The sequence below is a fragment of the Fibrobacter sp. UWB11 genome, from assembly GCF_900143015.1.
Classification (GTDB): Bacteria; Fibrobacterota; Fibrobacteria; order Fibrobacterales; family Fibrobacteraceae; genus Fibrobacter.
Genome location: NZ_FSRT01000003.1, coordinates 173,015 through 230,685 on the forward strand (window position 1 = coordinate 173,015; position 57,671 = coordinate 230,685).

At 46.7% G+C, this 57,671-nt stretch carries 52 protein-coding genes and 1 riboswitch (2 of these 53 running past the window's edge); of the genes, 23 read left to right on the forward strand and 29 right to left on the reverse strand.

Annotated features, from left to right (window positions below; translation table 11 throughout):
- On the reverse strand, positions 1–134 hold the 5' portion of the coding sequence (locus BUQ91_RS12905) for an MBL fold metallo-hydrolase (RefSeq protein WP_074209567.1). The gene continues 556 nt to the left of window position 1, outside the view; the window shows 134 of its 690 coding nt (coding positions 1–134); the start codon lies at positions 132–134; its stop codon lies beyond the left edge, outside the window.
- 24 nt (positions 135–158) lie between these two features.
- A complete protein-coding gene (locus BUQ91_RS12910; RefSeq protein WP_074209568.1) occupies positions 159–647 on the reverse strand; it encodes a hypothetical protein in 489 nt (162 codons plus the stop codon).
- 173 nt (positions 648–820) lie between these two features.
- Between BUQ91_RS12910 and pflA the strand changes: the two genes are divergently transcribed.
- Together pflA and BUQ91_RS12920 are read left to right on the forward strand one after the other, a co-directional pair.
- Complete coding sequence (gene pflA, locus BUQ91_RS12915) at positions 821–1,600, forward strand: pyruvate formate-lyase-activating protein (RefSeq protein WP_074209569.1); 780 nt, start codon at positions 821–823, stop codon at positions 1,598–1,600.
- A gap of 124 nt (positions 1,601–1,724) precedes the next feature.
- Positions 1,725–2,198, forward strand: coding sequence for a hypothetical protein (locus BUQ91_RS12920; protein WP_072829398.1), 474 nt, complete (start codon positions 1,725–1,727; stop codon positions 2,196–2,198).
- A 433-nt stretch (positions 2,199–2,631) separates the two neighbouring features.
- Here BUQ91_RS12920 and BUQ91_RS12925 read toward each other — a convergent pair whose 3' ends face one another.
- Together BUQ91_RS12925 and BUQ91_RS12930 are read right to left on the reverse strand one after the other, a co-directional pair.
- The gene (locus BUQ91_RS12925; protein WP_072829400.1) at positions 2,632–3,834 is read right to left on the reverse strand and encodes a type II secretion system F family protein; all 1,203 of its coding nucleotides are present in this window, start codon (positions 3,832–3,834) and stop codon (positions 2,632–2,634) included.
- 3 nt (positions 3,835–3,837) lie between these two features.
- Positions 3,838–4,905, reverse strand: a complete 1,068-nt coding sequence (locus BUQ91_RS12930) for a type IV pilus twitching motility protein PilT (protein WP_072829402.1) — start codon at positions 4,903–4,905, stop codon at positions 3,838–3,840.
- Between the two features lie 168 nt (positions 4,906–5,073).
- Here BUQ91_RS12930 and BUQ91_RS12935 point away from each other — a divergent pair, with 168 nt between their 5' ends.
- Entirely contained in the window at positions 5,074–5,475 is a 402-nt protein-coding gene (locus BUQ91_RS12935; protein WP_254794434.1) for a TlpA family protein disulfide reductase, read from the forward strand.
- 57 nt (positions 5,476–5,532) lie between these two features.
- Here BUQ91_RS12935 and epmA read toward each other — a convergent pair whose 3' ends face one another.
- Both epmA and BUQ91_RS12945 read right to left on the reverse strand, forming a co-directional pair.
- Positions 5,533–6,504, reverse strand: coding sequence for an EF-P lysine aminoacylase EpmA (epmA, locus tag BUQ91_RS12940; RefSeq protein WP_072829406.1), 972 nt, complete (start codon positions 6,502–6,504; stop codon positions 5,533–5,535).
- Positions 6,505–7,884 (reverse strand): FISUMP domain-containing protein, encoded by a 1,380-nt coding sequence (locus BUQ91_RS12945; protein ID WP_074209570.1) that lies wholly within the window; start codon positions 7,882–7,884, stop codon positions 6,505–6,507.
- Positions 7,885–8,113: 229 nt separating this feature from the next.
- Here BUQ91_RS12945 and BUQ91_RS12950 point away from each other — a divergent pair, with 229 nt between their 5' ends.
- Positions 8,114–9,340, forward strand: a complete 1,227-nt coding sequence (locus BUQ91_RS12950; RefSeq protein WP_074209571.1) for an aminotransferase class V-fold PLP-dependent enzyme — start codon at positions 8,114–8,116, stop codon at positions 9,338–9,340.
- Positions 9,341–9,447: 107 nt separating this feature from the next.
- Here the strand turns inward: BUQ91_RS12950 and BUQ91_RS12955 are convergent, their stop codons facing one another.
- The 5 genes from BUQ91_RS12955 to BUQ91_RS12975 all read right to left on the reverse strand — a co-directional run bounded on the left by BUQ91_RS12955 (position 9,448) and on the right by BUQ91_RS12975 (position 15,565).
- Positions 9,448–10,356 (reverse strand): Rpn family recombination-promoting nuclease/putative transposase, encoded by a 909-nt coding sequence (locus tag BUQ91_RS12955; protein WP_074209572.1) that lies wholly within the window; start codon positions 10,354–10,356, stop codon positions 9,448–9,450.
- A gap of 136 nt (positions 10,357–10,492) precedes the next feature.
- Positions 10,493–12,796: an AAA family ATPase gene (locus BUQ91_RS12960; protein ID WP_074209573.1), complete on the reverse strand. Its 2,304-nt coding sequence runs from the start codon at positions 12,794–12,796 to the stop codon at positions 10,493–10,495.
- A gap of 90 nt (positions 12,797–12,886) precedes the next feature.
- Complete coding sequence (locus BUQ91_RS12965; protein WP_074209574.1) at positions 12,887–14,053, reverse strand: PD-(D/E)XK nuclease family protein; 1,167 nt, start codon at positions 14,051–14,053, stop codon at positions 12,887–12,889.
- Between the two features lie 105 nt (positions 14,054–14,158).
- The gene (locus tag BUQ91_RS12970) at positions 14,159–14,842 is read right to left on the reverse strand and encodes a hypothetical protein (protein WP_074209575.1); all 684 of its coding nucleotides are present in this window, start codon (positions 14,840–14,842) and stop codon (positions 14,159–14,161) included.
- Between the two features lie 201 nt (positions 14,843–15,043).
- Positions 15,044–15,565: a phospholipase D-like domain-containing protein gene (locus BUQ91_RS12975; protein ID WP_074209576.1), complete on the reverse strand. Its 522-nt coding sequence runs from the start codon at positions 15,563–15,565 to the stop codon at positions 15,044–15,046.
- Positions 15,566–15,740: 175 nt separating this feature from the next.
- Between BUQ91_RS12975 and BUQ91_RS12980 the strand changes: the two genes are divergently transcribed.
- The 4 genes from BUQ91_RS12980 to mnmA all read left to right on the forward strand — a co-directional run bounded on the left by BUQ91_RS12980 (position 15,741) and on the right by mnmA (position 20,799).
- On the forward strand, positions 15,741–16,754 hold the full coding sequence (locus BUQ91_RS12980) for a helix-turn-helix transcriptional regulator (protein ID WP_074209577.1): 1,014 nt from the start codon (positions 15,741–15,743) through the stop codon (positions 16,752–16,754).
- A 491-nt stretch (positions 16,755–17,245) separates the two neighbouring features.
- Positions 17,246–18,532, forward strand: a complete 1,287-nt coding sequence (locus tag BUQ91_RS12985; RefSeq protein WP_074209578.1) for an O-acetylhomoserine aminocarboxypropyltransferase/cysteine synthase family protein — start codon at positions 17,246–17,248, stop codon at positions 18,530–18,532.
- A 25-nt stretch (positions 18,533–18,557) separates the two neighbouring features.
- Complete coding sequence (cysK, locus tag BUQ91_RS12990) at positions 18,558–19,490, forward strand: cysteine synthase A (protein WP_072829426.1); 933 nt, start codon at positions 18,558–18,560, stop codon at positions 19,488–19,490.
- Positions 19,491–19,698: 208 nt separating this feature from the next.
- Positions 19,699–20,799: a tRNA 2-thiouridine(34) synthase MnmA gene (mnmA, locus tag BUQ91_RS12995; RefSeq protein ID WP_074209579.1), complete on the forward strand. Its 1,101-nt coding sequence runs from the start codon at positions 19,699–19,701 to the stop codon at positions 20,797–20,799.
- Between the two features lie 6 nt (positions 20,800–20,805).
- On the opposite strand, the gene BUQ91_RS13000 is transcribed toward mnmA, so the two are convergent.
- Positions 20,806–21,207 (reverse strand): DUF2442 domain-containing protein, encoded by a 402-nt coding sequence (locus tag BUQ91_RS13000; protein ID WP_074209580.1) that lies wholly within the window; start codon positions 21,205–21,207, stop codon positions 20,806–20,808.
- Between the two features lie 206 nt (positions 21,208–21,413).
- A complete protein-coding gene (gene nifH / locus BUQ91_RS13005; protein WP_014545810.1) occupies positions 21,414–22,259 on the reverse strand; it encodes a nitrogenase iron protein in 846 nt (281 codons plus the stop codon).
- Positions 22,260–22,661: 402 nt separating this feature from the next.
- Between nifH (BUQ91_RS13005) and BUQ91_RS13010 the strand changes: the two genes are divergently transcribed.
- The 5 genes from BUQ91_RS13010 (at position 22,662) to BUQ91_RS13030 (ending at position 27,543) form a co-directional block, all read left to right on the forward strand.
- Positions 22,662–23,534 (forward strand): radical SAM protein, encoded by an 873-nt coding sequence (locus BUQ91_RS13010; protein ID WP_072829430.1) that lies wholly within the window; start codon positions 22,662–22,664, stop codon positions 23,532–23,534.
- Positions 23,527–23,943 carry a NifB/NifX family molybdenum-iron cluster-binding protein gene (locus BUQ91_RS13015; protein WP_074209581.1) on the forward strand — a complete coding sequence of 139 codons (417 nt, stop codon included), beginning with the start codon at positions 23,527–23,529 and terminating at the stop codon, positions 23,941–23,943. The genes BUQ91_RS13010 and BUQ91_RS13015 overlap by 8 nt, the downstream gene beginning before the upstream one ends.
- Before the next feature lie 244 nt (positions 23,944–24,187).
- Positions 24,188–25,030 (forward strand): class I SAM-dependent methyltransferase, encoded by an 843-nt coding sequence (locus BUQ91_RS13020; RefSeq protein ID WP_074209582.1) that lies wholly within the window; start codon positions 24,188–24,190, stop codon positions 25,028–25,030.
- Between the two features lie 301 nt (positions 25,031–25,331).
- Positions 25,332–26,489: a trans-sulfuration enzyme family protein gene (locus BUQ91_RS13025; RefSeq protein ID WP_074209583.1), complete on the forward strand. Its 1,158-nt coding sequence runs from the start codon at positions 25,332–25,334 to the stop codon at positions 26,487–26,489.
- 142 nt (positions 26,490–26,631) lie between these two features.
- Entirely contained in the window at positions 26,632–27,543 is a 912-nt protein-coding gene (locus tag BUQ91_RS13030; RefSeq protein ID WP_074209584.1) for a PLP-dependent cysteine synthase family protein, read from the forward strand.
- 90 nt (positions 27,544–27,633) lie between these two features.
- Here BUQ91_RS13030 and BUQ91_RS13035 read toward each other — a convergent pair whose 3' ends face one another.
- The 5 genes from BUQ91_RS13035 to BUQ91_RS13055 form a co-directional block, all read right to left on the reverse strand.
- A complete protein-coding gene (locus BUQ91_RS13035) occupies positions 27,634–28,398 on the reverse strand; it encodes an ABC transporter permease (protein ID WP_074209585.1) in 765 nt (254 codons plus the stop codon).
- Complete coding sequence (locus BUQ91_RS13040) at positions 28,395–29,210, reverse strand: ABC transporter ATP-binding protein (RefSeq protein ID WP_072829442.1); 816 nt, start codon at positions 29,208–29,210, stop codon at positions 28,395–28,397. The genes BUQ91_RS13035 and BUQ91_RS13040 overlap by 4 nt, the downstream gene beginning before the upstream one ends.
- 12 nt (positions 29,211–29,222) lie before the next feature.
- Positions 29,223–30,251 (reverse strand): ABC transporter substrate-binding protein, encoded by a 1,029-nt coding sequence (locus BUQ91_RS13045; RefSeq protein WP_074209586.1) that lies wholly within the window; start codon positions 30,249–30,251, stop codon positions 29,223–29,225.
- A 17-nt stretch (positions 30,252–30,268) separates the two neighbouring features.
- Positions 30,269–31,480 carry a hypothetical protein gene (locus BUQ91_RS13050; RefSeq protein ID WP_074209587.1) on the reverse strand — a complete coding sequence of 404 codons (1,212 nt, stop codon included), beginning with the start codon at positions 31,478–31,480 and terminating at the stop codon, positions 30,269–30,271.
- 328 nt (positions 31,481–31,808) lie between these two features.
- The gene (locus BUQ91_RS13055) at positions 31,809–33,236 is read right to left on the reverse strand and encodes a MocR-like pyridoxine biosynthesis transcription factor PdxR (RefSeq protein WP_074209588.1); all 1,428 of its coding nucleotides are present in this window, start codon (positions 33,234–33,236) and stop codon (positions 31,809–31,811) included.
- A gap of 141 nt (positions 33,237–33,377) precedes the next feature.
- Here BUQ91_RS13055 and pdxS point away from each other — a divergent pair, with 141 nt between their 5' ends.
- Both pdxS and pdxT read left to right on the forward strand, forming a co-directional pair.
- Complete coding sequence (gene pdxS / locus BUQ91_RS13060; RefSeq protein WP_072829449.1) at positions 33,378–34,256, forward strand: pyridoxal 5'-phosphate synthase lyase subunit PdxS; 879 nt, start codon at positions 33,378–33,380, stop codon at positions 34,254–34,256.
- Complete coding sequence (gene pdxT, locus BUQ91_RS13065; RefSeq protein ID WP_074209589.1) at positions 34,256–34,870, forward strand: pyridoxal 5'-phosphate synthase glutaminase subunit PdxT; 615 nt, start codon at positions 34,256–34,258, stop codon at positions 34,868–34,870. The genes pdxS and pdxT overlap by 1 nt, the downstream gene beginning before the upstream one ends.
- 101 nt (positions 34,871–34,971) lie before the next feature.
- Here pdxT and BUQ91_RS13070 read toward each other — a convergent pair whose 3' ends face one another.
- From BUQ91_RS13070 to nifH (BUQ91_RS13080), 3 genes are read right to left on the reverse strand one after another with little or no spacing between them, the layout of a single operon-like run.
- Entirely contained in the window at positions 34,972–36,324 is a 1,353-nt protein-coding gene (locus tag BUQ91_RS13070; protein WP_074209590.1) for a nitrogenase component 1, read from the reverse strand.
- A 17-nt stretch (positions 36,325–36,341) separates the two neighbouring features.
- Positions 36,342–37,946 (reverse strand): nitrogenase component 1, encoded by a 1,605-nt coding sequence (locus BUQ91_RS13075; protein WP_074209591.1) that lies wholly within the window; start codon positions 37,944–37,946, stop codon positions 36,342–36,344.
- A gap of 26 nt (positions 37,947–37,972) precedes the next feature.
- The gene (gene nifH / locus BUQ91_RS13080) at positions 37,973–38,818 is read right to left on the reverse strand and encodes a nitrogenase iron protein (protein WP_074209592.1); all 846 of its coding nucleotides are present in this window, start codon (positions 38,816–38,818) and stop codon (positions 37,973–37,975) included.
- 463 nt (positions 38,819–39,281) lie between these two features.
- Between nifH (BUQ91_RS13080) and BUQ91_RS13085 the strand changes: the two genes are divergently transcribed.
- The 7 genes from BUQ91_RS13085 to BUQ91_RS13115 all read left to right on the forward strand — a co-directional run bounded on the left by BUQ91_RS13085 (position 39,282) and on the right by BUQ91_RS13115 (position 46,325).
- Complete coding sequence (locus BUQ91_RS13085) at positions 39,282–40,493, forward strand: MalY/PatB family protein (RefSeq protein WP_074209593.1); 1,212 nt, start codon at positions 39,282–39,284, stop codon at positions 40,491–40,493.
- Positions 40,494–40,683: 190 nt separating this feature from the next.
- Positions 40,684–41,628: a LysR family transcriptional regulator gene (locus BUQ91_RS13090; protein ID WP_072829459.1), complete on the forward strand. Its 945-nt coding sequence runs from the start codon at positions 40,684–40,686 to the stop codon at positions 41,626–41,628.
- A gap of 43 nt (positions 41,629–41,671) precedes the next feature.
- Positions 41,672–42,502 (forward strand): tRNA threonylcarbamoyladenosine dehydratase, encoded by an 831-nt coding sequence (locus BUQ91_RS13095; RefSeq protein ID WP_072829461.1) that lies wholly within the window; start codon positions 41,672–41,674, stop codon positions 42,500–42,502.
- 152 nt (positions 42,503–42,654) lie between these two features.
- Positions 42,655–43,083, forward strand: coding sequence for a DUF4418 family protein (locus BUQ91_RS13100; protein WP_074209594.1), 429 nt, complete (start codon positions 42,655–42,657; stop codon positions 43,081–43,083).
- On the forward strand, positions 43,064–44,254 hold the full coding sequence (locus BUQ91_RS13105; RefSeq protein WP_074209595.1) for an ABC transporter permease: 1,191 nt from the start codon (positions 43,064–43,066) through the stop codon (positions 44,252–44,254). The genes BUQ91_RS13100 and BUQ91_RS13105 overlap by 20 nt, the downstream gene beginning before the upstream one ends.
- Positions 44,254–44,937, forward strand: coding sequence for an ABC transporter ATP-binding protein (locus BUQ91_RS13110; RefSeq protein WP_074209596.1), 684 nt, complete (start codon positions 44,254–44,256; stop codon positions 44,935–44,937). The genes BUQ91_RS13105 and BUQ91_RS13110 overlap by 1 nt, the downstream gene beginning before the upstream one ends.
- Positions 44,938–44,954: 17 nt before the next feature.
- Positions 44,955–46,325, forward strand: a complete 1,371-nt coding sequence (locus tag BUQ91_RS13115; RefSeq protein WP_074209597.1) for a sodium:solute symporter family protein — start codon at positions 44,955–44,957, stop codon at positions 46,323–46,325.
- A gap of 10 nt (positions 46,326–46,335) precedes the next feature.
- On the opposite strand, the gene BUQ91_RS13120 is transcribed toward BUQ91_RS13115, so the two are convergent.
- The 5 genes from BUQ91_RS13120 to BUQ91_RS13140 all read right to left on the reverse strand — a co-directional run bounded on the left by BUQ91_RS13120 (position 46,336) and on the right by BUQ91_RS13140 (position 51,959).
- The gene (locus tag BUQ91_RS13120) at positions 46,336–48,030 is read right to left on the reverse strand and encodes an ABC transporter ATP-binding protein (RefSeq protein WP_074209598.1); all 1,695 of its coding nucleotides are present in this window, start codon (positions 48,028–48,030) and stop codon (positions 46,336–46,338) included.
- The gene (locus tag BUQ91_RS13125; RefSeq protein ID WP_072829473.1) at positions 48,027–48,296 is read right to left on the reverse strand and encodes a PqqD family protein; all 270 of its coding nucleotides are present in this window, start codon (positions 48,294–48,296) and stop codon (positions 48,027–48,029) included. The genes BUQ91_RS13120 and BUQ91_RS13125 overlap by 4 nt, the downstream gene beginning before the upstream one ends.
- On the reverse strand, positions 48,293–48,727 hold the full coding sequence (locus tag BUQ91_RS13130; protein WP_217693441.1) for a S24/S26 family peptidase: 435 nt from the start codon (positions 48,725–48,727) through the stop codon (positions 48,293–48,295). Before BUQ91_RS13130 ends, BUQ91_RS13125 begins: the two co-directional genes overlap by 4 nt.
- Positions 48,724–49,593, reverse strand: a complete 870-nt coding sequence (locus BUQ91_RS13135; RefSeq protein WP_074209599.1) for a hypothetical protein — start codon at positions 49,591–49,593, stop codon at positions 48,724–48,726. The genes BUQ91_RS13130 and BUQ91_RS13135 overlap by 4 nt, the downstream gene beginning before the upstream one ends.
- A gap of 308 nt (positions 49,594–49,901) precedes the next feature.
- Positions 49,902–51,959, reverse strand: coding sequence for a glutamine synthetase III family protein (locus BUQ91_RS13140; protein WP_175566646.1), 2,058 nt, complete (start codon positions 51,957–51,959; stop codon positions 49,902–49,904).
- A gap of 376 nt (positions 51,960–52,335) precedes the next feature.
- Here BUQ91_RS13140 and BUQ91_RS13145 point away from each other — a divergent pair, with 376 nt between their 5' ends.
- Positions 52,336–53,475: a sigma-54 interaction domain-containing protein gene (locus BUQ91_RS13145; RefSeq protein WP_072829478.1), complete on the forward strand. Its 1,140-nt coding sequence runs from the start codon at positions 52,336–52,338 to the stop codon at positions 53,473–53,475.
- Between the two features lie 41 nt (positions 53,476–53,516).
- Here BUQ91_RS13145 and BUQ91_RS13150 read toward each other — a convergent pair whose 3' ends face one another.
- From BUQ91_RS13150 to BUQ91_RS13160, 3 genes are all read right to left on the reverse strand, one after another.
- Positions 53,517–54,593 carry an NHL repeat-containing protein gene (locus BUQ91_RS13150; RefSeq protein WP_072829480.1) on the reverse strand — a complete coding sequence of 359 codons (1,077 nt, stop codon included), beginning with the start codon at positions 54,591–54,593 and terminating at the stop codon, positions 53,517–53,519.
- Between the two features lie 71 nt (positions 54,594–54,664).
- A complete protein-coding gene (locus BUQ91_RS13155; RefSeq protein ID WP_175566642.1) occupies positions 54,665–56,710 on the reverse strand; it encodes a TonB-dependent receptor in 2,046 nt (681 codons plus the stop codon).
- A gap of 65 nt (positions 56,711–56,775) precedes the next feature.
- A riboswitch (cobalamin riboswitch) is annotated at positions 56,776–56,969 on the reverse strand.
- Positions 56,970–57,031: 62 nt separating this feature from the next.
- On the reverse strand, positions 57,032–57,671 hold the 3' portion of the coding sequence (locus tag BUQ91_RS13160) for a DMT family transporter (RefSeq protein WP_074209602.1). The gene runs 287 nt beyond the window's last position; 640 of the gene's 927 nt are visible here — the last part of the coding sequence; its start codon lies beyond the right edge, outside the window; the stop codon is at positions 57,032–57,034.

The following is a 57,671-nucleotide window of genomic DNA, read 5'->3' on the forward strand; positions in this document are numbered from 1 at the left end:
GCCATATCGCAGGCGCCCACGTCAAATATCCACCAAGCACAATCGCCACGCACGGCGACCACGTCCGCACTCAGCGGCTCGTACGAAACCTGCAAATATTGGATTCTATCGTTTAACTTAACAATTCTCGGCACAACGCCAAAGATAGAAATTTTCCCTTACTCTTTATCCTTATAAACGATGGTGTAAACATCGTGAAATTCTAGGTACTTGACGCCAATATACTCTGCAGGGACTTTCACTCGATAATCGGCAAAACAAAGGCAATTATGCATGGGGCGACTATCATAATCTGGATAATATTCAAAAACATCATTAACCAATAAAGTATCGTCATGACGTTCCAATTTAACATCTGTTACATGTCCATATTCGGCACAACCAGAAATCGTATTCAGGAAAAAAACAGCAGAGCCGTCTTCGTTCATCACGAAATCAATAGATTCATCCCCCCATTCTGCTCTTTTTTCCAAATGTCCACCGCCACACGAACCTTCCCCCACCTCATAATCAGAGGATTTTTGAGATTCCGTGTTTAAGCCTGCAGAACCGCCAGCACCATTATCGACGCCAGAATCATCGGAACAAGCAGTAAACATCACAAAAGTAGCTACAGCCGCCATCAAAACGAGCAATGATTTTTTCATAAAGACTTCCTCCTCATCACTCTTTTAAATATAAATGAACAAGCATTTAAAAGATGCATAATTTCCGAACAATATCGCACCAAAACCCGCCACGACCGACTTTTTTTTCGAGGTTTGTATTATATAGAACAAAAACACTTTCACGCGATGCAAGACTTTTTTATTTTTGGAGCATGACTCTCGGAAGAATCAATAAGCTTGAAACGTTCGGATCGGTCGATGGACCGGGAATTCGATTTGTCGTATTTACGCAGGGCTGCCCCATGCGCTGCAAGTTCTGCCACAATCCGGAAACGTGGGACTTTGGTACCAAAAGCGCAAACGGAACACCAAATGAATCGTTTGAAATAAGCGCCGAAGACTTGCTGAAAAAAGCCGTACGCTACAAGCCCTACTGGGGAACCGATGGTGGCATCACCGTAAGCGGCGGCGAACCTCTTGCACAAATCGATTTTATGATCGAGTTCTTCGAAGCTGCAAAAGCGGCGGGAGTCCACACGTGCGTCGACACAAGCGGCATCACGTTCCGACGCACCGGTGACGCGTTCGCAAAAATCGAACGCTTGATGAAAGCGACCGACCTTCTGCTCGTCGACATTAAGCACATTGATGGCGAGGCTCACAAAGAACTCACTGGCCTTGGTAATGAAAACATCATCGAATTTTTCCGTTACCTTGACCGTATCCAAAAGCCCATCTGGATCCGCCACGTGCTCGTGCCAGGCATCAGCGACAATGACGAAGCCCTCACGCGCACCCGCGACTTCATCCGCACATTAAGCAACGTCAAGCGCGTCGAAGTCCTCCCCTACCACGCATTTGCTCTCAGCAAGTACCAGGAACTTGGCATCGATTACGCCCTCAAGGACACGCAAACGCCCACCGCCGAACGCGTCAAGAACGCGAACGAAATTCTCGAAACCGCAAAATACACCGGCTGGATGAAGAAATAGGAAGGATTGCGCTATACGAGATGGCGATCCCGGCACAAGGCCGGGATGACAGCGCAAAAAAGGAGATGCCCGCTCGGAGACCGGCATGACGTTCATTTCATACAAGTAAGGTCACAAGCAGCACATGAAAAACATTAAAAATGCTTTAAAAAAAATCTTTTTGATTCTATTAATTCCAATTATCGCCCTTCTTTGTTTTACATTTAAAATAAAGGATTTCTCTATTTGTCTAAACCTAGAAAAATGTGCTATTGATGCTAGTATTTTATCGTATAGTCCTTTCGTAGATTCCCTAGATCTATTTGTTTTAAAAGGAGGAGAAGGAAACGCAACAGATTACTTCTTATACGATGGTTTCCGAATCCACTGCATTTCAGATAGTTCTTCTTTAACTCTAGACGACCGTAATGTTTGGGATGGAAAATTTGAAGGAAACAGCCTTGTATATCCAAGACCACATGTAGCCGACGATGTATTGCTATTTAGAATCCAAAGGATTCTAGACTTATTTTATCTTGTAGAAGTAAATGAGAATTTGATTGATATTACATATTGGTTTTTCACAAACAACAGCTGTAAAAAAGATTTCGTTAATTAGAACCCGTTTTATCAAAATTTCGCTCAAAACTTCAGCAAGAGGCAACATAAAAAAAGACGACCCCGGAATAAATCCGGGGTGACAATTCAACCGAGCTTTCGTTCAAAACCGAGCGAGAGCAGGAATCAACTTCGCGTAGCGTACCCACACATTCCAGCAAGGGATAAGAAACAAGTAAGGTCACAAGCTACATCTTGACACGGAAACAAGTTTCCGACAAGATATGTTTGCGACATCCTTCGACGAACAACGAACTACGTCCATTTCCCGCGCTAAAGCGCGGAGTCTCAGTAACAAGGCGTCGAATCCCCGAAGCCGTTTGCTTTTCAAATTTCGTTCAAAACCGAGCGAGACAAAGAACGCTTTGGCGTAGCGTATAATAATACGTGAGCCAAAGCGTGATGCAGTATCGCGATGCGTTTTCAGCGAAATTTTAGCCCTTGATTGCGTCGCCCATCGAGAACATCGGCATATACATAGCAATTAGGAGGCCACCGACAGCGCCGCCCAAGAACACGATGATAAGCGGTTCAATCATACTCACGACGGCGTCCACGGCCGCGTCCACTTCTTCATCGTAGAAGTCTGCGAGTTTCAAAAGCATACCGCCCAAGTTACCAGTCTTTTCACCAACGCCCGTCATCTGGATCACCATGGGCGGGAAAATGCCCACTTCTTCCATCGGCTCGGCAATGGACTTACCACCTGCAATACCAATCGATATTTTATAAATTGCCTTTTCAACAACTTTATTACCTGCGGTTGTCGCAACGACCTTCAGAGCATCCATCACAGACACACCGGCGTTCAAAAGCGTTCCAAGCGTTCTCGAAAAACCTGCCGTTGCGGACTTAATTTGCAAATCGCCTAGCTTGGGTAGTTTCAAGGTAAACTTGTCCATCGCAAATTGCGCCGCCGGTATTCGCATTATCATTTTATATGCAAAGATGACAATAACAAGTCCGATAAACATGAACGCGCCGTTATTTCGAACAAAGTCAGAAATATTCATCACGACCTGCGTCGGGGCAGGGAGTTCTGCGTCGAGAGCCGCGAACTGTTCAGCGAACGTCGGCACCACGAACGTCATAAGTGCAATCACCACCACGATACCCACGATAATAACCATGATCGGGTAGGTCAAAGCTTTTTTCACCTTGCGTTTGAGGCGCTGGTTATTTTCGAGCGTTTCGGCCAAACGAGCAAGAATGCCTTCAAGAATACCGCCCGCTTCACCTGCGGCCACCATGTTGCAATACAGGGAGTCAAATACTTTCGGGTGTTGCGCCAAAGCATCGGCAAGCGAAGAACCACCGTTAATCGACTGCGTGAGTTTATGCACAACAGCCTTGAGTTCCGGGTTTTCACACTGCGCTTCAAGAATGTTCAAGCACTGCAACATCGGAAGACCAGCCGAGCACATAGACGAGAACATACGCGTAAAACGAGTAATATCTTCAGTCTTAATGCCCGAACCAATCTTGATCTTGATTTCAGTCGGCTTTTTCTTGAGGCTCGTGATAATCAAGCGACGACGGAGCAAAAGGGCTTCGGCTTCGGCCTTGTCCTTCGCTTCAAGAGTTCCTTCGAAGCTATTGCCCTGCGAATTTTGGGCTTTATACAAAAATTCAGCCATTGATTACACCCCTTCTTTTACGAACAACTGTTCCAACTGGTCCGGACTCGACGAACGGGCTAGAGCATCAAAGCGGTCAATCTTGTGATTCTTGACAAGTTCACACAAGCACATATTCATCGTATTCATGCCGAACTTCTGACCAATTTCAATCATGGATTCAATCTGATGAACCTTGTCATCACGGATTAGAGCGCGAATACCCGGCGTCACGTTCATGACTTCGTATGCCATCACACGACCACCGCCAATTTTCGGCAAAAGGGTCTGACAGATAACGCCCTGAAGCACAAACGAGAGCTGCGTACGCACGGTCTGCTGTTCGCCCTTCGGGAAAGCGTCAACCACACGGTTAATCGTCTGGACGCAAGAGTTTGTATGAAGCGTTGCAAAAGTCAAGTGACCCGTTTCAGCAATAGTAAGGGCAGCACGAATCGTTTCCAAGTCACGCATTTCGCCGATGAGCACCACGTCAGGGTCCTGACGGAGAGCCATCTTAAGAGCCTGGGCAAAGCTGTGCGTATCACTACCGACTTCGCGCTGGTTAATCATGCACCCCTGGTGCTTGTGCAAAAATTCGATCGGGTCTTCAACCGTCAAAATGTGGTCGTGACGTTCCTTGTTGATTTTATCAATCATTGCAGCCAAGGTCGTCGATTTACCAGAGCCGGTCGCACCTGTCACAAGGACAAGTCCGGAAGGGCGGGTCGTAAATTCGGCCATGATTTTCGGAAGACCGAGGTCCTTAAAAGTCTTGATTTCAAGAGGAATAATACGGAGCGCAAGAGCCACACAACCGCGCTGCAAGTATGCGTTAGCACGGAAACGCGCAAGGTTTGCAATACCGAATGAAAAGTCACATTCCTTTTGTTGCTCAAAAGTCTTTTTCTGGGCTTCATTCATCAAGCTGTAAGTCATACGCATGGTTTCGTCGGGCTTGAGCTTGTTTTCTCCGATAGGAGTGAGCTTACCGGAAAGACGAATAAGAGGAGGCGAACCGGCTGTGATATGCAAGTCGGAAGCGCCCCGTTTAACCATTTCTGCTAAAAGATCCTGAATGTTATATGCCATATTCTAGAATATAACTTAAAAAGCTCAAAAATTTCATAAATTCTTTACACAATGCGTTCTTCCACTTATAAAATACTCGCATGGGTAGGGGCAATCATTTTCTTCGCGTTTGCATTTTACGCGATTGAATCGCATTCCCGCCCAAAACTGAACTTCCCGGAGACGGTCGTGAATTTCACCGCCGACAACGTGATGGGGGGTAAGTCGGACTACGCAAGCGAGAAAGGGACAGCAACGCTCATTGTACTTACTGCATCCTGGTGCCCCGCATGCCGGGCTGAACTGCCTGTACTCAAGCAGTTCTACGAAGAATTCGAGCCCAAGGGACTTAAAATCTTAATGATTGACGAGGACGATTCAAAAAAGGTCGCCCGCAAGTACAAAAAAAGCATGGACATTCCGTGGACGATGCTCCACTGGAACTACGACGCCATCAAGGCACTTGGAAACCCGGGCGTGATTCCGGTCAGCTTTGTCGTGGACAAGGACGACAAGATCCAGCATGTCGATGTCGGATCGCTGAATGAACTGAAAGTCCGCCACGAGCTAAAGAGACTGCTGGGATTGTAATACAAGATGGCGCCCCCGGAACTAGTCCGGGGTGACAATGTAAGGGGCTGTTGCGCGTTAAGCAATGGGGCTCGGGAACAAAATCACGTCAGCGATTTCTTCTTTGCCGAGGGCGAGCATGAACAGGCGGTCTAGCCCAAGCGCCACACCGGAACAAGCAGGCATTCCCGATTCAAGAGCAGCGAGAAAGCGTTCGTCCAGCGGAGGCAGAGGCTTGTTCATTGCACGGCGGATGTCCAAGTCAGCATTGAAGCGGCGGCGCTGCTCCACGGCATCTGTGAGTTCCGTATAACCGTTGCAGAGTTCCACCTGATTCACGAAAAGTTCAAAGCGGCGAGCCCACACACGACCGTCAGCGTCGGTGTAGGTCTGCGCAAGCGCAGCCTGCGATGGCGGATAATCCAAGATGAACTCGGGGCCGTTACTCGCCAGCGCGGGCTCGACCAAGAATACCATCATGTAGTCCCACCACTCTTCGCGAGTGAGCGTTTCGCTCCCAACAGGCACCGGGACATCACGTGCAGCACAAGCATCTGCAAAGTCCGAAAGTTTTTCGCAAAACGGATCGATACCAGCGTAGTTCTTAAACGCGTCAATCCAGCGGGTGCGGCGCGCGTTTAGTTTAGTCCCAATAATTTCGCTCACGAGGTCCTCGACTTCGTCCATGAGCTTTTCTTGCGGCATACCCACGCGGTACCATTCCACCATCGAAAATTCGTTGTTGTGGTGGCCGCCGAATTCATCCTTGCGGAACGATTTGGTAATCTGGAAAATGTCCCCGAAGTTCGCGGCAAGCAAACGCTTCATGTGAAATTCTGGGCTCGTCATCATGAACCGCTTCGGGTCTTCGATTTCAAAGTAATCAAGCTGCGGGTCCGTTCCACCATAGGCAGAAAGCACAGGCGTCTCGACTTCGAGCGCATTACGACGAACAAAGAAATCACGGACTTTGGTCATCAGCGCTTGGCGCCTGATCCAAGTTTCACGCGAACAGGTGGGCGCAAATGCGCCCGACTTTAAATTTTCCATTTATTCAGCTCCGGCTACACAACGGACAGCAAGATAGAAACTCGGGTCCACCGTGATAGAGCCAACATCCTTGTCTGAAGCAAACATGGTGCGAGCTTTGCCGCGAGAATCGGTATCGACATCCGCCGTCCAAAAATAGGCGCCATCGCCCATCGTCGTGCAGACGCCGCTCTTGTTGGCGTAACCGCCGAACATGGCCGTAAACGCGTAATCGTCGCTGCCGTTGCTCTTGAGTTTGAGAGCGGCTTCGCGAGAACCGCCTGCATAGTCTTCAAGCTTTTTCCAGTCTGCATCCGTAGCGAGATGATAGCCATCCGGGCAAGCAGTCTTGGCGGCTTCCTGCGTGTAGAGGCGGCCAAAGGTCTTGCAATTTCCATCATCGCGGTCATAGCACATCGAACCATCCTTGGCATCGTAATTCAAGTTTTCTACGAACCAATTAACACCGCCAATTTCCTTGACCTTATAAACTTGTTTGTCACGTTTGTCAACAAAGTTTTTGAAAACAGGGCAACGAGTGCTGAAACCTTCGGCAGAAAGAATCGGATCCACCTTGCCTTTCCATGCCGTACAGAAGCGGAACAACTGACCGCCTGGGAGCGACGATTTTGCAGCCTTGTGCTTCGCGGCCCAAGATTTCACATAATTCACGCCCGTCACAGCAGTATCCGGAATCGAGAGCACCTTGGCATACTTGCTCGTGTAAGCGGCATACGTTCCGGCAACAGACATCGGAGCCTTCCAGAAGCCTTCCGTAAGACCCGTACGGAGAGCGGCAAAAACCGGCGACGGCTTATAAACCTTGATTGTCTTATCGACCATCTGCTCCGGATTCTTTTTGCAGTCGACATCATGATTGATAGCCATCAAAGAATTTGCATCCACCTTGCATTGGGCAAGACACTTTGTTCGTGCCGCACCTTTCTTAGGGCACGGTTTCCAGACCGTCGTATCGACACTCACAAGGGACTGTTTTCCAAAAGCCTTTGTCTTCGTTGCAACCTTTGCCACTTCGTCAAGCGTCTTGAGAGCCTTGCCACTCCCCTTTTCGGCATCGTTAAACAAATACTTGATTACACCCGTGCAAGCATTGGCCGCATTGGCCATCCCGCAAACTTTTGTTCCAAATCCATACGCGAATTGCGATGGGCAAGCAGCAAAAGCTTCATCCGGCATCTGCTTGAAAACCTTTGCATAAATATTGGACGCGTTCTTTGCAGACATCTTGCCGCAATAAATTTCTTCCATTTCACCGGAATCAACAATTTTACGAACCTTTTTCCAGTTGTTCGAATCGACAGCGTTGCGGAGAGCCTCCTGCGCAAACGCCCCCTGAGCCAAAAATGCGGAAATCAAACCCGCCACAAAAAACTTCTTCATTTTTTCCTCTTTTTACCTTTACTGGATCCTGCTCCTTCGAACCTAACTCAACTAAGTCAACAAGTTGACTAGTTTCGTATATCGACTTCGCTCAGGATGACCATTGAATAGTTTAAATATATTACGAATTATAACCAATACTTAACGCAGATGCAAAAAAATTGTTGCACACTAATAATATTTTACTATTGCTAGCCACCTGTTATGTAGGTTTTCTATCTTTGGCACCATGTTTAATGCAGAACTCACACGCAATGAATTCCCGATGCTAGTCGCTGGCGACAAGGAGCAAAAGCCCCTCGCCTTTTTGGACAGCACCGCCACGACTCAAAAACCCGCCTGCGTCATTGATGCGATGGACGATTTTTACCGCGAACATTACAGTTCCGTAAAACGCGGCGTTTACCGCTTGAGCGCCCGCACCACGGAAGCGTTCGAAAAGACGCGCAAGGACATTGCGAAGTTCATCAACGCAAAAACCGAAGACGAAATTGTGTTCACCCGCGGCACCACCGAGAGCATCAATCTCGTGGCCTGGAGCTACGGACGCAAATTCTTTAACGAAGGCGACGAAGTCTTAATCAGCGCTTTGGAACATCACGCAAACATCGTGAGCTGGCAACTCGTTGCCGAAATGAAAGGCGCTAAAATCAAGGTCATCCCCGTCAAGGACGATGGCGACTTGGATTTGGCAGCACTTCCCAGCCTCCTCACGCCGCGCACCAAGATGGTCGCCGTTGCCCACGTAAGCAACTCCGTCGGCACAGTCAACCCAATTGAAGAAATCATCGCCACAGTACGCAAGTTTGCCCCACAGGCAAAAGTTTTGATTGACGCCGCCCAGAGTTCTAGCCACATCAAGATTGACGTGCAAAAGCTCGACTGCGATTTTCTCGCCTTCAGCGGTCACAAGATGTACGGTCCGACCGGAATTGGCGTGCTTTACGGCAAATACGATGTACTCGACAGCATGCCACCTTGGCACGGCGGTGGCGAAATGATCAAGAACGTGACTTTCGAAAAGACAACCTACGCTGATGTGCCAGCCCGCTTTGAAGCTGGTACCCCTGCCATTGCCGAAGTTATCGGCCTTGGAAAAGCGGTGGAATGGCTGAACGAAAAAGGCCTCGACAACATCCGTGAACACGAAGCTCAAATTACGCAGTACGCCTTGAAGCAGCTCGCCGAAATTCCGCAAGTAAAAGTTCTTGGCAATCCGAAGGAACGTGGTGCACTCATCAGCATTACTTTGGACGGAATTGCCGTTGGTGATGCAGCGATGATTCTCGACGAAGAAAACGTCGCCGTGCGCAGCGGGCACCATTGCGCGCAACCCGTGATGGACCGCTTTGGGCTTGACGCCACGCTCCGCTTGAGCTTTGGCGCCTACACGCTCGAACGCGACATCGACCGTTTTGTTGCGGGAATCAAGCGCGTGATCAGGCTGTTCGCATAAGAGACAAACGGCAAGCAATAAAACGCAGGACGCGCACGCGAAATTCGCAAGAAACGCGCAAAGATTTGAAAAGGTAGTCTAAGGACTACCTTTTTTTTGTTACAGGCTCATTTATTTGACGCTTTTTCCTGCATCGCTTTGGCTTCCTGAATCTTTTCTTCAGGAATTCCAAGTTGGCGCATAACATCCAAAGCATTGTCGAAACCCTTTTCGAGTCCTTTTTCAAGACTAGCTTTTTCAGCGGCACGGCGAGCATCCCCGGCGCTTACAAAGCCCATCCTCTGTCCGATACTTTTCCATGCCATCTGAAGATCCTCCACGGTACTTTCGTCAATATACTCTCCCAAATATAATATGATTTTTTCGATAAGGGTAGCCTGCTCGTCGCTAGGCATTTTTCGAAGTATAGTTTCGACATTCGGGATAGCCGCCTTAAAACCTTCAGGGCTGAAAGCGTACTTCATCGCCATCACCCCGACTGCCGCCGCAGGGGATTCGGATTCAACACAGGCAATATCATCAGCTGCGGCAAGATTCACAAGCACGCACTCAAAAGGAAGTTCGTTCCCCTGAAATTTAGCACGCGCCTTTTTGCGAAATTCCGCCAAAGGATCCCATCCGGTAGGGCCGTTGTAGATGATAATCGCCTTTGTCGGAATCCAGCTGAACACTTCGTCTTCGTGATCCATGATGACCCGAAGAGCGTAACGTCCGACTTGATTGAGTACGCTTTTCTCCTGTTTGGACTTGTGTTCCAAAAGGATGCCGACATTGATTTCGCCGCCGCCCGAAAGATGAGCCTTGAACGCGATGTCAGCTTCGCCGCGTTCGCCAACTTCGCTGTAAGTGTCCGGCAGACGCACAAGCGAATCCAAGTCCACTTCGGCAAGGACTCTGTCGAGATTGCCGTTGTCCTTGCGGCAAATGTTCAGCAACGCCTTGGCATTTTTGGGAACGCTATAGACATAACGGAAAAATCCGTCGTGGTCGCGCGACCGCATTTTATCTTGACTCATTTAGCCTCCTGATTCTGAAAAAAGAAAAACATCCGATTTTTTCGGATGCCTGAGGCCATTTCAAGGGTCATGCAGTAATGTACCAATAATTGAATATAGTGGCAAGTGGCAATTTGTAACTTTACTGTAAAATAAATTACAGTCCCAATCTGCGTCCTTGATGGTCATCTTTGTTGGCAATTTCTTCGAGCATGTTCTGCATAATCAGTTCTCGCGTGCGCAAGTCAGCGGGAACGTAGACAAGTTTACGGCGAACATTCTGAAAATCGCTAATGGACACATTATCGCAAGCAAGAACTTCTCTTGGGCATTTATCCCCAAAAAACGATGTCCATGTTTTCGAGACCTGCTTAGAGTCCATATAGTCAAACGACAGCTTCAGTTGAAAACGCCGACGGATAGCCCAATCCAAAACATTCTCGTAATTCGTCGCCGCAATAAGCATTCCGTTGAACGAATCCATCTGGCATATAAACTCATTTACCAAAGTCACTTCCCAGTGATTTTTCACATTGCTACGATTATCAAAAAAGCTATCAGCCTCGTCAACGAAAAGAATGGCATCACTCTGTTCAGCCTCTCTGAACATTTCACGAATATTGCGTTCCGTATCGCCCACAATGCCGCCAAGAATATCGCTTGCGCGTTTCACAAGCAAATCTCGTCCAAGAATATCATGAGCAATATGCTTTGCATAAGCCGACTTCCCCGTTCCCGGAGGGCCATACAAAAAGATATTCAAGTTTTCTCTGCGTCCATTCAATTTTGAAGCACGCCATTGCGCATCGAAATTTTTGAGCATCGGAACGACATAATCAATATTCTTTACATCCCCGCTAGAAATGCGGACACATTCCATATTATACTCGTTTCCTTTAGCCTCTTGCGAACCCATCGATATGCCCAAAAGTTTGGCATGAGACGTCGCAATTTCACGAACCACATTCAACGGGGAAAAATCCGCTGCCTGCATCCGCTGCGCCTGACGAACCGCCAAAGTAATACTCCCCGCCATCACGGGAATTTCCTTGGCGATATTTTCTATTTCGTCATTACACAAAATCGATTCCGCCTGTTGCGCTTTAAGAACAGACTGCCAAATCGCAACGCGTTCCTTATTACTGAACGTGAAAAATTCCAGCGAATAGTCAAACCGGCGACGAGTACTATTTTCAATACACGCAATATTATTCGTTATCCAAATGACAGGCGTTTTCAGATTTTCAAAAATGATATTCAGCAAACCTTTCTCCGCTTGGTTCAAAACCAAATCAGCCTCGTCCATCAAGATTACGCCACCACCCCGCTCACATTCCCAATCAGCAAGCAACATAGAACGCAAACGAGTCTGCAAAAGGGATTCCTTATCCATAGATTCATCGCCCATGCCCACAGCAAGCAAAGGGACATTCAACTCCTGAGCAAGCGCTTTCGCAAGTTCCGTTTTTCCAGTTCCTTCACGACCGTAAAAAAGGATGTTAAGAGGAGCGCCCTTCTGATGAGTTTTCAGCATCTGCAAAACAAAGGACGCCCGCGGATTCGTCTTGGAAATCTGAGCATAATCGACGCAAGGCTTTGGCGCCGTTTTCAAATCCATAATCCTCGACATATCCGAAAAGCCATACAGAAAATCGCTAACCTCGTTCGCCAAATACAGTTCACGTCGCTTGATTCTTAAATCCGAATTTCGGAACGACTCCTCCATACACACCAACTGGAACTTGATAAGAGCACTCTCCTTAGAACAAAGATTATGCAGCACAGTCGAATCAAGCCCCGCAATCAAAGAAATTCGCCTAAACGATCCCCGTTCGGACGGATCAAAGTAATCAAACATCTTTGAGATCTTTTCAACCTTAAAAAACATATTATGATGATCGCGCAGCCATAAATACAGCACAAGATCCAGGGCTTCATCCGAAAGATGGAAAAGACGCTTCAATTCAAAAGCCCTCTGCATCGACACATCACTTTCATCGCATCCACCAGCAAGCCAGTTTGCTGAACACTCTTGAATCGACTGAGAGAGCAACTGACGTGTATAAGCATCACCATCGCCCCAATGAGCAACAAAGTCCAGAAAATGCCTAGCAAAAATGATTCTTCGGCTTTTATGGAATTCTTCGAGAAGGTCCTTTGCCTTGTACCACTTATCCTCAATCTCCGTCGTAATTCCAGTAGGAAGTTCAATGCATTCACGGGATTCATACACTCTATCCAAAAAAGTCGCAACGCATTCATCCGTCATATACTTGTCGCAAAAGACTCTACAATCCCCATCTGGATAATACCGCATAAAGCGGCTCCAAAATTCCATGATTTTCAAGTCCATAAAAGTCGGCTGACCGCTCAGAGACTTTTCAGAGACACCTTCTTTACCAAGCATTTCGCGCTTATTTTTAAAATAATTTTCAATTGTATTTTCGTAATGTAACTGCATGGTTTTAACCTCAATTTTGCACCATGCAATATAAAAGAAACGCACGACAATTGATGTCGTGCGAGAAGAAAAGTTAAAAAGGTTTAAAATTTATGTTTGGTTCACTGCGTCATTTACAATATTTTCAACCTTTTTATACACATCGCATAGTTCACTTACAATTTTTCCATCATCACAAGCATCTAATTCTTTTACAACTACATACCATTTCCCACTAGTTTTATCGTCCTTCAATATTTCAAATGTATCTTTAAGTTTTGGACGATATAAATTAATCCTATTCTTTTGATTATCCCATTTCCAGATAGATACAGAGATATTAAACCTGTTTTCTACAAGACTAGTAAATCCAGCTTCAATTCCCAATTCATATTGTTTATCACCTTTCTTAAAATGACCACCTAGATACAAGCCACCATTCCACCAATCTCCACTTAAAGAATCGTGTTCCTTTTGGTTCAAGCTCGATTGAATATTTTCAATCCGCTTTTCAAGCAATTTTTTTTGCTCCGACAAAAATTTTTCTCGACGTTCGAGCAATTCTCCCAATTCCTTATCTTTATCTATAAAGAAATTTCGCTCTTTTTCAGACAGTTCTGACATATAGCCTCCCTTTCGTTCTAAAAAATGGATAAAATCGTTTAAATAAGAAAGATATTTTGAATTACAATGATTCAAATAATCGTTTAAATTTTGTTTTAACTTTTCTAGAAATTCTCTATAATAAATCGTTTTAAAATTAGGATTTACATTTTCATATTCAGCCTTTTCACACAAAGCCAAAAGAATGCACACAGTATGTAAATTAAAAAGTTCACTTTCTTTTTTCGCACTATTATAATAATCGTCAAAGTCATTATTTGGAAACGCATCAATTTTATTCTCTACGCATACTTTTAAGCAATCTGCTGTTAAGAGCAAATCCATACGATTTCCCTTTTCAGTACATTTTTCTGTTTCAGCGCAAACGCTTTGAGTATACAAAATGTTTTTCTTATCAAGCACCTCTATTGCCGCAGAATACTTTTCTTGATAGACCTCAAGAAGAGTATCGAAGAAAAGAGTTCCAAACCCATGCGGATTTCTAGTATCGAAGAAAAAAGCAAACAATCTCGAACATATTTCTTCTAATCGTTTCCAGGGATACTCACAAAGTTCCAAGTAAGTCGGTTCATACACCGGTTTAGGTGGACACTTCTCCTTAAACTCGTCAAGAAGTTTATTAAATTCTGCCAGCTGTTTTTCGTCTTTTTCCATAAGTAAATCCTTTTGTCATTAAATATGATTGTAACAGACTATCAAGAATGTAGATTCAGCGCACGACAATTAATGTCGTACGAGAAAAGAGAAAAAATTCAATTTCTATTTTTCAAGAATCCAATTTTCACGCAAAAAATTAAGGAAAACAAGACTATTCTTTTGACCATACATTTTGCCACGACGTAGTGGTCCATTCCATTCACTACTTCTTGATGGATGATTAAACGGTAAATAATTTATACCTTTTCTTTCTGTATAATCCCACAAATTTTCCCCCATATATGTTTTATAATCTTCCTCTGCAGAATCAAAAGCAAGAACACCAAAAAATGCAACTAAATCCGGCGATAGAATTTCAAGAACATTATGAAAATTCAATACAGCTAGTTCACAATCTTTTTCCTCGCATATATCACGAAAAGAGGTACTTTCGTCCGCCGGTCGCAAAAAATAATTATACGCCGCAATTTCATCAAATCCTGAAGGGAAAAAATTTCTCAAAGCCGCTTCAATTGGAGCCTTAAATTTACCATAACCCCTTTCTGAAGAATGTCTTGTATTACAGCATTCACATTCGTCATCTGTAATACCTTCCACTCCAGCATACCACCCTTCAATATTACGATGAATTGTTGAATTTTGGTGTAAATAATGGCTCTCTCCCACAAGCAAAAGTTTCTTATGCTCAGGCGATTCATAGTTACACCCCACAAATGGCACCATATATGGGTGCGTTTTATAGAAAGGAATAGATTGAAATTTTGCATCATAAGTAGTGACAAACATACATCCCCCCTCTGATTGTTAAAGAGATAACCACCGTATAATCTTTAAATATACGCTATTTTTCTAAAATTTCGTTTTTTTCAGCTCGTTCCTCTAAAAAATTTTCTGACTATCAAAAATGTAGATTCAGCGCACGACAATTAATGTCGTTGATACGAGCATAAAGGAGATTCCCGCTCAGAGGCGGGAATGACAATTCATCTACTTGATTCGATCGCTGCAGAATTCTTGACGACCGCATTTTTCGCAGTAGGCGCCCATCCAAAGCGTGTCAAATTGTTCTATAGCGGGTTCGACGATTTGCGGGTCATTCGTGAGGATTCCCGCTTCGAAGTTGCGACGGAGCGAGCTTTTCATGCCAATGCCAGCGCCTGTCAAGTTTGCAGAGCCGATGTAGGCGGTTTCTAGATCGAAAATCATCATCTTGAAATGGACTCTCGGACACATGACGCGTTCGAGGTCGGTCGCGAGAATCTTATAGCGGTCGAAATCTTCGCGGAAGTTCGGGCCGGGTTCCTTCGCGTGAATCAGTCGCACACCCACGCCGCGCTTGAGGAGTCCTGCAAGTTGTCCGAGCAGCGGAATCGATTCGCCGTTTTGCTTCACGTAAACGTCCTTGATGTCAGCGGTGCCGATCCAGAGCGTTTCACGGACTGTCGCGATACAGGAAATCACTTCGGAATAGTGTTCTTCATTTTGGATGTACTTGGTGAACGTGGACATGGAAAGAAATATAGTATTGTCGCACGACAATAGATGTCGCGTGATTTATATATATTAAAAAAAGGAGATTCCCGCTCGGAGGCGGGAATGACATGCAAAAACGAGATGGCGATGCCGGAACCCCGGAACATGTCCGGGGCAAGCTCCAGTCCGGCATGACAAGGACGGAGGTCTTATGGAAAATCTTGGACGCGGTGAACGCATGGTGCGAATTTTTGTGTACCTGATGGCACACTATAACAATCATTATAGCGTTACGGACATCATGCAGCATTTGGATATTCCCGCAAGTGAATTGCGAAGCGTGCAGCGCGACATGCAGGCACTCATCAATATTCCTGGAGACTACATCGAACGTTATACAGAATTCGGAAAGGTTTACTACCAAGCAAATGTTCCTAAGGCAGACAAGCTTGTTTTTCCCGAGTTCAGCGATACGTTATTACATTTGGTTTTCTTGAAGCGTGTTGCAAACATTTATCCGGCATCGGCTTCGCTTGTCAACAACTTGACAACACAGATTAGCGGGAGTCTCCCCAAAAAATCGCAGGACACTCTTTCGCAACTTTCATCAGCATTGAACAACCGCATTCTCTTTATGGGTTCTGCGCCTGGGTTTGACGAAGCGTCAGCAAAAAATTTATATACATTCCTGCGAGCCATTTGCGAGCATAGAAAAGTTCAAGTACGCTACACAGATAACTGGGGAAATTTCACAGACAAAGTTCGTATTCCGCTAATGATTGTGATGCATCAAGGGGACATCTATGTCGGTTGCACATCGCAGAGCCACGCAGGTGCAACTTACACGTTAAAACTTTGCCGAGTTGAATCCGTAAAACTCACGCAAGAACAGTTCATCGAAGACGCCAAAGTGCTGGAAGCTCTACGAGCAAGGATTCGTGCGGGAGCTCTCTTGTTGGGCGAGCAATCTCCAAAGTCCGAAGAAGTCGTCATTTTATTTGAAAAGCAAATTTTGAACACGCTCAAGGAGCATCCTTACCATCAATCCATGCATATCGAAGAACGCAAAAACGATTTACGTGTGACGATGAAAGTCGAAGTGAACGATTTGCTCAAGCAATGGGTTATGTATTACGGGAACATCGCGACGGTCAAACAGCCGGAAGAACTGAAGCGGATGATTCGAGAGACAGCGAAAAAGCTGGTAGAAAAGTACGAAAAGTAAAGGGGATTCCCGCTCGAAGGCGGGAATGACAAAGCCCCCAAAATAGGCGACCCCGGAACTAGTCCGGGGTGACAATGTGAGCAGAGCTGCTTTTTTGCACGTATTCTAGGCAAAAATCAAGCATTTTCAGCCTAAAAAGGGCTCGTTATTACTAAAATCACCGTCTTGCTATAGTAAAAAGCTATAAGAACAGCAATTTTCTTAAAAATTTTTATAATTCTCCCTACTTTCCTATTGGAGTAGTAGGTTTAAGTTTTTAAATTAAACCCGTCAAACGAACGAGGCACCCCGAAAGGGAAAAGCCTGGAGGATTTCGCTATGCGATGTCGAATGTGTAATCTAGCCGAAGGCAAGCGGGCCTAATACCGCCAAAATTTAACGCTCAGATTTGAGCAAACCTATTAACAATCGCGTCGCCCGACGCCAACAGTAACAAAACGATCGGGCGATTGCGATATCTCGCGCAAAGGCGCACAAGGAATTATAATACTATGACGACTCAGAACAAACTCCATTTCGAAACTCTTCAGCTCCACGTTGGTCAGGAACAGGCAGACCCGGCAACCGATTCCCGCGCAGTTCCTATATACCAGACCACCTCTTACGTGTTCCACAGCGCTCAGCACGCTTCTGACCGTTTCCACCTGAAGGATGCTGGTAACATTTACGGCCGCCTCACCAATACCACTCAGGACGTTTTTGAAAAGCGCATCGCTGCTCTCGAAGGCGGTATCGCAGGTCTCGCAGTCGCTTCTGGTGCAGCAGCTCTTACTTACGCCATCACGGCTCTCGCCCGCAAGGGTGATCACGTGGTCGCTCAGCGTTCCATCTACGGCGGTACATACAACCTCCTGGAACATACGCTCAGCAAGTTCGGCATTGAAACGACTTTCGTTGACATCCACAACCTCAAGGAAGTCGAAGGTGCCATCAAGGCTAACACGAAGCTCGTCTTCATTGAAACGCTCGGCAACCCGAACTCCGACATCCCGGATATCGAAGCCATTTCCGAACTCGCTCACAAGAACAAGATTCCGGTCGTGATCGACAACACCTTCGGTACTCCGTACTTGATTCGTCCGCTCGAACACGGTGCTGATATCGTCGTGCATTCTGCAACGAAGTTCATCGGCGGTCACGGTACGACTCTCGGCGGCGTGATTGTTGACGGTGGCAAGTTTGATTGGGCTGCATCTGGCAAGTTCCCGCAGTTCACCGAAACGAACCCGAGCTACGGTGTGCCTTTCACCGCAGCAGCTGGCGCTGCAGCTTACATCGTTTACATCCGCGCTATCCTTCTCCGTGACGAAGGTGCAGCAATTTCCCCGTTCAACGCATTCCTTCTCTTGCAGGGCACTGAAACGCTTTCGCTCCGCCTTGACCGTCATGTGGAAAACACCAAGAAGGTTCTCGAATTCCTCTCGAAGCACCCGAAGGTCGCTAAGGTCAACCACCCGAGCTTTGCAGATCATCCGCAGCACGCTCTCTACCAGAAGTACTTCCCGAACGGTGCAGGTTCCATCTTCACATTCGATGTGAAGGGCGGCCAGGCAGAAGCCTTCAAGTTCATCGACGGGCTCAAAATTTTCAGCTTGCTCGCTAACGTTGCCGACGTGAAGAGCCTCGTTGTTCACCCGTATACAACGACCCACTCCGAACTCACTCCGGCTGAACTTGCCGAAGCTGGTATCTCTCCTGCAACGATCCGTCTCTCTATCGGTACGGAACACTACGAAGACATCATCAACGACCTCGCACAGGCTCTTGACCAGATTTAATTATAAATAACAAAAGGATTCTACCATGTCAAAAATTTACGCATCTGCTGACCAACTTATCGGTCATACCCCGCTCCTCGAACTTTCCCACATCGAAAAGGAAAACAATCTCCAGGCTAAGATTGTGGCAAAGCTTGAATATTTCAACCCGGCTGGATCTGTCAAAGATCGTATTGCTAAGGCAATGATTGACGATGCCGAAGCTTCAGGCAAGCTTAAGCCGGGTTCCGTGATTATCGAACCGACTTCTGGTAACACTGGTATCGGTCTCGCTTCCGTCGCAGCAGCTCGCGGCTACCGCATCATCATCGTGATGCCGGAAACCATGAGTATCGAACGTCGCCAGCTCATCAAGGCTTACGGTGCAGAAATTGTTCTCACTGAAGGCGCTAAGGGCATGAAGGGCGCTATCGCTCGTGCAACGGAACTTTCCAATGAAATTCCGAACAGCTTTATCCCGGGTCAGTTCGTGAACCCGGCAAACCCGGCCGCTCACAAGGCAACGACGGGTCCGGAAATTTGGGAAGACACGGATGGCAAGGTTGACATTTTCGTCGCAGGTGTAGGTACTGGTGGAACGGTCACGGGTGTCGGTGAATACCTCAAGTCCCAAAATCCGAATGTGAAGGTTGTCGCAGTTGAACCGGAATCTTCTCCGGTGCTTTCCAAGGGCACGGCTGGTCCGCACAAGATCCAGGGTATTGGCGCAGGCTTTGTTCCGGATACTTTGAACACCTCCGTCTATGACGAAGTGCTCCCGGTCAAGAACGAAGACGCATTCGCCGCTGGCAAGGCAATTGCCAAGGCTGAAGGTATCCTCGTCGGTATCTCTTCTGGTGCAGCCCTCCACGCCGCAGTCGAACTTGCAAAGCGCCCGGAAAACAAGGGCAAGACGATTGTCGCACTCCTCCCGGATAGCGGCGACCGTTACCTCTCCACTCCGCTCTTTGCTGACTAAGTGTTAGATAAAATTTGTTCGGTAAGTGCTTCGCGGTTCCATTCGCCTCGCAGTAGAAACCGGGAAAAAACATTAAGATGATTCATTATTGAGTGAAAAACGCTAGAAGGTTCCATTCGCCTCCCTAGCGTTTATTTGTGTTTTATACGATGCATTGTCATCCCGGCCCTGTGCCGGGATCGCCAATTATAAAAAGAACGGTTTTAACATGTCACAGAAAAAGCGTGTCGCTGTAGGATTGTCGGGCGGTGTGGATTCCGCCCTTTCGGCGTATTTACTGAAAAAGCAAGGTTACGAAGTTGTCGGCATGACGATGGCAACGTGGGACGGCTCCGTGAAAATGCCCGCGGTCGAAGGTCGCGAAGGTTGCTATGGCCCTAGCGAAGACAAGAACATCGAAGAAGCTAAACTTGTCGCAGAGCGTCTCGGGATTCCGCATTATGTTGTTCCGGTCGCCGAAGAATACAAGCACCGGGTTCTCGATTATTTTCGTGCAGAATACCGCGCAGGGCGAACGCCGAATCCGTGCGTCCGTTGCAATCAGAGCATCAAATTCGGAGCACTGTTGCATGCTGCCCGCAAAATGGGAATTGAATTCGATTATTTTGCGACTGGGCATTACGCGCGGCTCGACTTTTTAAATCCAGATGTTCCGTTCTTGTACGAAGCGCTGGACGAGCATAAAGATCAGACGTACTTTTTGTCACGACTTACGGCAGAGCAACTTTCGACAGTGATTTTTCCGCTAGGCGGAATGCAGAAAGCCGAAGTAAAAGCGCTCGCCAAAGAAATCGGCTGGGACGATTTTGCAACAAAGCGCGAAAGCCAGGACTTTATCGAATGCGGCGATTACTCGGTGTTATTTGACGAGAGCGACAATGTTCCTGGAGATTTTGTCGATGTGAACGGCAAAATTCTTGGAAAGCACAAGGGAATTGTGCATTACACGATCGGACAACGCAAGGGGCTCAACATCGGCGGGCAAGCAGAACCGCTTTATGTTGTAGCGATTGACGCACACCACAACCAGGTAATTCTCGGACCGCGCAGCGCATTGAGCTGTACCGAAGTTTCAGGCGTTGACTTGAACTTGATGGTTTCGGAAACGTCCCCACTTTTAAAAGAACCGCTCACAGCGCACATTCGCCTCGGTCACAAAGGCGCAACAGCTAGAATTACTGCTTTGGACACTGCCGCCGGCAAAATCCGCGTGCAGTTTGATGAGCCACAATTCGCATCTGCTCCGGGACAAGTGCTCGTGCTATACGCGAACAAAGGCGTGGTCGCGAGCGCGATAATTGATAAGTGAGAGGAATCAAATTTCCAAAAGTTCTCGCCCAATTTTACGGATTTCTTCACGAATAAGTTTTTCCCGTTCAGCAGACGGCTTTTTGGAACCATTCATATACGCAGCCATCAACGACTGTTGTATTCCTAGCCGTCTTGCCACTTCGGACATATTAAGCGATTTAAATTTCGCCGAGCCACGCAACGGATGTGCTTGCGGTTCAAAAATGCTATCGTAAGAGAGATCTTCGTCTATTTCATCCCAGTGCAAGCCACCAAAAGACAATCTGAAAGCAGCCCGCTGTTCTGCACTAGCAGAACGAAGTCGTTCCGAATCACGGAATTTCAAAAGGGCTGTACGCCCATCCTTTGCTGTTAGCAAAATTCCGCCCTTCACGAGTTCAGCGCTTTCGATGTCTCTTTTGTGCATGTTATTTAAGCAATGTCGGCATTTAATCTCCTTCGAATTTAGGATATAATTTTATATCCGTCAATATTGTGTTACGTTTTTTAGAAGCTTTTGAGCCTCCTATATTCTTAACACGCTTTTCTCGGAGATTTGGTTCACATTTTTTTGTAAAAAAAATCCTACCCGATTGGATAGGATTTTTTAGAGATAGTTGGCAATAAAAAGTTTTAAATGGAGTAGTCTTTTTCCATCATACCGTAGTCGATGAGAATTTGTTCCAAGCGGTCCTGCGTCATCGGAGTCGGGATGGTAAAGAGTTCGTTTTCGTCGATATTCTTTGCAAGTTCGCGGTAAACGTTGGCCTGGTTGCAGTTCGGTTCGAAATCAATCACGGTCTTCTTGCGAATTTCGGCCTGCTGCACGATGTTGTTGCGCGGCACATACTGGATGAGTTGTGTGTTGAGTTCCTTAGTGAACGCACGGAGCAAATCAAGTTCGTTATCGACGTTACGGCTATTGCAGATGATACCGCCGAGGCGAACTTCACCACGTTCAGCATACTTTGCGATACCCTTACAGATGTTATTTGCAGCGTAAAGGGCCATCATTTCGCCAGAAGCCACGATGTAGATTTCCTTGGCCTTGCCTTCGCGAATCGGCATAGCAAAGCCACCGCACACAACGTCACCGAGCACATCGTAGAATACGTAGTCGAGATCTTCAGTGTATGCGCCGAGCTGTTCGAGCATGCTGATGGAAGTGATAATGCCGCGGCCTGCGCAACCTACGCCCGGTTCCGGGCCACCGGATTCCACACAGCGAACGCCCTTGAAGCCGACCTTTTCAAGGTCAGAGAGTTGAATTTCGGTCTTATTATCGCGAATGGTGTCAAGCACGGTTTTCTGATGGAGGCCACCGAGCAAGAGTCGCGTAGAGTCCGCCTTGGGGTCGCAACCGACAACGAGAACATGTTTACCTTGTTCGACAAGGCCTGCAGTCAAGTTCTGTGTCGTAGTAGATTTGCCGATGCCACCTTTACCATAAATAGCAATCTGACGTAATTTCTTTGACATTTTTGTCTCCTTAGGATTGTCCCTTAGAAACGCTAGGCGAGAACAAGTTTAGAATTTGAGTCAACCCTTTTCAATATTTTTTTAACCCATTCCGTCACAATTTTTCTTTTTTTTGCATCGCTATAAAAACTTTTTATAGCCCCATTCAGCGGAAATCTATTGCGCATCGCAAAAAAATATTTTTTTTGATTTTTGCCCCTTGTTTCATATTGTCTTTCGCTATACCGCTTTTTAAATTTTGCCCGAACTTCTTCGACAGAGAAGTAAAAGAATTAATCACATTACGGAACGTTAGGCAACCGTTCATCTTTTTCAACAAACTAAATCGGCATTTACCGCTAGTTTAGCGCAAGGCGTTTACGTCTTGTGTTTACACGAATCCTTTGCCTTTGTGAGGTTTTTATGGCAATCGATCAAGAAAACGTTTTTAGAGAGCACCCTTGTTTTGGTGCGTGTAAGAATCGTAAAGGGCGTATTCATTTGCCCGTCGCTCCGGGCTGCAATATCGAATGCCGTTTTTGCGACCGCCGCATCAACGAAGACGCACAAATCCCGGGAAATACAAGTAAAGTCATTAAGCCCGAAGAAGCATGCGGATACATTCGCAAAGCATTAGAATTCGTGCCGGAGCTTACCACGGTGGGTATTGCAGGGCCTGGCGATACGCTTGCAACGCCGTTTGCACTGGATACGTTCCGCCTCGTCAAAAAGGAATTTCCGCAGTTGATTCGTTGCATGAGCACAAATGGGCTTTTGCTGAACGACAAAGCAGACGAAGTCATTGATGTGGGTATCGACACGCTGACGGTTACGGTGAATGCCGTTGACCCAGAAATCGAGGCTATGATCAACGCGAGAATTTTCTACCACGGCAAAACTTATACGGGCGTTGAAGCAGCTGAAATTCTGATTCACAACCAGCTCGAAGGGATCCGCAAAGTTGCAAAGAGCGGCACGCTTATCAAGGTAAATACAGTTCTTTGCCCAGGAATCAACGACAAGCATATCGAAGATGTCGCTGCAACTGTCCGCGAAGCCGGTGCGATTATATATAACATCATCCCGTTGATTCCGCAGAACGGTTTCAAAGACATTCCGGCACCAACTCCGAAGGGACTCGCAATTGCACAGGAACAGGCAGGCGTATTTATCAACGTGTTCAAGCATTGTGCGCATTGCCGCGCTGATGCCGTTGGCGTTCCCGGCGTTTACGATGTTGGTGCACAAATCTACATGGACCGCATCCGTGTAAAGGAGACATTCTCTCATGGCTAAATACAAAGTAGCAGTTGCCACAAATGATGGCATAAACGTCAATGTCCATTTTGGACATGCAGCAGCTTTTGACATTTATGAAGTCGATGACGTGAGCGGAAAATTTGAAAAGATTGAAGTTCGCATAAAGCCAGAACATTGCGATGGTTCGTGCGGAGACGGAGCATGTGGAAGGCAAGAGGTTGAACATTCGTCTATGTTTGCGGCCGCAAAAAATCTTGCTGATTTAGATTACGTTCTTTGCCAACAGCTTGGCCCGCAGGCAATTCAATCATTGGCTCGCTTTAACGTGCGTGCTTTTGATATTGCGCTCCCCATCGATGAAGCAATCGCCAAGATAAATTTATACCGAAAGAAATTAGCTGAACGACTTTCAAGAATCAAGGGTTTACAAAATAAGACTTTATAAAGTTCAAAAAAAATTTTAAAAACAACTTGACGGAAGAAAAGTTTGGTTTTATATTTATTCCTACCAATTCAATAGGAAATTAAATGAGTATTCAATTTGCAAGATTTTGTTGTTCTAGCGACCGATGTTGACGGGCGCTTATTGCGGTATTGAATGATTTTCTCGCCCGTGTAAGGATATCCTGCACGGGCTTTTTTTACAGGCTTTTTTGCCTGCAACTCAAAAAATTTTAGGAAATAAAACAATGGAAAGTTTAACAGCAAAATTGTGCGCATTTGCTCGTGCTTGGCATTCGTCGCAGCCAGACCACACCGTTTTCAATGATTTCTTGGCCCTGGACTTTATGGGTCGAGAAGAATACGATAAAGTTTCGAACTTTATCTTAAAACGTTTTTCGCAAGAATCGGAAAATTCGGTTGAGTATTTCAATCGAAAATATTTCCTCCCAATCGTACTTTCGCGAAGCCGCTTTGCAGAAGATCGCGTGAAGCTTTTGGCCCAATCGGGGCCGATTCAATATGTGATTTGCGGAGCAGGTGTAGACACGTTCTCATTTCGCAACAAAAATCCAAATGTCGAAGTTTTCGAATTAGATTTGCTACCAACGCAAAGCTACAAGAAAAAACGCATTCGTGAGCTTCAGTGGAATGTTTCGAAGAACGTCCATTTTGTTGCGGTTGATTTTAGCAAGGATCGCATTGTAGATAAGCTTGTTGAAAACGGTTTTGACCGCAAAAAGCCAACTGTCGTCAGCATATTGGGCGTCTCGTATTATCTGCCGCTGTCCGTATTTGCCGAGACAATTCGTCAGTTTTCGGAAATTGCAGCAACAGGAATTTCAATTATATTCGACTACCTGCAAAAAGAAGCGTTCTCTACTTCCGTTTTGCAATTGAAAAAAATCGTTGCCGATTGCGGTGAAACAATGGCAGAAGGCTATCGTGATCGTGAAGTTTTTGAAGTACTTGAACGCAATGGTTTTAAGGTCGATGAATTTCTTGGTGAAAGCGCATTACAACAACGTTACTTTCTGACAGGAGACCTTAAAGCATTTGATTCCGTGCGCCTCATCGCAGCAGTGCGTTGATTATAGAAAAACTTTATCACTAGCTTTAGAAAAATAGTATAAACAAATCTCTTGCCAAATCGAAAGGCTTTATCTAAATTAAAACCTACAAAAGAAACAGGATACAAAAATGAATTTTTATTTCAATAGCTTGAATTTTGCTTGCTGTTGTCGATGTCGAACGGGCATCTAGTTTTTAGGCTATACTTTTAAACAGGTTCCCGCTCGGTTTTATGTTCCGTAGCGGGATTTTTTTATTCAAAAAATTTCAAAAAAAACAAAGGCGCTATCACTTAGTAGCGTCACAGGAGATTATTATCTTATGTCAAATTTCAACTATATCGAAACGAAACTCATTCACGGCGGCATTGATGGCGACAAAACAACAGGAGCTGTCAACGTTCCCATTTACCAGACTTCAACCTACAAGCAGTACGGCCTCGGAGAAAATACGGGCTGGGAATATTCCCGCACAGGAAACCCGACGCGCGCTGCGTTGGAAGCTTTAATTGCGGAACTCGAAGGCGGTGTTGCCGGCTTTGCTTTTGCGAGCGGCATGGCAGCAACATCAACTGTTCTTTCACTTTTCAAGCAAGGCGACCGCATCATTATTTCGAGCAACGTCTATGGCGGAACCTTCCGCGTTCTTGACAAAGTATTCAAGAATCTCGGCATTACGTACTCCATTGAAGACACCACCGATTTAAAAACGCTCGAAACCAAGATTACGTCCGATGTGAAGGCATTTTTCGTTGAAAGCCCAGCCAACCCGCTTTTGACCGTGACGGACTTGGCAGGCGTTGCTGCAATTGCAAAGAAACATAATATCTTGACCATTGTCGATAATACATTCATGACTCCTTATTTGCAGCGTCCGTTGGAACTCGGCGCCGACATTGTGGTACATTCCGCAACCAAGTATTTGGGCGGCCATAGCGATGTGGTGGCTGGCCTTGCAGTGACCAACAACAAGGAAATTGCAGAACGTCTCGCATTCAATCAGAATGCAGTAGGCGCAGTACTTGGACCTTTCGATTCTTTCCTCTTGATTCGCGGCATCAAAACTCTTGGTGTTCGCTTGGATCGTCATACCGAAAATGCTGAAAGTATCGCCCGCTATCTCGAAAAGCACGAAGCCGTAAAGCACGTTTATTATCCGGGACTCCCGACAGCTCAAGGTTATGAAATCAACAAAAAGCAGGCCAAAAACGGCGGCGCCATGATTTCATTCGAACTCCGCGAAAACTATGACATCAAGAAATTCTTCAAGGCCCTCAAACTAGTGTCACTTGCCGAAAGTTTGGGCGGTGTCGAAAGCCTCGTATGCCATCCGGCCACAATGACCCACGCATCCATTCCAAAGGAAATCCGCGAAAAAGTCGGTATTACCGATGGACTTATCCGCTTGTCTGTGGGCATCGAAAAAGTGGATGACATCATTTCGGACGTAAACGCAGCTATTGAAGCAGCAAAGGCATAAACAGATTGCTTCGCTACGCTCGCAATGACATGCTAGGCGAATACCGCGACAAAGAACTTGTTCTTTGGCATGGTTGAGCCGACGCAGTCATGCACTTTGTGCAATGACGTGCTAGGCGAAGCCTTTTAAAAAGAGGTTTTTTATGAAATACTATGAATCCATGAAATCGTTAATCGGAAACACACCGCTTGTTAAGCTTACTCATGTTGGAGTTCCAGAAGGTGTAAACTTGTTTGTGAAGCTTGAGTTGTGGAATCCTTCGGGTAGCGTGAAAGACCGTACCGGTTATTATATGGTCGAAGAAGCTTTCGAACAAGGAACGCTCAAGCCAGGTGGAACGATTATCGAAGCTACTGCAGGAAACACCGGTCTCGGAATCGCCTTTGCCGCCCTCAACCGCGACGTGCGCGTAATCTTTGTGGTACCAACAAAGTTCTCGCAAGAAAAGCAGACGCTTTTGCGTGCGCTAGGCGCAGAACTCATCAACACCCCGCGTGAAGAAGGCATGCTCGGAGCCGAAAAGAAAGCCGAAGAATTACTCAAGCAAATCCCGGATTCCATTTCGCTCAGACAATTCCATAACATGGCAAATCCTCGCGCCCATTACGAAACGACCGGCCCCGAGATTTACAAGGACCTTGACGGACATATCGATTATATAGTCGCTGGCGCAGGGAGCGGCGGCACATATTCGGGAATCCTCAAGTACCTCAAGGAACGTAATCCCAATATTCAAGGCGTGTTGGCAGACCCCGTAGGCTCCACAATGGGCGGCGGCGAACATGGCGATTATAACATCGAAGGAATCGGAAACGATTTTATCGCCGACACTATGGACATGTCCCTCGTCGATAGAGTTGTAAAAATCAATGATGACGACGCTTTTGGCGGTGCACGCGACCTCGCCAAAAAAGAAGGCATCATTGCAGGATCTTCATCGGGAGCGGCTTTTGCGGCTGCCAAAAAATTGATTGCTTCGGGCGCACGCGGAAACATCGTCTTTGTAGCACCGGACCGTGGCGACCGCTACTTTAGCAAGGGATTATATAAATAGATAAAAATTGATTTAACGATAGATTCGAGAAAGAAATACCCCTGATGTTTAAAACATCAGGGGCTTTTCTTAGTTGTTTTTATAAATCAATTAATTTACTTTTGTCCAAAACAAAACCTTGCGTTTTACAAATTCAAATAGTTCCATAATCGCAAGAACAACAATGCCCGTCCAAAGGATTCCGGCAACCATGTTGGGGTAATCGGAATAGTCTGCATAAAATTGCACGAAATGCCCTAGCCCTGTATTTTCGCCAAAGAGTTCAGCAACAGTGAGCATAATGAACGAAAGCCCCATGCCTACAGAAAGCCCCGAAAAAATGGAAGGAAGGCTTGCGACAAAGGCAATTCTCCACAAGTATTCAAAGCGACCAATGCCGATGATGGCGGCGTTCCGCTTGTATTTTTCAGGAATATCGGCAGCACCGGCTGCGGTATTCAAGTAAATGGGCCAAAAAGCGGCAATAAAAATGATGAATGTGGAAGAAAGATAGAATGTCGGCAAAATGGCGATTGCGTAAGGAATATAGACGTTAGGCGGAATGGGTGCCGCAAATCGGGAAATAGGCTTTAACATATTGCCCACCCAAGGAACGGATCCAGAAACAATTCCAACGGAAATCCCGACAACAGCCGCGGCAAAATAAGCGGGAACAAGCTTCAGGAGCGACGCCCACGCACTCCGCAAAAGTTCTTCACGAGAATTGAAGAGGGCTTCCGCAATCGCTTTGGGCGATGGGAACAAATATTGGCTACTCCATTCCGGGCCGCTACTGATAAACGTCCAAATTCCAAGCAAAAGAAGAAGGAATAAAAATCCTGAAAATTTAGATAGGTATTTTACAAAAATTCTCATATGCTAGCGCCCTCCTGTACGGTATGGCCGAGTTTTTCAAGGATGTCCTTGTGGTAGGCATCTTCGATTTCGATAATTGTTTTTTGAACTTTTTCGTTGCGGAACCATTCCGTGCGACTTTTCTTCACCGGGAAATCCAAAGGAATATCGGCAATAATGCGGCCAGGCGTAGAACCCAATACAATAATTCGGCTCCCTAAATAAACAGCCTCGCGAATATCGTGCGTCACAAACAAAGTTGTTATCGGACGGTCTTTTACGCCACGGCAAAGCTCAAGGACTAAATCTTGAAGGCTTGCACGATTTACAGGATCAAGCGCTCCAAAGGGTTCATCCAAAAGAAGGGCGTCCGCCCCAACGCTCAACGCTCTTGCAATAGCTCCACGTTGACGCATACCGCCCGAAAGTTCAAAGGGATATTTATGGAGGCTTCCGGAAAGTCCCACCAAGTTCAAATATTCTTCAGCCAAATGTTTTGCAAAACGCCCATTGACCTTTTTAGTTTTTTTAATAGCGAGCGAAACATTTTGTAGAAGGGTTAACCAAGGAAAAAGAGTGTAGTCTTGAAAGACTACGCTCCTTTCTGCGGAAGGTTTTTCGATTTCTTTTCCCTTCCAGTAGACACGCCCTTCGCTTGGCTTAGTAAGCCCGGCGAGAAGGTTCAGCAAAGTGGTCTTGCCACTGCCGCTTTCGCCTAGTAAACAAACAAATTCGCCTTGGTTGATTTTCAAGTTGATGTCTTTCAGGATGGGCTTGCCATCATAAGAAAAACCGAGATTTGTTGCTTCAAAACCACTTTGCGTTTGACTCATGTTGATTTTACCTTAGTTTCTAGACTTGAATATTTTTTCGGCGTTGGCATAGAATTCAGATTTGGGCTGTTGCTTGCGGAGTTCGGCAAGCGCTTTGCGATAGTAGTCAGTGAGCACGTATTCAGAGACTTTCCTGTCGGACTTGATGAATTCAGCATCTTTCAAGAAATCCCAGAAGAATTCGACCCCCTTTACGTTCGGGTCGGTATCCTGCGTCACGTAACCGCTGTAGAAAGCCTTGTTGACGAGAGCCGTATCAAGCTTAATCCACTTAGCAATAATTTCTACGCTCTTCTTGTGATCGTTTGCGACAAGTTCTTCGGCTTCAATCAGCGACTTGACCAAGCGCTTGTAAATGTCGTCACGGCCTTCAAGTTTGCGTAGCGATGCAATGAGGCGGCAGCAAATATGTCCCGGATTGATGTCCTTGCTGCGGAGCACCACAGAGAGACCCGCTTCTTCGGCACGGAGGTCGTGCGGGCCCCAGGTCACGCCGGCATACACACTGCCGTTCTTTACCGCTTCGATAACTGCAGGCGGATTTTTGAGTTCTACAATAGTAACATCCTTACGCCAGTCAATACCTTCTTTTTTGAGGCCTCCGCGAACAATGGCATCCGCTGTTCCCAAACGGATTGTAGCGATTTTCTTTCCCTTGAGATCGCTCAGTTTTTTGACGGAGCCTGCATTTTCCTTGCGGGTAATCACAGCCTGGTCGCCACCCATGAGGCCGCCAATAACGCGAATATCAGCACCCTGCGAAACGTGGATCAGCGGAGCGAGTGAGCCAAAAGCACCTGCATCGAGCTTTCCGGCACGAACGGCAGCAATGCCATCGCCAGAATTCGAGAATTCCACCAATTCTACGTCAAGGCCGTTCTTCTTGAAAATGCCCGCATCTTTTGCGATGAAGAATTTGCCCTGGCCCGTAGAAGAGAGGTAGCCAATGGAAAGCTTGTCTGCGGCAATTGAAGATGATACGCAGGCGAGAACAAAGAGGATTGCTGTTGCAATTCGGATGTATAATTTATTCTGAGTCATTGTTAAATTCTCCCTTGTTAGAATGCATAAGTTGCAGAAAGTTGATAGCGATTCAAGTCAGCTTCCTTTACCGTATTTGCAGTCCAGTAATCTGTTTGAACGTGAAGGTATTCAAAGCCAAACGAGAATGCGTCTGTCAAATTGTAGGTCGTATTGGCAAAGAATGAGAAGTTTTGTTCACGACCACCGACTTTTCTGATATCTTCGCGCTTCAGCTTGTCAAGCCCTGCACCCACATTAAAGGCCAGCTTTTGAATAAATTTTGCCTGCAAAGCGATCCAGCCACCATAAGCGCCAATGCTTCTTACGCTTTCTGGATCTTCAGTATTTGCAGCAAGTCCGCGTCCAATGCCTGCCGCATAAGTATCAAGATTTGCACCAATAAAATATTCACCAAGAAAGGTAAAGTTACTTGTTATGGGGAGCGTTAAATCCACATTGAAAGACCATGTGGGAATATCCTTCGTATCGCCTGTGGCATCCAAGTCAACTTCTTCTTGGCCGTAGTGACCGGAAATACCTAAACCGAATTTCTTGCCATCAACCCAAAGAGGAAGCGCAATGCCGATGCGTCCCTGAATTGTGGGAATGTCGGCATCAACACCAGTTTCCGAGGCAGAAGAAGTGTTGTAAGGTTGTGTTTCGCCGATAGTACGGAGAAGGGCAACGGCAAAATCCAAAGAACCTTCGCCAACAGGGACTTTTTCAGTGAATCTGAGTTGAGCTCTGCGAAGGCCCGGATCACCCGAATTGTTAAGAACGCCAGCGTTGAGCGTCGGAGTCACCAATGGAGAAATCAAATCCCATGTTTGACCGCCCAAAATGGAGAAGCCGGACTTGCCAAAAGAAATTTCACCGTAACCATGACGGAGTCTCGGAGTAGGAGCGTTGCCGGAACCGCCGCCGTAGAAATCAACTTCGATTTTACCATTTGCCTTGAAGAACGCAGTATCGCTACCGCTCGAAAGATTGAGGCCGATTCTCGTCAGGTTCGGCGTAAAATGCCAACCGCCATCATTTTCGTTTGTAATGTCCGATGCAGCGGCAAAATTTGCAAAGTTACCGTTATTACTTTTGGAATCTTCGTAAGCAGCATTCAAAGATGCAAAACCGTAAAGCGTTGCACTTACGCCAGATTTCGTGGAAACCGCAATGGGTTCTGCAGCAAAAGCGGTAAATGAAGACAAAAGGATAACTTGAGTTATAGTTTTTTTAATATTGAAATTCATGGAAAAATCTCCTAATTTTTGTATGAGTTGAGTAACCACGCAGAGCAATATTCTGCGCGCATTTAGAATCGCCAATCAACCTTCAAAAAGGCATCGGCTTATTTACTGATGAATTTTACAGCTACAACACATATAGGTATCCTCGTGTTGATTGTTCATGTGTCGGAACACTGCGTTCTCGATTGCGATGCCTAAGTTAGAAAACAAAAAACGCTTTGTAAAATACTTTATTTTTATCGCTTGATATAAGGTTTGGCTTTATGTATAAAATTAATTTATACACACTACACACAAATAGCAACAGGCTATAAACAGTGTTTGCAATCAATTAAACTTGAAAAAGGTCGGCAATGATTTGCACTGCTTTTTTCATCTTATTTCTTTCAACAGAAGAATAGTTGATAACAAACTTGTGTTCCGATGGAGTGGCCTCAAAATAATATTCCGAAAGAGCCTTAACATTGACGCCCTTTTGACGCAAGCGTTTGCCGAATTCTGCATCAGAACAATTGGTATTCATCTCAAGAATAAAATGCAAGCCAGCATCTTCTTCGTAAACATGCGCTACTTTTGAAAGCTTACTTTTATCAATCGCCGTAAGCAATGCGTCTCGTTTACTTCTGTACAAATTGCGCATACGGTTGATATGCGTTTCGTAATACCCGAGGTCAATAAACTTCGCCATCACATATTGGTCAAGAGTCGATACGGTACAAGAATAAAACGAAAGTTCGTTGTGAAATTTTTCGGCAAGGTGCGGAGGGAGAACCATATAACTGAGCCTAATGGCAGATGTCATCGTCTTGGAGAATGTATTCAAGTACACAACCTTTTCAGTTACATCAATATTTTGCAATGCGGGAATCGGTTTTCCGGTCATGCGAAATTCGCTATCGTAGTCATCTTCGACAATGTAGCGCTTGGGCGATTCTGCCGCCCAGCTGAGCAAACGATAACGCTCACCAACAGGCATCACCTTCCCGGTTGGAAAATGATGCGCCGGAGAAATATGCACGATATCGGCATTTGATTTCTTTAATGCATCTACAAAGTTGTCGCCTTCAACAGGGACATGGTTCACCTTGACACCATATTGACTGTAGATTTTTGAAATCTTGCTCCAGCCAGGATCTTCGACAGCATAGCACTTGTCAAATCCCAACAGCTGAACAAGCAAGCCATAGAGATAATCCGTTCCCGCCCCGATAACAATTTGTTCAGGCGTCACCTGAATATTCCTGAATTCACGGAGCATGCGCACAATAGCGCGGCGAAGCTCTAATGTGCCAACGCCAGGAGAGACTTGCAACAAGTCCTTTTGCCTTTCGCAAAGAACTTCTCGGGTAATCTTAGCCCAGGTCGAAAAAGGGAAAGCCTCGATATCCGCGCCATTGCTTGCAAAATCGGCAATGTACTTTGGGTTGGTATGCTCAGATTCTTCGTGAAAATCAGCCCGAAGCCTGCGAGAGCGATACGATTTTTGACGAGTCTGGACTTGTGATGTTGCTTTCGCATTTATATCAACGACAAAGAATCCCTTTTTCGGAAGAGAATAAATAAAGCCTTCGGCCAAAAGTTGTGCGTAAGCATTTTCAATGGTCACCACGCTAACGCCGAGATTTTGCGCAAGACTTCTTTTAGATGGAATCTGTTCATCTGCTAAAATTTTCCCGCTTACGATATCTTTTTTGATGCATTGGTAAAGATAATGATAAAGGCTATTGGAACCTGCCTTGGACATATCGTAAGTAAACATAAACCTGACCTTATTAAATATGCAAATCTGACATTTAACTGACCTTATAAAAATAATAAAAAACTGAATATTGAACAAGCCCAACGAATGTTTTAAATTCCCCCTTGAAAAAAAAAACATTTCACAATCAAGGAGATACTCATGCCAGAACAGAACCGTTACGAACTCAATAAGAATCTTGCCCAAATGCTTAAGGGCGGTGTCATCATGGATGTAACCACGCCGGAACAGGCCAAAATCGCAGAAGCTGCAGGCGCTGCCGCCGTAATGGCATTAGAGCGCATTCCCGCCGATATTCGCGCCGCTGGCGGTGTATCAAGAATGAGCGATCCAAAAATGATCAAGGGTATTCAGGACGCCGTTTCCATCCCTGTGATGGCCAAATGCCGCATCGGGCACTTTGCAGAAGCACAGATTTTACAGGCCATCGAAATCGACTACATTGACGAAAGCGAAGTGCTTTCTCCAGCCGATGATGTTTTTCACATCAACAAGCGAGAATTCAATGTTCCCTTCGTGTGCGGCGCAAAAGATTTGGGCGAAGCATTACGCCGAATCGAAGAGGGTGCGTCCATGATTCGTACCAAGGGAGAGCCGGGCACGGGCGACATCGTCCAAGCTGTACGACACATGCGTCTGATGAATCAGGAAATCGCCCGCATTTCCAACTTGCGCGAAGACGAACTTTTCAACAGGGCTAAAGAACTTCAAGTGTCGTACGACCTGGTGCGCTATGTTCACGACCACAAGAAACTTCCGGTCGTGAACTTTGCGGCTGGGGGTGTTGCCACTCCCGCCGATGCTGCCCTCATGATGCAACTTGGCGCAGAAGGCGTATTCGTGGGATCCGGCATTTTCAAGTCGGGCAATCCCGCAAAGCGTGCCGCCGCAATTGTTCAAGCCGTTACGAACTACACCGATGCAAAACTTATCGCCAAACTTTCCGAAGACCTGGGCGAAGCCATGGTCGGTATCAACGAACAAGAAATCGCATTGCTTATGGCAGAAAGGGGGAAATAATGTCCAACGCAAAACCGCAGATAGGCGTGCTTGCGGTGCAGGGTGCGTTCATCGAACATGAACGCATTCTTGAATCGCTTGGCGTCGAAGTCTTTGAAATTAGGCAATTGCGTGATCTCGACCGTCATTTAGACGGTCTTGTACTCCCCGGAGGTGAAAGCACCGTACAAGGCAAGCTCCTTCGCGACTTGGGGCTATTCGAACCATTGCGTCAAAAAATTGTAAACGGGCTTCCCGTGCTTGCGACATGCGCAGGGGCAATTCTCCTTGCCGAACACATCGCGGGCGAAAACAAGGCTCACTTCGCAACGCTTCCGGCAGTCATCCGTCGCAATGCTTACGGACGGCAGCTCGGCAGTTTCTTTACAGAAAACGAAGTCGCGCACATCGGAAAAGTTCCGCAAACTTTTATTCGCGCACCATTCTTCGAATCTGTTGGGAACGACGTCGAAGTTCTTTCGCGAACCGCGAGCATAAACACTGACGCAAACGCCACAAGCGCCACAAAGCAAATCGTCGCCGTAAAATACAAGAATCAAATTGCACTGTCGTTCCATCCAGAACTCAATAGCAATACAAGCATTCACCAGTACTTTTTGAATCTTGTAAAGTAGGGCATGCGCATGTCCAATCCGCAAATTCATTTACTTCAAATAAAAAATGCCGACTGATGAACCAGTCGGCACTTTTGTTGATGTAGTGAAGAAGCAAGAACTTACTTTCCGCCAACGGATGCGCTATAAATTTTTTCAAGCAAATTAAGCGCACCCTTATAACCGACGAAACTACGATTGATAATCAAAGTTTCGCTGGACGGAGGTGTAATTTCAAAGAACAAAGCGCCCTTATCATTGGCAAGATTGATTTCCCAAGAAGAAGCAAGAATCAACGGCTTTCCAGAAGAGAAATCAACTTCCTTGATTGCCTTTTCAATCAAGTAGCCATCTTCTTCGAATTCCACTTCAACATCGACACCTTCGCTGATATTATGGAAAGCATCTTCAATTCCCTTGCGGAATTTCTGCGGAGGATCGTCCGTGATAATCGCCTTGCGCGGAATAAGGCCGATTTGGTCAGCAAGGAACTTGGTGTAAGCAAGCGTGTAAGCGGAATCAGCGGTAATCGCAAATTCACTCGGCATACCATACCAGTATTCAGCAAAGAATTCAGAGAAGTGTTCCAAATAGTAGTAATAAATACCATTTTCTTGTTCAATGAACTTTTCGCTCTGTTCCTTATCGATTCCGGCAAAATCAACAACTTTGCGGATAAATGCAGCAGTTGCTTCGGCACCGATTGGAATTTCAGGAATATGGAGGAACGGCTGACCATATTTTTTCTCAAGGTGTTCAGCATTTCTCACGCCGACCCACGGAGAAACCACCAAGTTGAACTGGGCTTCTGGAATGCGCAACCAGTCCTTGACACCGTTATTTTCAGGTCCAAAGAGCACATTCACTTCAAAGCCAGCGCCACGGAGAATACGGGCAAGTTCCTGATAATCTCCGCGCCAGTTCTGGTTGTAATACGGAACTTCAAACCAAAGGTTGACAAGGCCCTTCTTGCGTTCGCCCTTGTAATCGCCCACAAACTGATCGACAATGGCGTTTACCACTTCTTCGTGACCGAAAAGGTTATTGCCCTTAAAGCCTGCGGTATCCACAGCCACAATCGGGTAACCCAAATCGCGATATTCATTCACCAAGCTGGGGACGTCATCACCAATGAGGCCGCCCACGCAACCCGTGAGAACAACATAAAGGTCGCCATCGAAAACTTTGAGTGTCGATTTGATTAACTGATCCAAAGTCTTGATGCCGCCAAACACGATATCGTTTTCGGTGGAGTTTGCGCTCGGCATGTTACCAGCACCAGCGAAAATGCTGCCCTGGAAGCCGTTTTCAAAAGTGAGGAATGCGGTTTGCTTAAGCTGGCAACCCGGAGAGCAGTTGGCTATAGGAACTGCACCCTTGATGCCGACAACCGTATTGGACGCACCGACTGCACAAGAATAGCGGGGGTCCGAAATAGAATTGCTTTTTTTCTTTGTTTTAAGTGCTTCTGACATTTTCGAAATCTCCCTTATTATGCGTTTTCTGAATTAGATTCTTTATCTTTGCTGAACTTGAGATTTCTCGGTTCAGGAAGGTCATTGAGTGTTTCCGGGTGATGCGTCAGGTAGAACGGATCGTCCTGAGCAAGCCACCAATCAGAATACGGGAGCTTCACATTACGCTTGAGAACCTGATTAAACTTTGTACGTGAAAGAACGCCCTTGAGCATTTCACCAATGCGGAGAATACCTTGATAGCCCACTGGAATATGTTCGTCACCCATGGTGAGGGTCGGGAATCCAAGGTGGCCCGCAACAGAGGCAAGGCCCGGATGGCGAATGAGCAAGAAGTCCGTCTTGGCACGCTTCAAAAGTTGCGGAAGCTGGAAGGCACGAGTCTTACTTACAGTATAGTGCGGAATGTCGCCGTAAGTTTCCACAAGTTCCTTCAAGGTGTCTTGATGCTTTCCAGCGCCATCGTAAATGGGGTCATGGTGGAAAACGAGAGCTGCATCATGGCCAATTCCAAGTTCCGAAAGAACACTGATAAGGCCGTGAGCATAAGCAGAACCCGTCATCACGATGCCGTTCTTGCCCTTGAAAAATTCGCGAAGTTCAGCGAGCTTCGGAGCAATACGCTTATGTTCACTTTCGATATATTCTTCAGCTTCTTTTTCTTTGCCAACAACTTTTGCAATAGCGCGGAGCCATTCGTCAGTGCCCTTAATGCCATACGGTTGCGGAGCATCGATTTGCGGAACGCCGAAGGATTCTTCAAGTGCGGTGGCCATGTAGCCACCCAAAGTATCGCAGAAGGTAGCAGTCGCGACAGCTTCAGAAGCCTGGCGGATTTCATCGAAAGATGCAGTATCCAAGAGGTAGTTGACGCGGAGGCCAAGCGGAGCAAGCATTTCAGAGAAATAGTCCGTTCCCCAAAGCGCAACAATATTGAGCAAGTCATTTTGCTTTTTAGTCGGATGGCGATTCACGATTTGACGGAGAACGCCATGGAATGCAATGTCGAAGCCGGTTGACCAATGCTTGGAACGGAAACCTTCGCAGTGCAGCGGAATTATAGGCACGCCAACTTCCGGTTCCATTTCTTCGGCGACGGAGTCAATGTCTTCACCGATAATAGCGGTAGCGCAAGCCATGCCAATGAAAATAGCCTTGGGATTGAAACGTTCCTTTGCATCACGAATCGTTTGACGAAGCTTTTCAGAAGCACCGAACACCATGTCCTGTTCTTTCAGGTTGGTGCTGATGTTCAAAGTATTCTGCAAAGGCTTGCCACGACGCTTAAGGCCCACATGCATAGAAAGGTTGAATTTGGAGTTTTCGCCGCTGCAGCCGATCGGGGAATGGTCAATCAAAGCGCAGTCCGTGAGGTTGCCCACCTGGCACTGAACAATTGCATTGGAGCACATGGTTTCTTGGTTCAGCGGAGAAGCGAGTTCGCAAAGCTTACAGCCGCCACCCTTGCCCGCACAGCCACCGTGCTTTTTCGCACTGCGTTCGTCGTAGGCAGATTCCTTGATCAAGTCGCTGGCTTTGCCGTCCCAACCGATAATGGTACCCAGTCGATATTCGCGGTTCTCGACCGAGGTCATATTTAAATTAATGTTAGTTGATGCCATAGATTTTTACCTCCTGCCGGTTCTCGCTAAATGGAGTAGTCCTTTTCCATCATGCCGTAGTCGATGAGAATTTGTTCCAAGCGGTCCTGCGTCATCGGAGTCGGGATGGTAAAGAGTTCATTTTCGTCGATGTTCTTCGCGAGTTCGCGGTACACATTGGCCTGGCTGCAATTCGGTTCGAAATCGATCACGGTCTTCTTGCGGATTTCTGCCTGCTGCACGATGTTGTTGCGCGGCACATACTGAATGAGCTGCGTGTTGAGTTCCTTGGTGAATGCGCGGAGCAAATCAAGTTCGTTATCGACGTTACGGCTGTTGCAGATGATACCGCCGAGGCGAACTTCACCGCGTTCAGCGTACTTCGCGATACCCTTACAGATGTTGTTTGCAGCGTAGAGGGCCATCATTTCGCCAGAAGCCACGATGTAGATTTCCTTGGCCTTGCCTTCACGAATCGGCATAGCGAAGCCACCGCACACAACGTCACCGAGCACGTCATAGAAGACGTAGTCGAGATCTTCAGTGTATGCGCCGAGCTGTTCGAGCATGCTGATGGAAGTGATAATGCCGCGGCCTGCGCAACCTACGCCCGGTTCCGGGCCACCGGATTCCACGCAGCGCACGCCCTTGAAGCCGACCTTTTCAAGGTCAGAGAGTTGAATTTCGGTCTTATTATCGCGAATGGTGTCAAGCACGGTTTTCTGATGGAGGCCACCGAGCAGGAGTCGCGTAGAGTCCGCCTTGGGGTCGCAACCGACAACGAGAACATGTTTACCTTGTTCTACAAGCCCTGCGGTCAAGTTCTGTGTCGTAGTAGATTTGCCGATGCCGCCTTTACCATAAATAGCGATTTGACGTAAACGTTTTGCCATAAAAAAGCCTCCTTAAGAGTCTGATTCCTACAAAAATGCTAGGTTTGGCGGAATTTTAGAATTAATGTCAACCCTTTCCAATATTTTTTCAACCCATTTCGACCAAAAAAAATTTTTTTCGGCTCAGCTATAGCTTCGCCTTATCGCTCAATTTATTCCGTTCCTATCACTGGTCAAAAGACATGGTTTTGAGCATCTAAAAAGGATTCGCTAAACAATAACACCTAATATTCTTATAAAGATTAAGTTTAATTATTTTATTTAAAATAATTGTTTAGAAACATTATAACAAATTAATCTAAACAGAGAAAATTTCTATTCCATCGAACACACCGAAGATTGTATAGTAAAAAACTATAACAAGCACTAGAAATATAATATTAGACAATAGCATCAATTCCTTCTATATTATGTGCCGGCGTGAAAAGCCTACAACTGCAAAGTTTTGCAACGGAGACTCGCCATGTCAGAAGATATTGAACGAAATTTAGACTTTGATACCGTTATCGAGCGTCGCCACACGAATTCCATCAAATACGACTTCGCGGTGGAGCAACGTGTAGTAAAGCCGGGTGAAGATCCTTATAGTCTTCTCCCGCTTTGGGTCGCTGACATGGATTTCAAAACTTCTTCGTTTATTCAAGACGAGTTGATTCGAGTTGCCGAATATGGGATTTTCGGTTATAGCGAGCCGAAAGACGATTACTACGAAACCGTCAAAAACTTTTATCGCCGCCGCCACAATTATAACATCGAAGACCGCAAATGGATTATTAAGGTTCCTGGAGTGATGTTTGCGCTCGGTATGGCCATCAAAGCATTTTCGAATGAAGGCGATTCCATACTCATCCAGCAGCCGGTCTACATGCACTTTGCCGATGTCATCATCAATAACAATCGCAAAGTCGAGAGCAATAATCTTGTCTATGGCGAAGATGGTCGCTATCACATCGACTTTGTGGATTTCGAAAAGAGAATCATCGAAAACAACATCAAACTCTTTTTACTTTGCAGCCCGCACAATCCCGTTTGCCGCGTCTGGACCCGCGAAGAGCTTACACGCCTCGGAGAAATTTGCCTCAAGCACAATGTCATTGTCGTAAGCGATGAAATCCATAGCGATTTCGTCTTTGAAGGAACGCATACCGTATTTGGTTCGATAAGCGAAGACCTTGCGGACAATTCCATCATCGTCACCGCCCCGACAAAAACATTCAATTTGGCAGGCATCCAAATCGCACACGCCTTCATAAAAAATCCATTGATTCGCCGTGCATTCCGCAAGCAAATTTTTGCCTCCGGCTACAGTCAAGTCAGCATCCAAGGAATCGTCTCAGCACAGGCCGCCTACAGCAAAGGCGAAGTTTGGCTCGATGCGCTCCTCAAATACATCAAAGGAAATATCGATTTCACAAACAAATTCATTAAAGAAAATTTAAAGGGAGTCAAGCTCGTACCGATGGAAGCAACCTACCTCGCATGGATTGACTTCAACGGGACAGGGCTTTCACCAGACAAGATCCAAGATCGCATCCGAAACAAGGCTCGACTGTGGCTCAACAACGGGATTCTTTTCGGGAATACCGGAGAAGGGTTCCAACGGCTGAACCTAGCTTGTCCACGAAGTACCTTGGCCGAGGCTCTCAATAGGCTAAAAGTTGCGTTCAATTCATAGGGACGCACAACGAGAAGCCCTCAGGAAGCCTAGAATCCACCTGAGGGTTTCTTCTATTTTTAATATTCCTATAACACATATAGGATAGGAACGGAAAAATTTTTATATTTTCGCCTAGTCGCAAGAGGGGGCAGCCCCACTCAAGGCGGGATTTACAACTTCACATTAAATTTAGGGATTACAAATAACCATGACATTACAACAATTACGCTACGCCATCGGAATCTCTAAAGTCGGTTCCTTCAACAAGGCTGCCGAGTCTTTATTCATTTCCCAGCCTTCATTGACGACGGCCATCCACGATCTCGAAGATGAAATCGGCATCACGATTTTCAACCGCACGAGTCGCGGTGTCACGCTCACGCCCGAAGGCGAAGAATTCATTGCCCGCGCAAACGAGCTTTACAACCACTACACTTCCGTTCTCGAACGCTACAGCAAGGAAGAACAGAAGAAGAAGCGTTTCGCTGTTTCGACGCAGCACTACTCCTTCGCCGTCAAATCCTTCGTGAACATGGTGAAGAAATTCAACATCGATGACTACGAATTCGCCCTCCGCGAAACAAAGACGAAAGAAGTCATTGACGATGTGACAAGCCTTCGCAGCGAAATCGGCATCATCTACTTGAGCGACTTTAACCGCAAGTACATCACTTACCTGCTGAGAGAACACGACCTCGTTTTCCAGAAATTGATTGATTGCAATGCTTACGCCTACATGTGGAAGAACAACCCGCTCGCGAAAAAGCCCTACGTCAACCTCGAAGACCTTTCGGAATACCCGTGCCTTTCTTTTGAACAGGGCGAAAGCGGCAACTACTACTTCGCTGAAGAAATTCTAAGTACAAACGAATATCACAGAACCATCAAGGCAAATGACCGCGCCACCATGCTGAACTTGATGGTGGGCCTCAACGGCTACACGCTCTGCTCCGGTATCATTAGCGAAGAAATCAACGGTTCCGATTATGTGGCCGTGCCGTTCAAGGATGCCAAAGGCGAAAACGACCGCAAGATGGAAATCGGCTACATCACCAAGAAGAACTTCATGCTCAGCACGATTTGCCGCATTTACATCCGCGAGATGGAAGAATACCTAAGCGCTTACACTTCTGAACATCGTTCGGAACAGTAGCATTACCCCGGTTCTACGAACCGGGATTTTCTATAATTGTTTTATGTCCCTTAGCTCTAGCATTTTCAACCGTACATCGCTCCTGCTCGGCGACGATGTCATGGAAAGCATCTATAAAAAGCGAGTCATCATTTTTGGACTCGGCGGTGTCGGTAGCTGGTGTGCCGAAAGCTTAATCCGTTCAGGAATACAGGAACTCGTTCTCGTCGATTCCGATCGCGTTTGTATAACCAACGTAAATCGCCAACTGATGGCAACTCCCAAAACCGTTGGCCAAGTCAAAGTCGAAGTTCTCAAGAATCGTTTGCTCGAAATCAATCCGCACGCAAAAATCATTGCACTGCAAGACATCTACGAAGAAGCGAATACGGAAAAATTCCAGCTAGACACATTCGACTACATTATCGATGCTATCGATAGTCTCGAGAACAAGATGCAATTGCTGTGGCACGCGTCTAAAACAAAAGCTACCGTATTTTCCTCAATGGGCGCCGCCCTCAAAATGGATCCCACGCGAATCAAGGTCGCAGAATTCTGGAAAGTTTCTGGATGTCCCCTCGGCCGTGCACTCCGCGACAAGTTCAAGCGCAAAAAACTTTTCCCCAAGAAAAAAATCATGTGCGTCTATAGCGATGAGCTCTTGAAAAACCGAGGGAAAAGTTCCTCTTGCGGAACAGACGCTTGCATGTGTCCCAAAGTTCGTCACGAGCGCAGCGAAGCAGAACTTCAAAACGAGAATTTGATCAATCATGAATGGTGCAGTACAAAAGCACAAATCAACGGCACCATGGCACACGCCACCGCGATTTTCGGATTCACTATTGCGGGCCTCGTGATGCAAGACATTTATCAAAAAGCAACATTGCAGCAATAAAAAATCATAGATCCTATCGGGCGTTGCCCTCCAGGATGACAGTAACGTGATTTGTTATAGATCTTTTCTATAAGAAGTCCTAAAAACAAAGTATTGGACAAACTCATAAACGCCTTCTATATTTGGCATCGCACAAAGACAAGGAGGTATTTATGACAAACGGCATATTTTTTGGATCTATAACAGTTTTACTAGGCACCATCGTTTCGTTGCTCTCTTTTGTTTTGCTTCCTTTTTGCAAACACATGGATGGCATCGTTATGCGATGCCATTACACCTCCATCACTGACGGCTTCGTAGGTATCGCCATCGCACTCGTTGGCATCGCCTACTTGCTATTACCCAAAGCACAAAAGGCCTTGTCTTTCGCGGTAATCGCCTTGGGTGTTATTACTTCACTTGTCCCCACAGTCATTGTAGGCGTCTGTTCGCACCCGCACATGCACTGTCATTCTATTTCATCCCCAGTTCTTCAGCTGGTAGGAATCGTTATCGCACTTTTTGCTGTGGCTAATATCGCCTTCTTGGCAAGCCGCAACTTCGAATCGGAGGATTTTACTAATGAAACACACTACGCTTAAAATTATTTATACAAACTTTTGGAGTCACCCTGTTCGAAGCCTCGGCCTTGTGATTTTGACCGCCATCGCTTCGGCAACATTACTTTCTAGTGTCATTTTTTCCAAAAGCCTTGACACTGGATTCGAACAACTTTCATCACGCATGGGAGCCGATTTGCTCATCGTCCCCTTTGATAGTGAAGCCAAGGACCAGTCCATTCTTTTGCAAGGTGATTTGAGCAATCACACACTCCCTCGCGAAGTTTTAGACTTTACACGAAAGCTCCCTGGAGTAAAAATTGCCTCCCCGCAATTTTACTTCACTACACTCAGCGCAAGTTGCTGCGATAAGAAAGTCAACATTATCGGCTTCGATTCCAAAACTGATTTTACTATCAAGCCATGGATTCGTAAAACATACAAAAGCGAATTCAAGCCTGGTTATGTCATCGCCGGAAGCGACATCGATATTGAAAAGGGCGGAATCATCAAATTTTTCGATAAGGAATTTACCGTCGTTGGAACGCTTGAACCTCTAGGAAACAAGCTCGACCAAGCCATATTTGCCGACATCGAAACAATCGAATTGCTCCGAGAGGCCGCGGCCAGCAAAGGTTACAACTTCATCCCCAAAGAAAAACCTTCCGCAATCCTCGTAAACCTCGAAAATGGAGCAGATTTCGAAAAAATTTCTCAATCGCTTTACGAACAATTCAACGACTTGCAAGTCATCCCGCGCAAGAACATGTTCGATAGCATTATCGCAACTGCAGGCTCATTCAAAATTGCAGTATGGATAATTTCTGGATTATTCTTGCTCATCGTGATTGCAGTTGTCTACATTGCATTCTCGGTTTCGACAAACGAACGCAAACGTGAATTTGCAACACTCCTCATTATCGGAGCTACTCGCAAAAAGCTCACCAACATCGTTCTTGGAGAATCCTTGATTGCAAGCGGGAGCGGAGCCTTTGCAGGTACGCTTTTTGGAGCCGTCGGCATCATATCTTTCCGCTTTTTGATACAAGATAATTTGCAGATACCCTTTTCACTCCCTAACGCATCCACCATCCTTGTAACAATTATCGGTGCGCTCTTCATCCCCGCTATTGCAGGCATCGGAGCTGCGTACCACATCGCTAGAAAAGTCGGAAAAATCGACATTTACACTGCATTAAAGGAGGACGCTTAATGATTCTTAACGGAAATAACATAACAAAGCAATACACAAGACGTGGCGAAAAATTTAATGCGGTCAACAACGCAGATTTCTTCGCATGGTCAGGCGATTTTACCGTCATCTTCGGAGAATCCGGAAGTGGCAAGAGCACTCTTTTGAACGCCCTTGCTGGCGTTACCGCACCGACATCAGGGAACGTCGAACTTGACGGGCAGCCGCTCTTTAAATTAAACGATGAAGAACTCGCACGTTTACGCAACGAGCGCATCGGCTACATTCCACAAAATACAGCAAGCCTTTCAGCATTCACCGTCGCCGAAAATATCACTTTGACTTCGACCTTGTATAACAAGAAAATCGACAAGGAACATATCAAAGCGCTATTGAACAAGCTCGGCATCGCACACCTCGCCAACGAACATCCGCAAAATCTTTCTGGTGGTGAATTGCGCCGTGTTGCCATTGCACGTGCTCTAGCCAACAAGCCAGACTTGATTATTGCAGACGAACCAACAAGCAACCTCGACGAAGAAAACAGCCGCAAGGTCTATAGTCTTTTTGCAAGGCTTGCACGGACGGGAGTCGCTGTCGTCATCGCCACACATGACAAAAACGCATTCGGTTACAGCAATCGCGTTTACCACATGAAATCTGGCTCGCTCGTTCCCGACATCGGCGAATACGGCAACCTGTAAAATTCTAACTTTAGGTCATGAAACTTCTCATCATCTACTTTCTTGTCCTTGGATTCATTTGCATCCGCGACTTGTTCAAGGTCAAGAATTTCGACGATTACGTCGTTGCAGGCCGTAAACAAAGTTCACCGCTCGTTTTCATGAGCCTCATGGCCACTGTCCTTGGGGCTTCCGCAACAGTGGGCATCGCCGCACGTGCCGAAAGTATCGGTTTTGCCGCATTCTGGTGGCTAGGCGTCGGAGCAATTGGCTTCTGGTTCCAGGCCGCATTCCTGAGCAAACCGGTTCACGATCTCGATGTACGCACACTCCCTGAAATTGCCGAAAAGACGGTCGGGAGAACAGGACGAAAGCTCGTCGCATTTATTATTGCCGTTTCATGGATTGGAATTATCGCTGCGCAGTTTGCCGCTGTCGCAGGATTCATCGGACTTGTGCTTGGGCATGATGCAGGCACGCAATCCGTTTTGATTACAGCAGTCATCGTGATTGTCTACACGCTTTTAGGCGGGCAACTTTCTGTTGTCCGCACTGACGCACTGCAATTTGGAATTTTGACTCTTGGATTTTTCGCCGCCGCAATTTATTTGTTCGGCGGTTTTTCCGGCGCAGAAAGCGCGACATTGTCAAATGGGACTTCCGCAGGCCTTGCCTCTTTCGGAAACTTTAATCTCTTGAACGAAAAATTCAGTTTCTCAGATTTAGCGATGATGTTATTTACCGTCGGCGGAGCCTATTTCCTCGGCCCCGATGTAATTTCAAGAAACCTCGTTGCGAAAGATTCTTCATCGGCGCGCAAGGCCGTTGTCATCGGAAGTTTCGCCATCCTCGTCTTTAGCGTGATTATCGTTTTGCTCGGCATGTGGGCAGCCACTTACGCACCGAATGTAGCCGGCAATAGCGTGAATCCTTTATTCCGCCTCGCCTCCGGCGTGCTTCCGCTACCACTCGCTGCACTTTTATCCGTCGGACTTTTATCGGCACTGCTTTCATCAGCAGACACATGCCTCATCAATTCCGCAGCCATTTTCGGAAGCGACATACTGAACACACGTCGAATTTCTGTAGTTCGTTTGATCGTTGTCGCTATCGGCATCATCGCCACTTACCTTGCACTCCAAGGCAAAGATATTATAGGGCTTTTAACAATGGCGTATTCCGTCTACACACCGGGAATTGTAGCACCGCTTGCAGTCGCAATCATAGCACACAAAAAGTTCAACATCAAAAAAACATTGTGGTACGCAGGCGTTGTTGTCGGTGGACTTTTCGGGCTTATCCCCGCAATTTTTGCGTCAACTGCAAAAATTGCACTCCCCGCCTACATTCCCCATATCGGGATTGCCATCTCGCTTATTTTTGCACTTGCTAGTTTAAAACGCAAATAAAAACTAAAATTTAATTAGGCTTGATTCGAACAACTTCGTCACAGAGTTCGCATACTGCCGGGCGGTGCGTCACAAATATCATCGTTTTTTCAGGGAACATTGCAAATAAGCGCCTATAAAGTTCGCTTTCCGTCGATTCGTCAAGCGAGGCGCTGATTTCGTCGAATAGCAAAACATTTCCGGGCCGCAACAGTCCACGCGCAATCGCAATACGTTGCGATTGGCCTTCGCTAAGGCCACGGCCACGTTCTCCCAAATTCGTATCCAAGCCTTCCGGCAAATCAAAGACGAAATCAGCACATGCGGCATGCAAAGCCTGCCGCATCTCGGCGTCTCCGACGCCGGGCCTCGCGAACTGCAAGTTATGCCGTATCGTACCGCTCATCAGCGTATTGCCCTGCGGAACATACACAAACTCTTTACGTGTATCCTTTGCAACAACACGTTCAAATGCAGTGCCATCATGTTCTAAATAAATCAAGGCACGGCCTTCATCGGGAGCAACAAATCCGAGCAAGATTCTAAACAAAGTAGTCTTTCCCGTTCCAGTTTCACCCATAATGGCCGACTTGCTGCCCGGTTTAAAATCATGCGAAAAATGCGAAATAATTTCTTCCCTATTTCCTTTTTGCGCATTTTCCGTCTCATAGCCAAAACTCACATTTTCCAGACGGACACCCACTCGAACAGCATTTTCGCTTTGCGCAGCAACACTATCCAACAAATGCGACTCATCACGCTTTACCGGAACTTCTCCGGCATCGCGTTTCAATTCATCCAAACGATCAATACTCGCCGTCGAATGAATCAATTGCGGAACCATTCTCAAAAGCGTCAAAATCGGATGTTGGATTTGCCCCACCAACTGCAAAAAAGAAGTCATCGTTCCGATTGTAATTATTCCATCGCGCAGCCCAAGGCCACCCCATACAAACGCAAGTAAGTAACCAAGGCCAAAAGCAGAGCCCAGCGAAAAACGCGAAATCGTCGTGAATCGCGTACGGCGCAAAACATCATGTTCCAGCTTTTTCTGTTTTCCCTTCAAGAGCCCCGTCACCCAATTTTCACTTTCGAGCGAACGCAGCACCGCATTATATTCCACTGCTTCCTGCACCTGCATCTGGATACGGCTTTCTCCATCGCGAATATCAAGCGTCATCTGACGCAACTTTCGCGAGACCATTTTTCCAACCACAATCATTACAGGAGTAAAGAGCAACAGCGCCCATGCCAAGCGTACATCGAACCAACGCATCATGAGAAACGCACCCAAGAGTTGCACGCCCGTCACCAACATATCTGGAATCGTTTCCATCGTAGATGTACAGACCGTCTCAATATCTTTCGTGAGTCTCGACGAAATATCGCCCGAATGTAGAGGCTTGCTGCCGTACAGTTTCCGTTCGAACAGCAACTCAAAATAAGTCAAGCGCAAAGCATTCGACTTTCGCACCATTGCACTTGCATTCATGTAATAATACACAAGTCGAAGTACAATAGAGCCAACAACCGTAAGTACCAAAAAAACAACCATACGGATAACATCATCATTTGTCCCCGTACGGATAGTCTCATCAATAAACTGCTTGCTGAGCCATATCATCAAAAGTCCAAACGCAACACGCCCGACACCCACCATTATGCGAATGATGATATTTGCACGGAATCCGCGCAGTTCATGCCACAGCCAAGCAACGTACTTCATTCAACCACGTTTACTTTCTGCCATTCATTAACAATCGATGCCACATCTTTCAAGGCATCGTCTCTTGACACGTCATACTCTTCACAAAGTACATCCGTAAGGCTTTCTACCGTAAAATCACCTTGAGCCTCAGCCTGTTTCCACAACCATGATGCAGTTTCATTCAAACAAAGGAGTCGACCAAAATCAAGAGCGCCAACACCCTCACCCATAATTACTTGTTCACCGCAAACATCGCGCAGCACAAAACCATTCTTAATTTTCATAATTTAACCCTCTTATAAAACCATAGAAAGTAACGTCTAAAAGGTAGTAGAATATACCACAATTTTGCAGCACATTTCCGCCAAAACGTTTCTAATGAGCGTTTTTTGCCCTTAGCACTTACAACATAAACAACTTTTGCACGAACATCATCCCAATTGCAATGTTCCCGCAACGACAAATTGCCATCGCCCATCAAGGTCACGTGATTTCCGTCTATCGCCACAATGCGGTGTATTACATAATTACCAGTTTCAACTTTGGCAAGCACAACACTCCCGCGTTTACAACCTTCTGGACGTTCGAGGATAACTTTTTCAGAGCCACCTATAATAAAAGGCAACATGCTTACACCATTCACCGGAAACGTAACGGCCACGCCGTCGTCAACCAGGCGAATCGCCTCTGAAAGAATAAAATCATCCGAAATCACGCAATCGTCTCACAGCAAAGTTTAGCAGCAGCCTCATCCGGCAAACATTCCAAATGCCAAACAGGAACATGCGAAGCAAGCGAATTTTCTGTACGATGCAGGCCATCAGCAATAGCCCTGTCCCAGCGCTTTCCAGAAATACTAGGCAACAGCGCCGCATATGCCGACACGCCACGTAAACGTTCAATCTTATTATGCGGAGCCTGTTCCAACAAAACGAAGCCGCCTAACGGAGCATCCATATTTTTGTAGCATGGAGTTTTACCACTCCAAGGACTTCCATAAACTTTGGCGCACAAGCCATCTTCGAAAAAGCGAACGACAGGATTATCGTCATTCAACAATTCCGTACCGGCGATATGGCGCAGCCACAATCTTGCATGGGTACTTTTCCCCGTTCCGCTTTTTCCAAGGAACAGATATCCACAATTTTGATAAGTTACCACAGCGGCATGGAACAAAGTCGTTCCAAGATTTGCTGTAGCCAAAGCATACAAGACCATCAATGCGTTGTCAATAGAAAACTTATGGGTTTTTGATTTTTCTTCGGGCAGATAAAGTTTTGCCGACTTGTAGTCTTTTGAGCAAACCAACATTCCCGTTGAAACGCTCCTTAATACAAACTCAAAAGTCGGCAGATTTTCAGCGGTATGACCACAGATAATATCTTGGCCTTCCTCGCTCTGGCGCATTTCTTCCACATACTCAACGTAAGCACCCTGTACAATAGAAAGTGAGAAAACAGCATCACAAGCGTCATCATCATTTACAACGAAAGGTTCATAATTTTGCATCAACGAAAACATATCTTCGTCAGCATCAACAGAAAACTGATGTTCAGCAACCTTGTAATACCTTTTAGCCATAAATTCCCTTTACAGAACACATTTCAAGTATTTATTTCCAATAATAGAAAAAAAGACTAAAATTCAGACTCTATATAAAAAAAGCCGCGAGACATTCCCGCGACTTTTCAAATTGCACACAAGTCATCAGCCAACGACTAGTAGATGAATGGGCATATAGGCTTCCCACCTTCGACGGGAAGCCATGCTTTTCATTAGTAAATGAATGCGCATTGAGGCCTCCCACCTTCGACGGGAGGCCATGCTTTTCATTAGTAAACGAATGCGCATTGAGGCCTCCCACCTTCGACGGGAGGCCATGCTTTTCATTAGTAAATGAAAAGCATCTCTCTATACTTCGGCAGGGGCCAGAGTTCGTCGGGAACGATTTTTTCTAAGCCATCTACTTCCTTGCGGAGAGCGGCAATCGCATCGACAATGCCTTCATGGAGTCCACCAAGAGACTTTTCCATCACATCAATGGCAGCCGTCAAACGAGTCAAGCCTTCGCCGAGCGATTTGGCGTAACCGTCAAGACCCGGGAATCCTTGGTTCAAAGCCATTTCGTTTGTCTTGAGCGCATTGGAATATGCTTCCACGACCTTCGGCAAAATAATATTCTTTGCCATATCGCGAGCAATTTCACCTTCGATATGAATACGCTTGTGGAAGTCTTCGCAATTCACTTCGTAACGGGAAATCATTTCGGCACGGTTCATTACGCCATACTTTTCGAAGAGAGCAATATTTTCTTCCTTCGTCAAAGCCTTGAGCGCTTCCATCGAAGTGCGGATGTTCGGGAGGCCGCGTTTTTCGGCTTCCTTCACCCAATCTTCGGTATAGCCATTTCCGTTGTACAAAATGCGCTTGTGTTCCTTCACGATCTTTTGCAAAATTTTCTGCAAGCCCGTGTGGAAGTTCTTGTCATCAAGCTTTTCAAGCTGATCCGAAATCAAGTCGAAAGCTTCAGCGACGATTGTATTCAGAACAACATTCGGTTCAGAGCAGCTCTGGCTAGAACCTGGTGCACGGAATTCGAACTTGTTGCCCGTAAATGCAAACGGAGAAGTTCTGTTACGGTCCGTAGCATCGCGCGGGAGCGGCGGAAGCGTATCGGAACCAAGTTTCATGGCGCCAGCTTGCTTGCTGGACTTCGGTACACCTTGTTCGAGCTGTTCAATCACGTCGGTGAGCTGATCGCCGAGGTAAATGGAGATGATTGCCGGAGGAGCTTCGTGAGCGCCGAGGCGGTGATCATTGCCAGCACCTGCGCAAGTCATGCGGAGCAAATCTGCATGCGTATCGACGGCATACATGATGGCGCAAATGGCTGTGAGGAACACGGCATTTTGGTGCGGGTCCTTGCCCGGATTGAGCAAATTGCCCTTGCCGTAAGAAAGGCTCCAGTTGTTGTGCTTACCAGAACCGTTCACGCCAGCAAACGGCTTTTCGTGCAACAAGCAAACGAGACCGTAGCGGTCAGCCACATTGCGGAGCGTTTCCATCACGAGCATGTTATGGTCGCAAGCAAGGTTCACTTCTTCAAAAAGCGGAGCAAGTTCGAACTGAGCCGGAGCCACTTCGTTGTGGCGAGTCTTTGCCGGGATGCCAAGCTTCCACAGTTCCTTTTCCACATCGTTCATAAAGTTCAAGATGCGGCTCGGGATGCTGCCAAAGTAATGGTCATTCATTTGTTGGTGCTTTGCAGGAGTAGCACCGAAAATCGTGCGGCCGGCTTGGTACAAGTCCGGGCGTTGCAGATAAAATCTCTTGTCGATGAGGAAGTATTCCTGTTCGGCGCCGAGCGTGACGGTCGTCTTCTTGGGACCAGCCTTGAAGCAAGTCATGAGGCGGCGAGTCGACTTGGAAAGAGCCTGCAAACTGCGGAGGAGCGGAGTCTTCTTGTCGAGAGCTTCACCCGTATAGCTGCAGAAAGCGGTCGGGATGCAAAGCGTAGCACCATTGCCGTGACGCTTGATGAACGCCGGAGAAGTCGGATCCCAAGCCGTATAGCCGCGAGCTTCGAACGTAGAACGGAGGCCGCCACTCGGGAAGCTAGAAGCATCCGGTTCACCGACAATCAAGTTTTTGCCGCTAAAGGCCATAATTGCCTTGCAACCAGACGGTTCAAGGAAGCTGTCATGCTTTTCTGCAGTCGAGCCAGTCAAAGGCTGGAACCAATGCGTAAAGTGCGTTGCACCGCGATCCATTGCCCAGCGCTTCATTGCATGAGCGACATCGCCAGCGATGCTCGGATCAAGAGCGACACCTTCGTCAATCGTTGCGAGAAGCTTTTCGCAAATGTCCTTCGGGAGGTAGGTGCGCATGGCATCGGCATTGAAAACGTCTTCGCCATAAAAATCGACATTCGCAGGAGCGGCAGGCATCACAGCACTCACCGGAGCAGTTGCGATATCGTAGATGGCCTTATTACGACTATTGTTCATTTTTTTCCCTTAATGTCTTCCCCGTCTTGTCATCCCGGACCTGAGCCTGCCCCGGATATTTTCCGGGGTTCCGGGATCGCCATTTCAGAGATTTTTAATTAACAGACTATAAGTTAGCAATGCTTTTACCCCTTTGCACTGTACAAAATCGCCTAATTTCCGCCCTTTTCATTACATTTTTGTAAAATTTATTCAGTTTATTACATTTTTGTAAAACAAATAGCAAAATATTTGCTATATTAAACTCGTTCATCTCTCCTAGAGCTGCGTCGGGTTACCGCAGGCCCGGCGCAGCAACAGGGAATTCGGAATAAACATGGATATACAATCCCTTGAAAACACGACTTTCGCGGCCATTGTCGAGAAAATCCAAAAGGTTCGCAAGCGTGACGAGCTTCTTAAAAGCATTCAAGGAATTTTAAAGCACAACTTCGAATCCATCGAAAACGAACACCTCATCGAATGCCAAAAAATCCGTAACATCATCGAAGGCATTCCAGGCGAACTCATCGGTAACACGCGCGAAATGCGCGAAGTGAGCAAGCTCGTACGACAAATCGCCCCCACAAGCGCAACAGTCCTCATCCGCGGAAAAGCAGGCACCGGCAAAGAATACGTAGCAAGGAGCATTCACGAATTTTCAGACCGCAAAGAAAGCCCGTTCATCGCGCTCAACTGCGACGCCCTCACCGAAGGCGCAAACTCTTTTGAAAGCGAACTTTTCGGATTTGAACGTGGAGCATTCACAGGCGCCACCAACCGTCACATCGGCAAGGCCGAACAGGCAAACGGCGGCACACTATTCCTTGATGAAGTTGCCGACTTGCCACTCCCTGCGCAAATCAAGCTTTTACAGTTTATTCAAGAACAACGTTTTAAGCGCCTCGGCAGCAACATCGAGCAGCGCTGTAACGTGCGCCTTATCGCAAGCACTGGCAAAAATCTTGAAGCCATGATGCAGCAAGGGGCGTTCCGCGAAGATCTTTATTACCGTCTGAACATTTTCCAGATTTCGCTCCCCGAACTGGTCCAGCGCAAGACGGACATTTTGCTTTTAGCCGACCATTTCATCGAAAAAATGAATTACAAATACGGCAAGAAAATTTTGCGTTTAAGCTCGCCTGCCATCGATATGCTCATGAGCTACCACTGGCCAGGAAACGTGCGCGAACTCGAAAACTGCATTGAACACGCATGCCTCGCCACCACTGACGTTTGCATCAACGCTTACGATTTGCCACCCACGCTACAAACCGACGTCACGTCAGGCACATCCGTACTCCCCGAAGGCAACAGCCCGCTCGCCACGCTGATGGACAGCTACGAGCGAGAAATCTTGAGCGAAGCGCTCCGCCGTCATGACGGCAACATGAGCGCCGCCGGGCGCGACCTTTCTGTAAGCCCGCGCATGATGCTATACAAAATAAGGCGGCTAGGAATAGCCGCCTCGAACTAAGTAAATTGTCACCCCGACCATTGCGCCGGGGCATCAATCAATTATCTCACAAGAGCGATGCCGTAAACCGGGAGCATGTCCTTCGGGGCATCAATCTTCTTGAGCTTGCCTTCATCGTAAGAATAAAGGCCGCCCTTAGAGCCACGGTCACCAATGTAAAGGATGCCGTCAACATCGTCAAAGACGAGAGAACCTTCGACGTCGCTCACATCAGAAACAGTCTTCACGGACTTTTCAGAGAGATCAACCTTTGCAAGAGGAACATCGCCATAGCCCTTATAAATAGCGGCATAGCCAACACCGTCCGGGTCTACAGCAAATGCATAGACACCACCACCGAGTTTCTTACCGTCAACAACCATCGACGAATTCTTCTTAGAGAAGTCAACAACTTCGATACCGCGCTTGTCGTCAGCATCTGTGCCATAGGCTTCATTGTATTCACCCTGAGAAGCAACGTAAAGCTTACCCTTGGCAAAGCCCATTGCCATCGGGTTTTTCTTAGCAAGCTTAATCGTGTCGAGGAGATCGCCATTGCTAAGCTTGTACAAAGCAAGGAGACCCGGAGCCGGATAAGCGTAATTTTCAGAACGCTGGAAGAGAGCAAACAAAGTATCGCCGCTCACTTCAAAATCAACGAGGTTCGGAGTAGAGGCCTTACCCTGATTGAACTTTTTCGTTTCAACAGTCTTCGTGATCTTGCCATCCTTAACAGCAACCTTCACAAACTTGGCAGCGCCTTCCAAAGCCACCCAGACTTCATCCTTGTTGGCTTTCACAACGTCACTCGGATTGGCGCCATCATCCAATTCAACCTGCCACTTGACCTTGTTTTCCGAAGCATCAACAAGAGCAAGGTTATCAGCACCATATCTTTCGAGCACGAAAAGATTGCCATCAATACCGATAATCTTGGAATCCTGATTGAATTGTACAGACTTATCAGAAACACCGTCTTCGTTAACCCAGCGAAGTTCGCCTGTCTTGTAGTCAGAGCCGAACACGTAAACCGAAGCCGGCTTCAGCGGATCATCATCAGCAGAAGTGGAGTTATCCGAGCAAGCCGTCATATAGAGGGCAAGGGACGATGCCGTAGCAAGCATGAGGAATTTTTTCATAGTGGTTCCTTTTTATGTTTTTCGCAGACGATATGAATTACAGATTTTGCAAGTCACATTCTGCGCGGGGTTTAAAACCCCTGTGTTAATGTTAATTTGTACTCTCTCCCCGGAGTTGGGTATGATATATACGGGTTTCTATACGTTTCATTCGTCAAGTTCCGGAGAGCAAAAACAAGTCGTGTTTTTTCAAAAGGTGCATAGCCAAGCGAGACATGATGCAAATCCACAGCAGGTTGCTTGATGCGATTTGCACGGTCATCAAAAATTTCAGTGCGATATTCCGAAGTCCATGTCAAATCAAGATGATACGGCAAGTCAAATCGGGCCTCGGCATAATACGAACGCGCGGGTTCATTTGGAATTTGTTTACCATAGTAATACTTCTCATCGCTTCGATCTTCAGCATCCTGGAATGTTGCACGCAAAATCACAGAAAGCCATTTTTTCGGTTTGCTTTCAAGTTCTGCTTCAAGCCCACGCACATGAGATTCACCTATATTGACCGGTTTCGAAAATCCTCCACTCACCAGCCAATAAATTCCATTATCCACATGTGTTTCGAAATATGTTGCTCGAATGGCAGTATTGCTTTTCGGAATCATGTAATAGCCACCAATTTCAAAACGCAGCGCCGATTCATCTTTCAAATCCGGATTCGAGAGCATTCCCGGATAGACACCGTAAACTTCCATCAGTTGCGGCATGCGAGCAAAACGGCCAAAGCTCAAATTGCCTCCATACCGAGAATTCGGTGCGTCATAACGTACAAAGCCGCGGCTTGTCCAAGAAACGTTTCGCACATTTTCCGTTTTCAGCGACTTCGCTGTCGTCGGTTGCACAAACTTTCCACCATGCACCTCGTCCTTGACAATCGACGCAGACGCTTCACCACCGATAGAAAGATTCTTAACAACATCATAGGACACATCGCCAGAGACATTTGTCGCAATACGCATCAAGTTCCATTTACTCGACGAGGTTCCACGTTTTTCATAATAGGCCGCGTCCATCGACAAACGCACATTGGCCTCAAGGCGTTCACCAGAATAATTCGCAACAACTTCTGGAACCAAAGTGTAACCTGCAGCGCCATATTCCTGCAAGCCTGGTAAATCATAACCCAAGTGATCTAACTGATAATACGAATGCGAAGTCGCCTTTTCATATTTTCCCGTCAGCGAAAGTTCCAGCCAAAGCCAACCGAGCAACTGCGGAAGTTCAGCACGATATGTTGTCTGTGCAAACTCGCCCTTATACCCAGCCACAGACGTCTGGTAATCATCGCGTCCAGGGTTACCACCTTCCGAGCGACTAAAATTCATATTCAATGTCGAGAACACACCATTTGCATGCAAAACGCGAGCCTTGAAAAGCCCCGAATATTCTGTAAACTCCGCATTGCGACGCGTATCCGTAAAATCGTCATCGGGATTGTACGGCGTTCCATTTTGACTTTTAAATTCGTAATCGTTATCGCTATGGCGCACCGACAAAGACGCGCTCACCGATGCGCTATCCGTCAAGCGCGAGAGCAACTGTGTCGAAGCTTCCCACGTATTATGGCTACCATAGCTTAAAAGCACACGACCCGATTTTTTTTCTTCCGGCTTGAGCACGGCTTCGGCAGGCTTCGAACCTTTCGTGATAAAGTTGATGGCACCGCCAATGCCGCGACCACCAAACTTTGCCGGCACACGATCCTTGTAGACTTCAATCTTTTCAATCTGGTTCAAATCAATCGAGCCAAAATCAACCGCACCGCCCGACGCATCGTTCAGCGGGATGCCATCCATGCAAACGACAATGTTCTTTGCCGAAACTCCGCGAATACTCACGGTCTGGAAACTCCCAACACCACCCTGTCGCGTATATTGCACGCCCGGCAAAGACGCCAAGACTTCAGCGGCCGAAAGCGAACGACCTTCCCAAGCTTCGGGCAAGACTTCGGCATAGCTTGAAGATGCCTGTAAAGGCTTTACGTTTTCGGACGTTACTCCGTAAACAGACGATTCCCCTAAATCCTGAATAAACTCTTCGGAAAAACTAGAAACGCTCGCAAGCAGTACGGTCGCGCACACGCGAACGTCTAAAAGGCTGCGTCTGCACGCAGTCAAACACCCACGCAAACGCGTGGCTATGCAAAGCGATGTCTTTCGCACCGTTTAACAACCCGTGGCGCAAAGCGCCCGTTGTGCCTTACAGTTCTTCTGACTCGGGGATCGCTCTACTTCCAGCCCCTTCACACCCGCCTTGCGGCAAGCATTGGTTTATGCTGGTTTCGTCCTCCCTTACAGCGGCGAGACCGTTCCCGGCTTTCACGGGATTCTCTTATATCGCATCGTTAGCGACACGATACAGCGTTTTACCGCATAAGGCAATACCTATGAAAAATATAGTAAACATACGGGGATTTCAACCCCTCCCGCCTATTTTTGTCATTTTCGCGGTTTCCATTCCGCGAGCACCATGCCCGCAACGATAGCCGCCGCACCCGCAATCGCGACGGCTGTTATTTTTTCGTCAAGTGCAATCACCGCCGTAATAATCGTCACGAGCGGAATTGCATAAATGTAGTTGCTTGCGAGGACCGTCCCGATTTGCTTTAAAACTTTATTCCAAATCAAGTAGCCAAATAGCGACGAGAACACCGTAAGGCAAATAAAGTTAAACGAGACTACAGGCTCCGCAAAATTTAGCCACGGAACATCAAGCGCCTTTTGAACGCTACCGCCAGCCTCGATGAACACCGCCGGGATTGACGAAAGCGCCCCATAAAAGAACATCTTGCGCGTTATGAAAAGCGTAGAATACTTTTCATTCAGCGGACGCACAATCAAAGAATAAATCGTCCACATGCACGCCGAGCTAAACGCCAGCAAGTCGCCCACCGGGGAAAGCTTCAGGATAAACTTTCCATTCAACACCACAAGCACCATCCCGACAAACGTGACAAGGCACCCGATAATTTGCCGTTTGCAAAGACGTTCGCTCTTGTAAATAAGCCCTGCAAAAATCATCGTGAGTAGCGGATTCGTACAGACAATCAGCGACACATTGCTCGACGGTGAAAGCGTC

Excerpts from the sequence above, each read along its gene's own strand:
- epmA (WP_072829406.1), bottom strand. The coding sequence starts at position 6,504 with ATGGAAAATTTAAAGTCGGGCGCATTTGCGCCCACCTGTTCGCGTGAA.
- BUQ91_RS13140 (WP_175566646.1), bottom strand. The coding sequence starts at position 51,959 with ATGCCTGCCGCTCCTGCGAATGTCGATTTTTATGGCGAAGACGTTTTC.
- BUQ91_RS13000 (WP_074209580.1), bottom strand. The coding sequence starts at position 21,207 with ATGCACAAAAGAGACATCGAAAGCGCTGAACTCGTGAAGGGCGGAATT.
- BUQ91_RS13030 (WP_074209584.1), top strand. The coding sequence starts at position 26,632 with ATGAAATACTATGAATCCATGAAATCGTTAATCGGAAACACACCGCTT.
- BUQ91_RS12950 (WP_074209571.1), top strand. The coding sequence starts at position 8,114 with ATGTTTAATGCAGAACTCACACGCAATGAATTCCCGATGCTAGTCGCT.
- BUQ91_RS12965 (WP_074209574.1), bottom strand. The coding sequence starts at position 14,053 with ATGGAAAAAGACGAAAAACAGCTGGCAGAATTTAATAAACTTCTTGAC.
- BUQ91_RS12970 (WP_074209575.1), bottom strand. The coding sequence starts at position 14,842 with ATGTTTGTCACTACTTATGATGCAAAATTTCAATCTATTCCTTTCTAT.
- pdxS (WP_072829449.1), top strand. The coding sequence starts at position 33,378 with ATGCCAGAACAGAACCGTTACGAACTCAATAAGAATCTTGCCCAAATG.
- BUQ91_RS12975 (WP_074209576.1), bottom strand. The coding sequence starts at position 15,565 with ATGTCCACGTTCACCAAGTACATCCAAAATGAAGAACACTATTCCGAA.
- BUQ91_RS13050 (WP_074209587.1), bottom strand. The coding sequence starts at position 31,480 with ATGAATTTCAATATTAAAAAAACTATAACTCAAGTTATCCTTTTGTCT.
- BUQ91_RS12960 (WP_074209573.1), bottom strand. The coding sequence starts at position 12,796 with ATGCAGTTACATTACGAAAATACAATTGAAAATTATTTTAAAAATAAG.
- BUQ91_RS12955 (WP_074209572.1), bottom strand. The coding sequence starts at position 10,356 with ATGAGTCAAGATAAAATGCGGTCGCGCGACCACGACGGATTTTTCCGT.
- cysK (WP_072829426.1), top strand. The coding sequence starts at position 18,558 with ATGTCAAAAATTTACGCATCTGCTGACCAACTTATCGGTCATACCCCG.
- pdxT (WP_074209589.1), top strand. The coding sequence starts at position 34,256 with ATGTCCAACGCAAAACCGCAGATAGGCGTGCTTGCGGTGCAGGGTGCG.
- nifH (WP_074209592.1), bottom strand. The coding sequence starts at position 38,818 with ATGGCAAAACGTTTACGTCAAATCGCTATTTATGGTAAAGGCGGCATC.
- mnmA (WP_074209579.1), top strand. The coding sequence starts at position 19,699 with ATGTCACAGAAAAAGCGTGTCGCTGTAGGATTGTCGGGCGGTGTGGAT.
- BUQ91_RS13025 (WP_074209583.1), top strand. The coding sequence starts at position 25,332 with ATGTCAAATTTCAACTATATCGAAACGAAACTCATTCACGGCGGCATT.
- BUQ91_RS12980 (WP_074209577.1), top strand. The coding sequence starts at position 15,741 with ATGGAAAATCTTGGACGCGGTGAACGCATGGTGCGAATTTTTGTGTAC.
- BUQ91_RS13035 (WP_074209585.1), bottom strand. The coding sequence starts at position 28,398 with ATGAGAATTTTTGTAAAATACCTATCTAAATTTTCAGGATTTTTATTC.
- BUQ91_RS13095 (WP_072829461.1), top strand. The coding sequence starts at position 41,672 with ATGTCCCTTAGCTCTAGCATTTTCAACCGTACATCGCTCCTGCTCGGC.
- BUQ91_RS12910 (WP_074209568.1), bottom strand. The coding sequence starts at position 647 with ATGAAAAAATCATTGCTCGTTTTGATGGCGGCTGTAGCTACTTTTGTG.
- BUQ91_RS13110 (WP_074209596.1), top strand. The coding sequence starts at position 44,254 with ATGATTCTTAACGGAAATAACATAACAAAGCAATACACAAGACGTGGC.
- BUQ91_RS13120 (WP_074209598.1), bottom strand. The coding sequence starts at position 48,030 with ATGAAGTACGTTGCTTGGCTGTGGCATGAACTGCGCGGATTCCGTGCA.
- BUQ91_RS13075 (WP_074209591.1), bottom strand. The coding sequence starts at position 37,946 with ATGGCATCAACTAACATTAATTTAAATATGACCTCGGTCGAGAACCGC.
- BUQ91_RS13100 (WP_074209594.1), top strand. The coding sequence starts at position 42,655 with ATGACAAACGGCATATTTTTTGGATCTATAACAGTTTTACTAGGCACC.
- BUQ91_RS13150 (WP_072829480.1), bottom strand. The coding sequence starts at position 54,593 with ATGAAAAAATTCCTCATGCTTGCTACGGCATCGTCCCTTGCCCTCTAT.
- BUQ91_RS13145 (WP_072829478.1), top strand. The coding sequence starts at position 52,336 with ATGGATATACAATCCCTTGAAAACACGACTTTCGCGGCCATTGTCGAG.
- BUQ91_RS13115 (WP_074209597.1), top strand. The coding sequence starts at position 44,955 with ATGAAACTTCTCATCATCTACTTTCTTGTCCTTGGATTCATTTGCATC.
- BUQ91_RS13055 (WP_074209588.1), bottom strand. The coding sequence starts at position 33,236 with ATGTTTACTTACGATATGTCCAAGGCAGGTTCCAATAGCCTTTATCAT.
- BUQ91_RS13125 (WP_072829473.1), bottom strand. The coding sequence starts at position 48,296 with ATGAAAATTAAGAATGGTTTTGTGCTGCGCGATGTTTGCGGTGAACAA.
- BUQ91_RS12925 (WP_072829400.1), bottom strand. The coding sequence starts at position 3,834 with ATGGCTGAATTTTTGTATAAAGCCCAAAATTCGCAGGGCAATAGCTTC.
- nifH (WP_014545810.1), bottom strand. The coding sequence starts at position 22,259 with ATGTCAAAGAAATTACGTCAGATTGCTATTTATGGTAAAGGTGGCATC.
- BUQ91_RS13020 (WP_074209582.1), top strand. The coding sequence starts at position 24,188 with ATGGAAAGTTTAACAGCAAAATTGTGCGCATTTGCTCGTGCTTGGCAT.
- BUQ91_RS13070 (WP_074209590.1), bottom strand. The coding sequence starts at position 36,324 with ATGTCAGAAGCACTTAAAACAAAGAAAAAAAGCAATTCTATTTCGGAC.
- BUQ91_RS13135 (WP_074209599.1), bottom strand. The coding sequence starts at position 49,593 with ATGGCTAAAAGGTATTACAAGGTTGCTGAACATCAGTTTTCTGTTGAT.
- BUQ91_RS12920 (WP_072829398.1), top strand. The coding sequence starts at position 1,725 with ATGAAAAACATTAAAAATGCTTTAAAAAAAATCTTTTTGATTCTATTA.
- BUQ91_RS13045 (WP_074209586.1), bottom strand. The coding sequence starts at position 30,251 with ATGACTCAGAATAAATTATACATCCGAATTGCAACAGCAATCCTCTTT.
- BUQ91_RS13105 (WP_074209595.1), top strand. The coding sequence starts at position 43,064 with ATGAAACACACTACGCTTAAAATTATTTATACAAACTTTTGGAGTCAC.
- BUQ91_RS13040 (WP_072829442.1), bottom strand. The coding sequence starts at position 29,210 with ATGAGTCAAACGCAAAGTGGTTTTGAAGCAACAAATCTCGGTTTTTCT.
- BUQ91_RS13085 (WP_074209593.1), top strand. The coding sequence starts at position 39,282 with ATGTCAGAAGATATTGAACGAAATTTAGACTTTGATACCGTTATCGAG.
- BUQ91_RS12930 (WP_072829402.1), bottom strand. The coding sequence starts at position 4,905 with ATGGCATATAACATTCAGGATCTTTTAGCAGAAATGGTTAAACGGGGC.
- pflA (WP_074209569.1), top strand. The coding sequence starts at position 821 with ATGACTCTCGGAAGAATCAATAAGCTTGAAACGTTCGGATCGGTCGAT.
- BUQ91_RS12945 (WP_074209570.1), bottom strand. The coding sequence starts at position 7,884 with ATGAAGAAGTTTTTTGTGGCGGGTTTGATTTCCGCATTTTTGGCTCAG.
- BUQ91_RS13015 (WP_074209581.1), top strand. The coding sequence starts at position 23,527 with ATGGCTAAATACAAAGTAGCAGTTGCCACAAATGATGGCATAAACGTC.
- BUQ91_RS13010 (WP_072829430.1), top strand. The coding sequence starts at position 22,662 with ATGGCAATCGATCAAGAAAACGTTTTTAGAGAGCACCCTTGTTTTGGT.
- BUQ91_RS13090 (WP_072829459.1), top strand. The coding sequence starts at position 40,684 with ATGACATTACAACAATTACGCTACGCCATCGGAATCTCTAAAGTCGGT.
- BUQ91_RS12985 (WP_074209578.1), top strand. The coding sequence starts at position 17,246 with ATGACGACTCAGAACAAACTCCATTTCGAAACTCTTCAGCTCCACGTT.